Source organism: Pseudomonas sp. LBUM1651 (genome assembly GCF_059716135.1).
Window position 1 is genome coordinate 1 of the sequence record NZ_CP166805.1, and the last position, 56,979, is coordinate 56,979.

Below are 56,979 nucleotides of genomic sequence, written 5' to 3' on the forward strand. Positions count from 1 at the left end.
GTGTCAGTGGAACTTTGGCAGCAGTGCGTGGAGCTTTTGCGCGATGAGCTGCCTGCCCAACAATTCAACACTTGGATCCGTCCACTACAGGTCGAAGCCGAAGGCGACGAGTTGCGTGTCTACGCGCCGAATCGTTTTGTTCTCGACTGGGTCAACGAAAAGTACCTGGGCCGCGTCCTTGAACTGCTTGATGAGCATGGCAACGGCATGGCGCCTGCGCTCTCCTTATTAATAGGCAGCAAACGCAGTTCGGCACCGCGTGCCGCTCCGAATGCGCCATTGGCTGCCGCCGCGTCCCAGGCACAGGCGGCGCAAGCGCCTGTCAGTGCTCCGGCACCTGCCCCGACGGCTACGTCGACCAAGCGTTCGACACAGAAAGTTGCCGAAGTCAGTGAAGAGCCATCGCGCGACAGTTTCGACCCGATGGCCGGTGCGAGTTCTCAACAGGCCCCGGTGCGTTCCGAGCAGCGCACGGTGCAGGTCGAAGGTGCGCTCAAGCACACCAGCTACCTGAACCGCACTTTCACCTTCGAGAATTTCGTCGAGGGCAAGTCCAACCAACTGGCCCGCGCAGCGGCCTGGCAGGTGGCGGACAATCCCAAGCACGGTTACAACCCACTCTTCCTTTATGGCGGCGTTGGCTTGGGTAAAACCCACTTGATGCACGCAGTGGGTAACCATCTATTAAAGAAGAACCCGAATGCCAAGGTCGTGTACCTGCATTCGGAGCGTTTTGTGGCCGACATGGTCAAGGCGCTGCAACTGAACGCAATCAACGAGTTCAAGCGCTTCTACCGTTCGGTGGATGCGTTGCTCATCGATGACATTCAGTTCTTTGCCCGCAAGGAACGTTCTCAGGAAGAGTTTTTCCACACCTTCAACGCCCTGCTCGAAGGTGGCCAGCAGGTCATTCTCACCAGTGACCGCTACCCTAAAGAAATCGAAGGTCTTGAAGAACGCCTGAAATCCCGCTTTGGCTGGGGCCTGACGGTTGCCGTCGAGCCGCCGGAGCTGGAAACCCGTGTAGCGATCCTGATGAAAAAGGCCGACCAGGCCAAAGTCGATCTGCCACACGATGCGGCGTTCTTTATTGCCCAGCGTATTCGTTCCAACGTCCGTGAGCTGGAAGGCGCGCTCAAGCGCGTGATCGCCCACTCGCACTTCATGGGCCGCGATATCACCATCGAGCTGATTCGCGAATCCTTGAAAGACCTGTTGGCATTGCAGGACAAACTGGTCTCTGTGGATAACATTCAGCGCACCGTCGCCGAGTACTACAAGATCAAGATTTCCGACCTGCTGTCCAAGCGTCGTTCGCGCTCGGTCGCTCGTCCGCGTCAGGTTGCCATGGCGTTGTCCAAAGAGTTGACTAACCACAGCCTGCCGGAAATCGGCGATGTGTTTGGCGGCCGCGACCATACGACCGTTTTGCACGCCTGCCGCAAGATCAACGAACTTAAGGAATCCGACGCGGACATCCGCGAGGACTACAAGAACCTGCTGCGTACACTGACCACTTGATGCATACCAGCGCAGCTTATTAAGGCAAGGGACTAGACCATGCATTTCACCATTCAACGCGAAGCCCTGTTGAAACCCCTGCAACTGGTCGCAGGCGTCGTCGAGCGCCGACAGACCTTGCCGGTGCTCTCCAACGTGCTGCTGGTTGTCGAAGGCCAGCAACTGTCGCTGACCGGTACCGACCTGGAAGTCGAGCTGGTCGGTCGTGTGCAACTCGAAGAGCCGGCGGACCCGGGGTCCATCACTGTGCCTGCGCGCAAGCTGATGGATATCTGCAAAAGCCTGCCGAACGATGCGCTGATCGACATCAAGGTCGACGAGCAGAAGCTGGTGGTGAAGGCTGGCCGTAGCCGCTTCACACTGTCGACCCTGCCAGCCAACGATTTCCCGACTGTGGAAGAAGGCCCGGGTTCGCTGACCTGCAGCCTGGAGCAAAGCAAGCTGCGTCGTTTGATCGAACGCACCAGCTTCGCCATGGCCCAGCAGGACGTGCGTTATTACCTCAATGGCATGCTGCTGGAAGTCTCGGCCGGTATCATCCGCGCCGTGGCTACCGACGGTCACCGTCTGGCCATGTGCTCGATGCAGGCTGACATCGGTCAGCCGGATCGCCACCAGGTCATTGTGCCGCGCAAGGGTATCCTTGAGCTGGCGCGTCTGCTGACTGAGCCGGACGGCATCGTCAGCATCGTCCTGGGTCAGCACCACATCCGCGCGACCACGGGCGAGTTCACCTTCACCTCGAAACTGGTCGACGGTAAATTCCCTGACTACGAGCGTGTGCTGCCGAAGGGCGGTGACAAGCTGGTACTCGGCGATCGCCAGGCGTTGCGTGAAGCATTCAGCCGTACCGCGATTCTGTCCAACGAGAAGTACCGCGGCATCCGTCTGCAACTGGCCAATGGTCAGCTGAAAATCCAGGCGAACAACCCGGAGCAGGAAGAAGCGGAAGAGGAAGTCGGCGTTGAATACAACGGCGGCAACCTGGAAATCGGTTTCAACGTGAGCTACTTGCTCGACGTGCTGGGCGTCATGACCACCGAGCAGGTCCGCCTGATCTTGTCCGACTCCAACAGCAGTGCGCTGGTGCAAGAATCGGACAACGACGACTCGGCCTACGTCGTCATGCCGATGCGTCTGTAATCATGCTCAGCAGAAGCTAGATGTCCTTAAGTCGCGTCTCGGTCACCGCGGTGCGCAATCTGCACCCGGTGACCTTCTCCCCCTCCCCCCGAATCAACATTCTTTACGGCGCCAACGGCAGCGGCAAAACCAGTGTTCTGGAAGCCATTCACCTGCTGGGGCTTGCCCGTTCGTTTCGGAGCACCCGCCTGCTGCCGGTCATTCAGTACGAACAATTAGCGTGCACGGTGTTTGGCCAGGTCGAATTGGCTGAGGGTGGGCATAGCGCATTGGGGATATCCCGGGACCGCCAGGGTGAGTTCCAGATTCGCATTGACGGTCAAAATGCCCGTAGCGCCGCGCAACTGGCTGAAATCCTGCCTCTGCAACTCATCAACCCTGACAGTTTCCGCTTACTGGAAGGTGCACCGAAGATACGTCGACAGTTTCTCGACTGGGGCGTGTTCCACGTGGAACCGCGATTCATGTCCACTTGGCAACGCTTGCAGAAGGCCCTGCGCCAGAGAAACTCTTGGCTGCGGCATGGTACACTTGACGCCGTTTCGCAAGCGGTTTGGGACAGGGAACTGTGCCAGGCCAGCGCTGAAATTGATGAATACCGCCGTGCCTATATCAAAGCCTTGAAACCAGTCTTTGAACAGACCTTGAGCGAACTGGTTGAGCTTGAAGGTTTGACGCTCAGCTATTACCGAGGCTGGGACAAAGACCGCGAATTGAGTGCAGTGCTCGCCGGGTCCCTTCAGCGGGATCAGCAAATGGGTCACACCCAGGCCGGACCACAACGCGCTGATTTGCGCCTCAGATTGGGCGCACATAACGCCGCGGACATCTTGTCCCGTGGTCAGCAGAAGTTGGTGGTCTGTGCATTGCGGATTGCCCAAGGGCACCTGGTCAGCCAGGCCCGGCGCGGCCAGTGTATTTATCTGGTGGATGACTTGCCGTCCGAGCTGGACGAGCACCACCGTCGCGCGCTTTGCCGCTTGCTGGAAGACTTACGCTGCCAGGTGTTCATCACCTGTGTAGATCACGAATTATTGAGGGAAGGCTGGCAGACGGAAACGCCAGTCGCTCTGTTCCACGTGGAACAGGGCCGTATCACCCAGACCCACGACCATCGGGAGTGAAGGCATTGAGCGAAGAAAATACGTACGACTCAACGAGCATTAAAGTGCTGAAAGGCCTGGATGCCGTACGCAAACGTCCCGGTATGTACATTGGTGACACCGACGATGGCAGCGGTCTGCACCACATGGTGTTCGAGGTGGTCGATAACTCGATCGACGAAGCTTTGGCCGGCCATTGCGACGACATCAGCATCATCATCCACCCGGACGAATCCATCACCGTTCGCGACAACGGTCGTGGTATCCCGGTAGACGTGCACAAAGAAGAAGGCGTCTCGGCAGCCGAGGTCATCATGACCGTGCTGCACGCCGGCGGTAAGTTCGACGACAACTCCTACAAAGTTTCCGGCGGTCTGCACGGTGTAGGTGTCTCGGTTGTTAACGCACTGTCCAAAGAGCTGATTCTGACCGTTCGCCGCAGTGGCAAGATCTGGGAACAGACTTACGTCCATGGTGTTCCGCAAGAGCCAATGAAGATCGTTGGCGAGAGCGAAACCACAGGTACCCAGATTCACTTCAAGCCATCGGCTGAGACGTTCAAGAACATCCACTTCAGTTGGGACATCCTGGCCAAGCGGATTCGTGAACTGTCCTTCCTCAACTCCGGTGTCGGCATCGTCCTCAAGGATGAGCGCAGCGGCAAGGAAGAGCTGTTCAAGTACGAAGGTGGCCTGCGTGCGTTCGTTGAATACCTGAACACCAACAAGACTCCGGTCAACCAGGTATTCCACTTCAACATCCAGCGTGAAGACGGCATCGGCGTGGAAATCGCCCTGCAGTGGAACGACAGCTTCAACGAGAACCTGTTGTGCTTCACCAACAACATTCCGCAGCGCGACGGCGGTACTCACCTGGTGGGTTTCCGTTCTGCACTGACGCGTAACCTGAACACCTACATCGAAGCTGAAGGTCTGGCGAAGAAGCATAAAGTTGCCACCACTGGTGACGATGCGCGTGAAGGCCTGACCGCGATTATTTCGGTAAAAGTGCCGGATCCGAAGTTCAGCTCCCAGACCAAAGACAAGCTGGTTTCTTCCGAAGTGAAGACCGCGGTCGAACAGGAAATGGGCAAGTACTTCTCCGACTTCCTGCTGGAAAACCCGAACGAAGCCAAACTGGTCGTCGGCAAGATGATCGACGCGGCACGTGCGCGTGAAGCGGCGCGTAAAGCCCGTGAGATGACCCGCCGCAAAGGCGCGCTGGACATCGCTGGCCTGCCGGGCAAACTGGCTGACTGCCAGGAAAAGGACCCTGCCCTTTCCGAACTGTACCTCGTGGAAGGTGACTCTGCTGGCGGTTCCGCCAAGCAGGGACGTAACCGCCGGACGCAAGCCATCCTGCCGCTGAAAGGCAAGATCCTGAACGTCGAGAAGGCGCGCTTCGACAAGATGATCTCTTCGCAAGAAGTGGGCACCTTGATCACCGCGCTGGGCTGCGGCATCGGTCGCGACGAATACAACATCGACAAGCTGCGTTATCACAACATCATCATCATGACCGATGCTGACGTCGACGGTTCGCACATCCGTACCCTGTTGCTGACGTTCTTCTTCCGTCAGTTGCCGGAGCTGATCGAGCGTGGCTACATCTATATCGCTCAGCCACCGCTGTACAAGGTCAAGAAAGGCAAGCAAGAGCAATACATCAAAGACGACGACGCCATGGAAGAGTACATGACGCAGTCGGCCCTGGAAGACGCGAGCCTGCACCTGAACGAGGAAGCTCCGGGTATCTCCGGTGAAGCCCTTGAGCGCCTGGTGAACGACTTCCGTCTGGTAATGAAGACCCTCAAGCGTCTGTCGCGCCTGTACCCACAGGAACTGACCGAACACTTCATCTACCTGCCAGCGGTGAGCATGGAGCAACTGTCCGATCACGCAGCGATGCAGGATTGGCTGGCCCAGTATGAAGTTCGCCTGCGCACCGTCGAGAAGTCGGGTCTGGTCTACAAGGCCAGCCTGCGTGAAGACCGTGAACGTAACGTCTGGCTGCCAGAGGTCGAACTGATCTCCCACGGCCTGTCGAACTACGTCACGTTCAACCGCGACTTCTTCGGTAGCAACGATTACAAGACCGTTGTGTCCCTGGGCGCTCAGCTGAGCAGCTTGCTGGACGACGGCGCGTACATCCAGCGTGGCGAGCGCAAGAAGCCGGTCACCGAGTTCAAGGAAGCCCTTGAATGGCTGATGACTGAAAGCACCAAGCGTCACACCATCCAGCGATACAAAGGTCTGGGTGAGATGAACCCGGATCAGCTGTGGGAAACCACCATGGACCCAAGTCAGCGCCGGATGCTCAAAGTGACCATCGAAGACGCCATTGGCGCGGACCAGATCTTCAACACCCTGATGGGTGATGCGGTCGAGCCTCGTCGTGACTTCATCGAAAGTAATGCCTTGGCGGTCTCTAACCTGGACTTCTGATCCAGCAGCGGACCTGCCAAACGGAAAAGGCCAACGCTCAGCGTTGGCCTTTTTTTCATCTCAAAAAAATGATCGCAGAAACAAAAAACAGCGCAAATCGCAGGCATAAAAAAGCCGGCTATATCAGCCGGTCTTTTTGCGCCCGAAAAAAACTTATGCACCATTTCCCGAGTTTTATGAGTTTAAGAAATATGTATATAAATCATAAAGATACGATCATAAAACGTTAGTTTTCGATAAAACGGTACACAGGTTATCCACAGAATCTCAGACAGTCACTTGATCGCTGGCAGAGGGGGCTGCAGGAGCCGCTGGCAACGAACCCATTTCCCGTTGCATCTGCTCATTCCAGCTCTGCACCCGGTCATTCAGATCGGCGATGGCGCGCGGCCCACTGCCTGCAGCGTACATCGGCTCACCAATGATCACGGTGATGACGCCCTGCTTCTTCGCCCAACCGGTTTTCGGCCAGAACTTGCCGGCATTGTGCGCAATCGGCAGCACCGGAAGCGCAGCGTTCACCGCTAATGCGGTACCACCCCGAGAGAACTTGCCAATGGTGCCGTAAGGAACTCGCGTCCCTTCAGGAAAGATCAGCACCCAGACGCCATCCTTCAGCAGTTCATCGCCCTTTTTGGCCACATGTTTAAGCGCGGCTTTCGGGTTGTCGCGGTCGATTGCGATCGGTCGCAACATGGCCATGGCCCAACCGAAGAACGGCACAAACAGCAAAGAGCGCTTCAGTACCTGGCTCAGCGGCTCGAAGTAGGCCGAGAGGAAGAACGTCTCCCAGGTGCTCTGGTGGTTCGACTGAATCACGCAGGGCTGGTCAGGCACGTTCTCGGCGCCCTTCACTTCATAGCTGATGCCCAGAAAGACTTTGCTCAGCCACAAGGCGCAGCGGCACCAGTACACGTTGATAAAACGATAGCGCGCCTTGAACGGCAAAAAGGGCGCGATAAAAAAGCTCAGGCTGCACCAGAGCAAGGAGCTGGTGCCCAGCAGCAGGTAAAAGAGGAAGGTTCTGATGGCCTGCAGTATCGACATGGCGACGTTTACCGTGCGGGCTCTGCCCGTCTATATAAAGCGCACTCCCGATCAATCCTTTGACAGGAATTTCAGAAGCACTCTAATTGTGGATAAGTTCTGCGGCAATCGCCGCGAGATCGTCAAATATCAAGGTGCCTACCGGTAGGGTCTTGCCCAACGTCTTTACGCCTTTCCCGGTCTTTACCAAAACTGGCTGAGAATCGACGGCTTTGGCGGCTTCCAGGTCACCGAGGCTGTCGCCAACGAACCAAAGATCAGTCAGCGATACGTTGTAATGCGCGGCGATGGTTTTCAACATCCCGGGTTTTGGCTTGCGGCAATCGCAACCTTCGTCCGGCCCGTGCGGGCAATAGACGATCAGGCCGACCTCACCGCCCTGCTCCGCCACCAACGAACGCAAGCGCTCGTGCATGGCGTCCAGGGTGGCGATGTCGTAATAGCCGCGAGCGATGCCCGACTGGTTGGTAGCGACCGCTACCGTCCAGCCGGCCTTGCTCAACTGCGCGATGGCTTCGATCGAACCGGGGAGCGGTATCCACTCCTCCACCGACTTGATGTAAGCGTCGGAGTCGTAATTGATCACCCCGTCCCGATCGAGAATCAGCAGTTTCAAACAGCAGCCCCTCAGCCCAGCAGCGAAATGTCGGCGACGCCGAGGAACAGCCCACGAAGACGTGCCAGCAACGCATAACGGTTGGCACGCACATTGGCGTCATCCGCGTTGACCATCACGGCTTCGAAGAACGCATCCACCGGCTCGCGCAAGGCCGCCAGGCGCGCCAGAGATTCGCTGTACTGACGCGCAGCGGCCATTGGCTGAACCGCCTGGTCCGCCTGCTGAATCGCCGAGTACAGGGAGAACTCGTTGGCGTTGTCGAAATACTTGGCTTCAACGACCGATGGAACAGAGCCTTCAACCTTGCTCAGCAAGTTCGAAACGCGCTTGTTCACCGCGGCGAGGGCGGCGGCTTCCGGCAATTTGCGGAAAGCTTCTACCGCTTGTACGCGCTGATCAAAGTCCAGCGCCGAACCCGGCTTCAGTGCCCGTACCGACAGATAAGTCCCGACATCGACGCCTTCGTCTTCGTAACGAGCACGCAGACGGTCGAATACGAATTCGAGTACCGAGTCGGCCAGGCCAGCAGCCTTGACCTTGGCACCGAACGCATTCACAGCGAACGCCACGGCATCGTTCAGATCAAGGTCGAGCTTCTTGTCGATCAGGATGCGCAACACGCCCAGCGCTGCGCGACGCAGGGCATACGGGTCTTTGCTGCCGGTCGGCAGCATGCCGATGCCGAAGATGCCGACCAGCGTGTCGAGTTTGTCGGCGATGGCCACGGCCGCACCGGTCAGGGTGGTCGGCAGTTCAGCGCCGGCACCGCGCGGCATGTACTGCTCGTTCAGCGCCAGCGCGACTTCTTCCGGCTCACCATCGTTGAGGGCGTAGTAGTAACCGGCGACGCCTTGCATCTCCGGGAACTCGCCGACCATCTCGGTCGCCAGGTCGCACTTGGACAGCAGGCCGGCGCGGGAGGCCCAGGCTGCGTTGCCGCCAATGCGTTGCGCGATGAACGCAGCGAGTTTGGAAACACGCTCGGCCTTGTCGTAGACGCTGCCGAGTTTTTCCTGGAACACCACGTTCTGCAGACGCAGGTTGAAGTCTTCGAGTTTCTGCTTCTTGTCTTGCTTGAAGAAGAACTCGGCGTCGGTCAGGCGTGGGCGAACGACTTTCTCGTTACCGGCGATGATCTGCTGCGGGTCTTTGCTTTCGATGTTGGCCACGGTAATGAAACGTGGCAGCAACTTGCCGTCGGCATCCAGCAGGCAGAAATACTTCTGGTTGTCCTGCATGGTAGTGATCAGCGCTTCTTGCGGCACGTCGAGGAAACGTTCTTCGAACGAGCACACCAGCGGCACAGGCCATTCAACCAGCGCGGTCACTTCGTCGAGCAGGGCTGGCGGAACGATTGCCGTGCCTTCCTGCATCGTTGCCAGCTCTTCGGTGCGCTTGCTGATAATTGCGCGACGCTCGTTGGCGTCGGCCAGAACGTAAGCGGCACGCAAGTCGGTCAGGTAGTTGGCCGGCGAGGTGATGCGCACGCTTTCCGGGTGATGGAAGCGGTGACCACGGGAATCGCGACCGGCCTTCTGGGCGAGGATCGTGCAATCGATGACCTGGTCACCGAGCAGCATCACCAGCCATTGGGTCGGACGAACGAATTCTTCCTTGCGAGCGCCCCAGCGCATGCGCTTCGGGATCGGCAGGTCGTTCAGGGAGTCTTCGACGATGGTCGGCAGCAGGCTCGCGGTCGGCTTGCCGGCGATGCTTTGGCTGTAACGCAGTTTCGGCCCGCTCTGATCGATTTCGCTCAGCTCTACACCGCACTTCTTGGCGAAACCCAATGCCGCTTGAGTCGGGTTGCCTTCGGCATCGAACGCGGCCTGACGTGGCGGGCCATCGAGGTTGATGCTGCGATCCGGTTGCTGGGTGGACAGTGCGGTAATCAGCACCGCCAGACGACGTGGCGCGGCGTAGACGGTTTTGGTCTCGTAGTTCAGGCCAGCGGCTTGCAGGCCCTTGTCGATACCGGCCAGGAAGGCCTCGGCCAGGGTGTTAAGGGCTTTGGGTGGCAGTTCTTCGGTGCCCAGTTCAACCAGAAAATCTTGAGCACTCATTGTGCAGCCTCCAGCTTGGCCAGTACTTCATCACGCAGGTCCGGGGTCGCCATCGGGAAGCCCAGCTTGGCGCGAGCCAGCAGATAGGCTTGCGCAACGGAACGCGCCAGGGTGCGCACACGCAGAATGTATTGCTGACGCGCGGTCACCGAAATTGCCCGGCGCGCATCCAGCAGGTTGAAGGTGTGGGACGCCTTCAACACCATTTCGTAGCTCGGCAATGGCAGCGGCTGGTCGAGTTCGATCAGGCGCTTGGCTTCGCTTTCATAGAAATCGAACAGTTCGAACAGCTTCTCGACGTTGGCGTGTTCGAAGTTGTAGGTCGACTGCTCCACTTCGTTCTGGTGGAACACGTCGCCGTAGGTCACTTTGCCGAACGGACCGTCAGCCCAGACCAGGTCGTAGACCGAGTCCACGCCCTGCAGGTACATGGCCAGACGCTCGAGACCGTAAGTGATCTCGCCGGTCACCGGGTAGCACTCGATGCCGCCCGCTTGCTGGAAGTAAGTGAACTGCGTCACCTCCATGCCATTCAACCAGACTTCCCAGCCCAGACCCCAGGCGCCCAGTGTCGGCGATTCCCAGTTGTCTTCGACGAAGCGAATGTCGTGGACCAACGGGTCCAGGCCGACATGCTTGAGAGACCCCAGGTACAGTTCCTGGAAGTTGTCCGGGTTCGGCTTCAGGACTACCTGGAACTGGTAGTAATGCTGCAGGCGGTTCGGGTTTTCGCCGTAGCGGCCGTCAGTCGGGCGACGACTGGGCTGCACATAAGCGGCGTTCCAGGTTTCCGGGCCGATGGCGCGCAGAAACGTGGCAGTGTGGAAAGTCCCGGCGCCTACTTCCATATCGTAGGGCTGAAGTACCACGCAACCTTGCTCGGCCCAGTATTGCTGGAGGGCGAGGATCAAGTCTTGGAAGGTACGCACGGCTGGCGTAGGCTGGCTCACGAAATTCACCTGTTTCTTGGGCTGCGATTTAAAGAGCGGGAGTATACCCGATTCGTTGCTGCGCACGCCCCCTGGAGCCTTATGCCACGCTGCTTTTGGTGTTCCGAAGATCCGCTGTACATGGCTTATCACGACCAGGAGTGGGGCACGCCGCTACGCGATGCGCAGGGATTGTTCGAGTTGCTTTTGCTCGAAGGGTTCCAGGCCGGCCTCTCCTGGATCACGGTGTTGCGTAAACGTGAGCGATATCGCGAGGTGTTGTTCGGCTTCGACGTACAGCGCGTGGCGCAGATGAGTGACGCCGAAATCGATGAATTGATGCTCGATCCCGGCATCATTCGCAATCGCCTAAAACTCAACGCGGCCAGGCGCAATGCCCAAGCCTGGCTGGCGCTCGAGGACCCGGTGAAGTTTCTCTGGTCCTTCGTGGGTGGCCAGCCGGTTATCAATCATTTCAAGGATCGCACCGAAGTGCCGGCGGTCACGCCGGTCGCTGTGGAGATGAGCAAAGGCCTGAAAAAAGCCGGCTTCACCTTCGTCGGCCCGACCATTTGCTACGCGTTGATGCAGGCTTCGGGGATGGTCATGGACCACACCCGGGATTGTGATCGCTACGCGGCCCTTGCAAACGGCGGTTAGAATAGCCGCCTCGCGCACAGCACAAGATCAGGAGTGACCTGTGGATAAGTTTAAAGGCGCCTTGCTGGTAGGCGCTCTGCGGCTGTTTGCCCTGCTTCCTTGGCGAGCAGTGCAGGCGGTTGGCTCCGCCATTGGCTGGGTGATGTGGAAAACCCCTAACCGTTCCCGCGACGTGGTGCGGATCAATCTGGCCAAGTGCTTTCCCGAGATGGGCCCTGCCGAGCGCGAGCGTCTGGTCGGCCAGAGCCTGAGAGACATCGGCAAGTCGCTGACCGAAAGTGCGTGCGCGTGGATCTGGCCGGCGCAGCGTTCCATTGATCTGGTCCGCGAAGTCGAAGGGCTCGACGTATTAAAAGACGCCCTCGCCTCCGGTAAAGGTGTCGTCGGCATCACCAGCCACCTGGGCAACTGGGAAGTGTTGAACCACTTCTATTGCAGCCAGTGCAAACCGATCATTTTCTATCGTCCGCCGAAGTTGAAGGCGGTGGATGAATTGCTGCGCAAACAACGCGTGCAATTGGGCAACAAAGTGGCGGCGTCGACCAAGGAAGGCATCCTCAGCGTCATCAAGGAAGTGCGCAAAGGTGGTGCAGTGGGCATTCCCGCTGACCCGGAACCGGCCGAATCCGCCGGGATCTTCGTGCCATTCTTCGCCACTCAGGCGCTGACCAGCAAGTTCGTACCGAACATGCTCGCCGGCGGCAAAGCGGTCGGCGTGTTCCTGCACGCCCTGCGCCTGCCGGACGGCTCGGGCTACAAAGTGATCCTCGAAGCCGCGCCGGAGGCCATGTACAGCACCGATACCGAGACGTCCTGCGCGGCCATGAGCAAAGTGGTCGAGCGCTATGTGCGGGCTTATCCGAGCCAGTACATGTGGAGCATGAAACGTTTCAAGAAGCGGCCACCGGGTGAAGAACGCTGGTACTGAGTGGATTGGCACGATCTGTGGATAATCTGAACCTGTAGGAGCGAGCGGTGCGGCGATCCGACTTGCCCGCGAAGGCGATATAGCGTCCAACATAGATGCTGAATGTAATGTCCTCTTCGCGGGCAAGTCGGATCGCCGCACCGCTCGCTCAGGTTCGGGTTATCCACAACTGTTCAGAAAAGGGCGCAGAAGATGTCCGAACACCGCAAATCGTTTCGCATCAAGATCAGTCATGAAAGCTTTGGCGAATGCCTCGGCCAGACCCGCAACCTCTCGACCACGGGTGTCTACGTCAAGCATCCGGGTTTGTCGGCGTTGCCAAAGGGCGCGGTGGTCTATGGTCAGGTGCAGGATTTACCCACAGGCGCGCCGCGGGTGCGCATGGAAGTGGTGCTGGTGGATGCCGACGGTATTGGCCTGCGCTATCTCTAGTCAGGGCGCCTGACGCTCAAGCTTTTTCAGAAACACCGTCATTTCTTTCTCTGCCTGCTTGTCGCCATGAGCACGGGCGGCTTCCAGACCCTGTTCCCACGCCTGACGCGCGGCCGGATAGTTCGCCAGCGCCAGGTGCGCCTTGCCCAACAGCTTCCACGCCGCTGAATACTTCGGATCGAATTCGACGCAACGCTGGAAATGTTCGGCGGCTTTGGCGTTTTCCCCAAGATCCAGGTAGCCCTTGCCAAGGCCGAAGCGCAGCAATGAGTTATCCACACCCTTGGCGAGCATTTTTTCCAGGGATTCGATCATTGGTGACACCTTGGGTTATTGGGTGAAGTTCGAAATCGCCTTCGCGGGCAAGCCTCGCTCCTACAGATAATGCGCCAATCCCTGTAGGAGCGAGGCTTGCCCGCGAAGAGGCCTTCGGATCAGAAGAAGCTGAGTCCCACATGAAACAGCTTCTCCACATCGCGAATATGCTTTTTATCCACAAGGAACAGAATCACATGGTCACCCGCCGCGATCACCGTGTCATCGTGGGCAATGATCACTTCCTCATCACGAATAATCGCCCCAATCGTGGTGCCCGGCGGCAAACCGATATTCTCGATGGCCTTGCCAATCACCTTGCTCGACTTCGCATCACCATGGGCAATCGCCTCGATGGCCTCCGCCGCGCCACGGCGCAGTGAGTGCACGCTGACGATATCGCCCCGCCGCACGTGGGCGAGCAAGGTGCCGATGGTCGCCAGTTGCGGGCTGATGGCGATGTCGATGTCGCCGCCCTGGATGAGATCGACGTAGGCCGGGTTGTTGATGATGGTCATCACCTTCTTCGCACCCAGTCGCTTGGCCAGCAGCGACGACATGATGTTGGCTTCGTCATCGTTGGTCAGGGCCAGGAAGATGTCGGCGTCGGCGATGTTCTCTTCCATCAGCAAGTCGCGGTCGGAGGCACTGCCCTGCAGGACCACGGTGCTGTCGAGGGTGTCCGAGAGATGGCGGCAGCGAGCCGGATTCATCTCGATGATTTTCACCTGATAGCGGCTTTCGATGGCCTCGGCCAGACGCTCGCCGATCTGCCCGCCACCGGCGATGACGATGCGCTTGTAGCTCTCGTCGAGGCGGCGCATTTCGCTCATCACTGCGCGAATATTCGCCTTGGCGGCGATGAAAAACACTTCGTCGTCGGCCTCGATCACCGTGTCGCCCTGGGGCAGGATCGGCCGGTCACGTCGGAAAATCGCCGCAACGCGGGTTTCGACGTTCGGCATGTGCTCGCGCAACTGACGTAGTTGCTGACCCACCAGCGGTCCGCCGTAGTACGCCTTGACCGCCACCAGTTGCGCTTTGCCTTCGGCGAAGTCGATCACCTGCAAGGCACCCGGATGCTGGATCAGGCGCTTGATGTAGTTGGTGACCACTTGTTCCGGGCTGATCAGCACATCCACCGGAATCGCTTCGTTATCGAACAGCTCGGAGCGCGTCAGGTACGCCGCTTCGCGGACTCGGGCGATTTTTGTCGGTGTGTGGAACAGGGTATGAGCAACCTGACAGGCCACCATGTTGGTTTCGTCACTGTTGGTCACCGCCACCAGCATGTCGGCATCGTCCGCGCCGGCCTGACGCAGCACCGTTGGCAGCGAGCCTCGGCCCTGCACGGTGCGGATGTCCAGCCGATCGCCGAGGTCGCGCAGGCGTTCGCCGTCGGTGTCGACCACGGTGATGTCGTTGGCCTCGCTGGCCAAGTGTTCCGCCAGCGAACCGCCGACCTGCCCTGCGCCGAGGATGATGATTTTCATCCAGTCACTCCCTTGAAATCCGGTTAACCGCGCGCGGCGGCGATCTTGATCAGCTTGGCGTAGTAGAACCCGTCATGGCCGCCTTCCTGGGCCAGCAACTGGCGACCGTGGGGCTGCTTGACGCCCGCCGTGGTGGCGAGGTCCAGCTCACGGGCGCCCGGCGTGCGAGCGAGGAAGGCTTCGATGACTTCGGTGTTCTCGGTCGGTAGCGTCGAGCAGGTGGCGTAAAGCAGGATGCCGCCGACCTCCAAAGTTATCCACATGGCATCGAGCAGTTCGCCCTGGAGTACCGCGAGAGCGGCGATGTCATCCGGTTGGCGAGTCAGCTTGATGTCCGGGTGACGTCGGATCACGCCGGTGGCCGAGCAGGGTGCATCGAGGAGGATGCGCTGGAACGGTTTGCCGTCCCACCAGGTCGCAGTGTCGCGACCGTCGGCGGCGATCAGTTCAGCGCTCAGGCCCAGGCGAGCGAGGTTTTCTCGCACACGCACCAGACGTTTGGCTTCCAGGTCTACGGCGACGACGCCGGCCAATGCAGGTTCGGCTTCAAGGATGTGGCACGTCTTGCCGCCCGGTGCGCAGCAGGCGTCGAGCACCCGTTGACCCGGCGCCAGATCCAGCAGGTCGGCGGCCAGTTGCGCCGCTTCGTCCTGCACGCTGATCCAGCCTTCAGCGAAACCCGGCAAGCTGCGCACGTCGGCGGCGGCGTCGAGAATGATGCCGTCCTGGCTGTAGACACACGGTGTGGCGGCGATGCCCGCTTCGGTCAGCAGCCCCAAGTAGGCATCGCGAGTGTGATGGCGACGGTTGACCCGCAGAATCATCGGCGGATGCGCGTTGTTCGCCGCGCAAATGGCTTCCCACTGCTGCGGCCAGAACGCCTTCAGGGATTTTTGCAGCCAGCGCGGGTGCGCCGTGCGCACCACCGGGTCATGTTCCAACTCGGCCAGCAGCGCTTCGCTTTCACGTTGGGCGCGGCGCAACACGGCGTTGAGCAACGCCTTGGCCCACGGCTTTTTCAGCTTGTCGGCGCAACCCACGGTTTCACCGATGGCGGCGTGGGCCGGGACGCGGGTGTAAAGCAGTTGGTAGAGGCCGACCAGCAACAGCGCCTCGACATCGGCGTCGGCAGCCTTGAAGGGTTTCTGCAACAACTTCGCTGCCAGTGCCGACAAACGCGGTTGCCAGCGAGCGGTGCCGAACGCCAGGTCCTGGGTGAAGCCGCGATCGCGGTCTTCAACCTTGTCCATTTGTGTCGGCAGCGAACTGTTGAGCGAGGCTTTTCCGTTGAGAACTGCAGCAAGTGCCTTGGCGGCGGCCAGACGTGGATTCATTGAGCGTCCGCCGTTTGACCGAGGACGGTGCCGACGGCGAATTTCTCACGACGGCTGTTGAACAAATCGCTGAAGTTCAGCGCCTTGCCGCCGGGCAATTGCAGACGCGTCAGGCAAAGGGCCTGCTCACCGCACGCAACGATCAAACCGTCCTTGCTGGCGCTGAGGATTTCCCCCGGCGCGCCTTGCCCTTCAGCGAGGCTTGCGGCCAGCACTTTCAGCGCTTCGCCGTTCAAAGTGCTATGGGTGATCGGCCAAGGATTGAAGGCACGAACCAGACGCTCCAGCTCAACCGCCGGGCGAGTCCAGTCGATGCGTGCTTCGTCCTTGTTCAGTTTGTGTGCGTAAGTGGCGAGGGTGTCATCCTGCACTTCGCCATCCAGCGTGCCTGCGGCGAGGCCGGCGATGGCTTGAATCACCGCCGGTGGGCCGATTTCCGCCAGACGGTCATGAAGGCTGCCGCCGGTGTCTTCAGCGCTGATCGGCGTGGTGACTTTCAGCAGCATCGGCCCGGTGTCGAGGCCCAGTTCCATGCGCATGACGGTGACACCGCTTTCGCTGTCGCCGGCTTCGACGGCACGCTGGATCGGCGCCGCCCCGCGCCAGCGTGGCAGCAACGACGCGTGGCTGTTGATGCAACCCAGGCGCGGGATATTCAGCACCACTTGCGGCAGGATCAGGCCATAGGCGACTACCACCAGCAAATCCGGCTTCAGCGCGGCCAGTTTAGCCTGAGCGTCTTCGTTGCGCAGGGTCGGCGGTTGCAGTACCGGGATGTTGTTTTCCAGTGCCAACTGCTTGACCGGGCTCGGCATCAACTTTTGCCCACGGCCCGCCGGACGGTCCGGTTGGGTGTAGACCGCGACGATCTCGTAAGGGCTGTCGAGCAGGGCCTTGAGGTGTTCGGCGGCGAATTCCGGGGTGCCGGCAAAGACGATGCGCAGTGGCTCAGTCATGGGAGCAATCTCTGAAAAGAAAAAGGCTTGCCGCAGCAAGCCTTTGAAAGGAGGGCATCAAGCGTTCTGGCGATGGAGCTTTTCCAGTTTCTTCTTGATTCGGTCGCGTTTGAGGCTGGACAGGTAGTCGACGAACAATTTGCCGTTGAGGTGGTCGCATTCGTGCTGGATGCACACGGCGAGCAGGCCTTCGGCGATCAGTTCGTAAGGCTGGCCGTCGCGGTCCAGGGCCTTGACCTTGATCTTCTGCGGGCGATCGACGTTTTCGTAGAAGCCCGGCACCGAGAGACAGCCTTCCTGGTATTGCTCCATTTCGTCGGTCAGGGACTCGAACTCGGGGTTGATGAACACCCGCGGTTCGCTGCGGTCTTCGGAGAGGTCCATCACGACGATACGTTTGTGCACGTTGACCTGGGTCGCGGCGAGGCCGATGCCTGGCGCTTCATACATTGTTTCAAACATATCATCGACCAACTGACGCACTTCGTCGTCCACTACGGCCACAGGTTTGGCGATAGTGCGCAGACGCGAGTCGGGAAATTCGAGGATGTCTAAAATGGCCATAAGCTTGATTGCTGCACGTGTGAGGTAAAGTCGGGTCGATGGCCTGGCAGGTCCGGAGATGCAGGCTACCGTTGTGAAGCGTAGCTCCTTTTTCTTTTTGGTAAGAATCAGGAGCGAGCCACGAGGGCTCTGGCGTTTCACGCGAACGCACATAATAAAGGGATTCACCGCATGAGGAAATCACTACTCGCCTTGCTCCTTCTGGCCTCGGCCGGTTTGGCGCACGGGCAAGTGCAACTCAGGGAAGGTTTTCCACAGCAATACACCGTTGTCACGGGTGACACACTCTGGGACATCTCCGGAAAATACCTCCGTGAGCCGTGGAAATGGCCTGAGCTCTGGCACGCCAATCCGCAGATCCAGAACCCCAATCTCATCTACCCCGGCGATGTGCTGTCGCTGGTCTACGTCAATGGCCAGCCGCGGCTGACCCTCAATCGCGGGGCTTCACGGGGCACCATCAAGCTTTCACCGAGGGTCCGCAGTTCGCCGGTGGCCGACGCCATCCCGAGTATTCCACTGCAAGCGATCAACAGCTTCCTGTTGAGCAACCGAATCGTCGACAGGGTGGAGGATTTCGACCAGGCGCCTTACATCGTCGCCGGCGATGCCGAACGGGTGCTCAGCGGCACCGGCGACCGCATCTTCGCCCGTGGCCAATTTGACCCCAACCAGCCGATTTATGGCATTTTCCGCCAGGGCAAGGTCTACACCGACCCCGACAGCAAAGAGTTTCTGGGGATCAACGCGGACGACATCGGCGGCGGCGAAATCGTGGCCACTGAAGGCGATGTCGCCACCCTCGCCCTGCAGCGCACGACTCAGGAAGTGCGTCTTGGCGACCGTTTGTTCAGCAGTGAAGAGCGATCGATCCATTCAACCTTCATGCCCAGCGCGCCAACAACCGACATAAACGGGCTGATCATCGACGTACCGCGCGGGGTCACGCAGATTGGCGCGATGGATGTTGTCACGCTGAACAAGGGTCAGCGTGATGGCCTGGCCGAAGGCAACGTGCTGGTGGTGATGAAAACCGGCGAAACCGTGCGTGACCGGATCACCGGCCAACCGCTGAAGATTCCTGACGAACGCGCCGGTTTGCTGATGGTTTTCCGCACTTACGACAAGCTCAGCTACGGGCTGGTGCTCAACGCATCGCGCTCGTTGGCAGTGATGGACAAGGTACGAAATCCGTAAGCAGGCTCCACAAGTTACCAACAGAGTTATCCACAGCTTATTCCCGTTTGAACGGGGCTCATAACGATCAAGGATGATCCATGTCGCTGTCTGCTGTAACACCGGTTTCCCCTGCGGAACTGGAAGCTCGTTTACGCCTGCATCGTTTGCCGGAACTCGGCCCTGCGCGTTTCAAGAAATTGCTTGAGGCCTTTGGCTCGGCGTCCAAAGCCATCAGCGCGCCGGCCAGTGCCTGGCGTGCTTTGGGTTTGCCACTTGCTTGTTCGGAGGCCAGGCGCTCGAGCGAAATTCGCGATGGCGCAAGCCACGCATTGGCCTGGCTAGAGCGTCCGGGCCAGCATTTACTGATGTGGGACCAGCCTGACTACCCGGCATTGCTGGCGGAGATCAGCGACGCACCGCCGCTGTTATTCGTGGCGGGCGATCCGGGGATTCTGGAAAAACCGCAGCTGGCGATGGTCGGCAGTCGTCGCGCCTCGCGACCGGGCATGGACACCGCTGCGGCGTTTTCCCGGAGTCTGGCCAGCGCCGGTTTTGTCATCACCAGCGGTCTGGCGCTGGGCATTGATGCCGCCGCGCACCAAGCCGCTCTGGACGTGGGCGGGCGAACGGTCGGTGTACTTGGCACGGGACTTGAAAAGTTTTATCCACAGCGCAACCGGAGGCTGGCGGACGCCATGATTGCGTCGGGCAGTGCGGTGCTTTCCGAGTTCCCGTTGGACGCGGGTCCCACCGCCAGCAACTTCCCCCGGCGCAACCGGATCATCAGCGGTTTGTCCCTCGGCGTGCTGGTGGTGGAGGCCAGTGTCGCCAGTGGTTCATTGATCACTGCGAGGCTGGCGGCGGAGCAAGGTCGCGAGGTGTATGCCATTCCGGGGTCGATTCACCATCCCGGTGCCCGTGGCTGTCATCAGCTTATCCGTGACGGTGCAGTATTGGTGGAAACCATCGAGCATATCCTCGAAGCCTTGCGCGGCTGGCAACAGTTGCCGTTGTCGATGGAGACACCGGCCGTGACTCATCCGCTGCTGATGCTGCTGCATGCGGCGCCGCATACCAGTGAAGCGTTGGCAGACACCTGCGGCTGGGCCCTGCCGAAAGTGCTGGCGGCGTTGACGGAGCTGGAACTGGAGGGCCGGGCGGTCTGCGAAAGCGGGCGCTGGTTTGCGCGGGTGAGCTAGGTTTTACAAGGAAGATCGGTAAACTGCGCAGAGCCTTATTCCGGAGAGTTTTTCATGGTCAACAGTTGGCGTGTGCAACAAGCCGCGCAAGCCATTCGCGCAGGGGCAGTGATTGCCTATCCAACCGAGGCGGTCTGGGGCCTGGGTTGCGACCCGTGGGATGAAGAAGCGGTAGAACGTCTGCTGCTGCTCAAGGGCCGGTCGGTGGAAAAGGGCCTGATTCTGGTCGCCGACAATATTCGCCAGTTCGACTTTCTCTTCGAAGACTTCCCTGAACTGTGGATGGATCGCATGGCCAGCACCTGGCCGGGGCCGAATACCTGGCTGGTGCCGCATCAGAATCTGTTGCCGCAGTGGATCACGGGAGTGCACGAGACAGTGGCGTTGCGGGTCAGCGATCATCCGTTGGTGCGGGATTTGTGCGCGGTGGTCGGGCCGCTGGTTTCAACCTCGGCCAACCCACAGGGCCGGCCGGCGGCGCGGACGCGGATTCGCGTGGAGCAGTATTTCCGTGGGCAGGTGGATTTGATCCTGGGCGGCAATTTGGGCGGGCGCAAGAATCCGAGCGTGATTCGCGACCTGGCGAGCGGGAACGTCATCCGCCCGGATTGAGACCGCGTTATCGTTCTTCGCGGGCAAGTCGGATCGCCGCCCGCTCGCTCCTACAGGGATCGCGTACAAACTGTAGGAGCGAGGCTTGCCCGCGAAGGCGTCCTCAAGGCAGCAAAACAGTCGAACCCGTCGTACGCCGCGCCGACAACTCGGTCTGGGCCTTCGCCGCGTCAGCCAATGAATACTTCTGGCTGATCTCCACATTCAACTTCCCGCTGATGATCATCTCGAACAGCTCATCCGCCATCCGCTGCAGGTTCTCGGCGTTGTTGGCGTAGGTCGCCAGTGTCGGCCGGGTCACGTACAACGAGCCTTTCGCCGACAAAACCCCCAGGTTCACCCCGTCTACGGCACCCGACGCATTACCAAAACTCACCACCAGACCACGAGGCGCCGCGCTATCCAGCGAAGTCAGCCACGTGTCCTTGCCGACGCCGTCGTACACCACCGGGACTTTTTTCCCGTCAGTCAATTCCAGGACGCGTTGTGCGACGTTTTCATGGCTGTAGTCGATGGTCGCCCACGCCCCGTTGGCCTTCGCCAGCGCGGCTTTCTCCGGCGAGCTGACCGTACCGATCAACTTCACGCCCAGCGCCTTGGCCCATTGGCAGGCCAGGGAACCGACACCACCGGCAGCGGCGTGAAACAGAATGGTTTCGCCGCCCTTGAGTTCATAGGTCTGACGCAGCAAGTACTGCACGGTCAGGCCTTTGAGCATCACCCCGGCCGCTTGTTCGAAGCTGATCGCGTCCGGCAGGTGTACCAGATTGGCTTCCGGCAACACGTGAACTTCGCTGTAGGCGCCCAACGGGCCGCTGCCATAAGCCACGCGGTCGCCGACCTTGAAGCGGGTGACTTCACTGCCCACTGCATCGACGATGCCCGCACCTTCAGCACCCAGGCCCGACGGCAAGGCTGGCGGCGAATAGAGGCCGCTGCGGAAATAGGTGTCGATGAAGTTCAGGCCAATGGCCTTGTTGGTGACGCGGACTTGCTGCGGGCCGGGCTCGGCGGGCTGGTAATCCACATACTCGAGCACTTCGGGGCCGCCATGGGCGCGGAACTGGATACGCTTTGCCATCAGAACTCTCCTTAGGTCTTGGCTACTAGAGTTGTAGCGCCAAGCTCACTATCGGACTCCTAAGCTTGATCTTCGTCAACTGCGGCGGGTGCACCGGCGATGTTATGCTACGCGCCCATTTGCGCCGCCCTCCTGCTCCAATGGAGCGCCGCGTAGTTTTGCCCGATTCAAGGTGATGACATGACGACCCGCACCGAGGCCGTAAAAGCCTACCTGCTCGACCTGCAAGACCGTATTTGCGCTGCCCTGGAAGCCTTCGAGGTCGGCACGCAGTTCGTCGAAGACGCCTGGACCCGGCCTGCCGGCGGTGGCGGTCGCACGCGAGTGATCGAGAACGGTGCTGTCATCGAAAAGGGCGGCGTCAACTTTTCCCACGTCTTCGGCAGCGGTCTCCCACCGTCCGCCAGCGCCCACCGACCGGAACTGGCCGGGCGTGGCTTCGAGGCCTTGGGCGTGTCGCTGGTGATTCATCCGCACAACCCGCATGTGCCGACTTCCCACGCCAACGTGCGCTTTTTCATCGCTGAAAAAGAAGGCGAAGAACCGGTCTGGTGGTTCGGCGGCGGCTTCGACCTGACTCCGTATTACGGCAATGAAGAAGACTGCGTGCACTGGCACCGTGTCGCCGAGCAGGCCTGCGCGCCGTTCGGCCCGGACGTCTACTCGCGCTACAAAGCCTGGTGCGACAGCTACTTCCACATCAAGCATCGTCACGAACCGCGCGGCATCGGCGGCCTGTTCTTCGATGACTTGAACGAGTGGGACTTCGACACCAGCTTCGCCTTCATGCGCGCCATCGGTGATGCCTACATCGACGCTTACTTACCGATCGTGCAGCGTCGCAAGAACGATGCGTTCACCGCCAAACAGCGCGAATTCCAGGAGTTCCGCCGTGGCCGTTACGTCGAGTTCAACCTGGTTTACGACCGTGGCACGCTGTTCGGCCTGCAATCGGGCGGGCGTACCGAGTCGATCCTCATGTCGCTGCCGCCGCAAGTTCGCTGGAGCTATGACTGGAAAGCCGAGCCGGGCAGCGAAGAAGCGCGCCTGACCGACTACTTCCTGCAAGATCGCGATTGGTTGGCCAAGGCCTGAACGAGGAATCCTGATGGACCGTTACGTCGTATTCGGTAACCCGATTGGCCACAGCAAATCGCCACTGATCCATCGTCTGTTCGCCGAGCAGACCGCTCAGCAACTGGACTACAGCACTTCGCTGGCACCGCTCGAGGATTTTTCCGACTTTGCCCGGGCGTTTTTCCTTGAAGGTCGCGGGGCGAACGTGACGGTGCCGTTCAAGGAAGAAGCGTTTCGTCTGGCGCACAGTTTGACAGCGCGAGCGCAGCGGGCCGGTGCGGTGAACACCCTGAGCAAACTCGCCGATGGCACGTTGCTGGGCGACAACACCGATGGCGCCGGGCTGGTGCGGGACCTGACGGTCAACGCCGGTTTCAGCCTCAAGGGCAAACGCATCCTGCTGCTGGGTGCCGGCGGTGCGGTGCGCGGTGCGCTGGAGCCACTGCTGGCCGAACAGCCAGCCTCGGTGATTATCGCTAACCGCACGGTGGAAAAAGCCGAGTTGCTGGCGGAGTTGTTCGCTGATCTGGGGCCGGTGTCGGCCAGTGGTTTTGATTGGTTGCAGGAGTCGGTGGACCTGATCATCAACGCGACGTCCGCCAGCCTGACAGGCGATGTACCGCCGATTGCCAGCAGTTTGATCGAGCCAGGCAAGACCGTTTGCTACGACATGATGTACGGCAAGGAGCCGACCTCGTTCTGCCGCTGGGCTACGGAACATGGCGCAGCCGTGTCGATGGATGGCCTGGGGATGCTCGCTGAACAAGCGGCAGAAGCCTTCTTCCTGTGGCGCGGTGTGCGCCCGGACACCGCGCCGGTGCTGGCCGAACTCCGTCGCCAACTGGCCTCATAACCTCCTGTAGGAGCGAGCTTGCTCGCGAAAAACCCAAGAACGCCGCTGGGCATCTGGTTTTACGCATTAGCGTTCACGACCATCGCGAGCAAGCTCGCTCAGGTTTGGTGTCAATCTTCGAATCGGATCGGGCACTTCTCCGCACCTTCGAGCTTCCTCAATTCCTCCACCACCGGCGCCCGCGCACCGCGCAAGGTCAGGCTGCGGTCCTGCTTGCGCAGCCGTCGCGCTTCCTGGTGCAGCATTTCCACCCCCGAATAGTCGATGAAGTTGATGTGCTGCGCCTCGATCACCACGCGCGCGCCGTGCATCCGTTGCAGACGTACTTGCAGGTAATGGCTGGCGCCGAAGAAGATCGAACCGCCGACCCGGAGGATGTCTTCATCGCCGTCGCGCCAGTGCTGCACCCGAGGTTGTGACGTGCGCTTGAGGTAGAAAAACAAGGAAGCGAGCACGCCGGCATAGATCGCTGTCTGCAACTCCAGCAACAGTGTGGCGACACAGGTCAGCGCCATCACCACGAACTCGGCGCGGCTGACCCGCAGCAACGCGCGAATGCCGCGATGGTCGACCAATCCCCAGGCGATCAACAGAATGCTGCCGGCCATGGCCGGGATTGGGATGTGCGCAATCAGATGGGCGCCAAAGATCGCGAACAGCGCCACCCACAATGCCGAAAAAACGCCCGCCAGCGGCGAGCAGGCACCCGCTTCGTAGCTCAGTCCCGAGCGTGTGAAGGATCCGGCTGACAGCGAACCGGAAAAAAACGCACCGACAATGTTCGACAAGCCCTGGGCGCGAACTTCCTGATTCGCATCGAGCAACTGCTGCGACCGCGCCGATAAGGAACGGGCAATCGACAGGCTCGTCACCAGCCCGAGCATCCCGACCGCCACGGCGCTGGGTAACAGACGCAGGATCAGATCCAGGTCCAGCGGTAACGGGCTGAAGGGCGGCAGCCGCCCGACAAACGCACTGACCAACTGCACGTGACCAAACATCGATGGCCAGAGCCACACCAGCAATCCGCTCAGGACCAGAGTGATCAACAGCGTTGGCCAGCGCGGCAACAGCAGTTTCAGCGTCACCCCGACCGCGACAGTCGCCAGGCCCAGCACCAGCGAGGGTTGATCCACCTCGCCGAGATGCCTGAACAACATCGTAAAACTGCCCAGTGCCGTGGCCTGGTTGGGCAAGTCCAGCCCCAGCAGGTTGGGCATTTGACCGATGGCAATCACCACCGCCGCTCCCAGAGTGAACCCGAGCACCACCGAGTGAGAGACAAAATTCACCAGGGCGCCGAATCGCAGCAAACCCAGCAGCCACTGGAATATGCCGGCGAGGAGCGTCAGAAGCAGGATCAGCGTGATGTAGTCCTTGGACGTGGGAACGGCCAGAGGACTGACGCTGGCGTACAGGACAATCGAAATGGCCGCCGTAGGGCCGCAGATCAGATGCCACGACGAACCCCAGAGACAGGCAATCAGCACCGGGATGATCGCCGCGTACAAGCCGTATTCCGGTGGGAGACCGGCGATCAGCGCGTAGGCAATGGATTGCGGCAACGCGAGAATGGCGCCGCTGAGACCGACAATCAGATCACGACCGACGCTGGCGCGGGTTTGCCGGGGCAACCATCTGAGGAAGGGGAAGAGTGAATGGCGGCTGGGGAAGGCCATGAGTCCTCTCGGGTGGGATTTTTCGCAAGGGTATCAGGACGACGCGATCATTGTGGCGAGGGGGCTTGCTGTGGCGAGGGGGCTTGCCCCCGTTCGATTGCGAAGCAGTCGCAAACCATTGCATGCGGTTTACCTGACACTCCGCAGAAACTGGCTTTGGGACGGCTGCGCCGTCCAACGGGGGCAAGCCCCCTCGCCACACAAGCCCCCCATCACAGAGACTGGTTACAACTTGGCTTTCACCGCCGGCAACGCATCCTTCCCGTCCACGGTCTTCACACCCTCCAGCCACTTATCCAGCACCGCCGGATTAGCCTTGATCCACGCCTTGGCTGCGTCCGCGTTGCTGACTTTCTTGTTCACCACATCCGCCATGATGCTGTTCTCCATCTCCTGAGTGAAACTCAGGTTGGTGAGCAGCTTGCCAACATTCGGGCAGGCCTGTGCATAACCTTTGCGGGTCAGGGTATGAACGCTGCCGGTATCGCCGAAGTATTTCTCGCCGCCTTTCAGGTAATGCATTTTCAACTGCACGTTCATCGGGTGCGGCGTCCAGCCGAGGAAGGTCACGAATTTTTGCTTCTTAACCGCGCGAGACACTTCGGCCAGCATCGCCTGCTCGCTGGACTCCACCAGTTTCCACTGGCCCATGTCGAAGTCGTTCTTCTTGATGATCTCTTGCAGCGAAATGTTCGCCGGAGCACCGGAGCCGATGCCGTAGATCTTCTTGTCGAACTTGTCGGCGAACTTGTTCAGGTCGGCAAAGTTATGCACACCCGCGTCCCACACGTAATCCGGAACGGCCAGGGTGAACTCGGTGCCATCGAGGTTCTTCGCCAGTTGCGTGACGTCGCCGGTGGCCACGAACTTGTCGTAGAAGCCCTGCTGCGCCGGCATCCAGTTACCCAGGAACACGTCGACCTGGCCATCCTTCAAACCGCCAAAGGTAATCGGCACCGCGAGGGTGTCGACCTTGGCCTTGTAGCCCATGCCGTCCAGCAGAAACCCGGTGATGGCGTTGGTCGCGGCGATGTCGCTCCAGCCAGGGTCAGCCATTTTCACCGTCTCGCAACTCTGATCGGCATACGCCGATGCACTGCCCAGAGCCAGCAGCCCGACCGTCAGTACTGTGGATAACTTTTGCATGGACTTCCCCTTAACATTATTGGTTTTGGCAGGGTTGTGGATAACGTGCTTTGCGCTCCAGGTCGTCGAGGTCGATGTGGTTGCGCATGTATTGCTGACTGGCGTCCACCAGGGGCTGGTGATCCCAGCTCTTCAGCTTGCCGATGGTCAGCGCGTCGGCGACAAAACGCCGACGACGCTGGCTCGCGAGCACCTGTTGGTGTATCGCCGGGATATTCCATCTGGCCCGTGCTTCGGCCAGAAATTCCTCGAACAGGGGCCGATGTTGCGGCGACTGGCTCAGTTCTTTCTGTTCACGCGGGTCGTTGTGTACGTCGAAGAGTAGGCACGGGTCGTCTTCGCTGTAGATAAATTTGTAGGCGCCGCGGCGAATCATCATCAACGGGCTGATGGTGCCTTCGGCCATGTATTCGCCGAAGACTTCGTCGTGACCGCCCTGCCCTTGCAGGTGAGAAACCAGCGAACGGCCGTCCAGTGGCAGGCCCGGCTCCAGCGAGCCGCCGGCCAACTCTACAAACGTCGGCAACAGGTCGGCGGTGGAAACCGCTGCGCTGACCCGTCCGGCGCCGAACTGCCCCGGAGCACTTATCAACAGGGGTACACGCGCGGCCATTTCGAACCAGTGCATTTTGTACCAGAGCCCGCGCTCGCCGAGCATGTCGCCGTGGTCGCCGGAGAAGACGATGATGGTGTCTTCGATCAGGCCAGTTTCTTCGAGTGTTTGCAGGAGTTTGCCGACGTTGCTGTCGATATAGCTGCACGCTCCGAAGTACGCACGGCGCGCGTCCCGAATTTTATCCACAGGCAGCGGTTTGTCCCACAGGTCGTAAACCTTGAGCAAGCGCCGGGAGTGCGGATCGAGTTCGGTTTGCGCCGGAGTCTGGGGCAACGGGATGTCGGCATCGTCGTACATATCCCAAAAAGCCTTGGGAATCGTGTACGGGTCGTGTGGGTGAGTCATTGACACGGTCAGGCAGAACGGCTGGTCGCCATCCTCGCGGATGTGATCGAACAGGTATTGCTGGGCCTTGAACACCACCTCTTCGTCGAAATCCAGCTGATTGGTGCGCACGCACGGCCCGGCTTGCAGCACCGACGACATGTTGTGATACCAGGTCGGACGCACATCCGGTTCGTCCCAGTTCACCGCCCAACCGTAGTCGGCCGGGTAAATGTCGCTGGTCAGGCGTTCTTCGTAACCGTGGAGTTGGTCCGGACCACAAAAATGCATCTTGCCGGACAGTGCCGTGCGGTAACCGAGGCGCCGCAGGTAGTGGGCGTAGGTCGGTACATCGGCAGGGAAATCCGCCGCGTTGTCATAAGCGCCAATCTTGCTCGGCAACTGACCGCTGACCAGGGTAAAACGCGACGGCGCGCAAAGTGGGCTGTTGCAATAAGCGGCGTCGAACACCACGCCTTTGGCGGCGAGGCGGTTGAGATTGGGGAGTTTGATCGGCGAAGGACCGTAGAACGGCAACATTGGCGCGGCCATCTGATCGGCCATGATGAAAAGAATATTCTTGCGCTTCATGTGATCGCGGCATTCCATAGTGAATATTTATGCGAGAGTGCTGCGATCGAGCATGGAGTCCATGCACTTTGTGGTAAAGCCCATGCCAGGCAATGACTAGGATAAGCACAGCTTATGTATGACGCTCTGGGTGATTTGTCCCTTGATCTGCTCCGTGCCTTCGAGGCGGCGGCGCGCCAGCGCAGCTTTACCGCCGCTGCGGTGGAGCTTGGCACCACTCAACCGGCTATTAGTCAGCAGATCAAACGGCTGGAAGAACAACTCGCGACGCGTCTGTTCGATCGTATCTATCGCGGCATCGAACTGACTGAGGCCGGGACGATTCTATTCGAGCAGGTTCAGCTCGGTTTGCAGAATATCGACGCTGGATTGAGCGCAATCAGCGCACAGCAACAACATGAGGTGTTGCAAGTAGCCACTGACTTCGCCTTCGCGGCCTATTGGTTGATGCCTCGTCTGCATCGCTTTCATGCCGCCAATCCTCAAGTGGATGTCAGCCTGGTCACCAGCGAACGCAGCCATAACATGCTGCGCACCGATATTGATGTGGCGGTGTTGTTCGGTGACGGCCGATTCAAACAGGGCGGAAGCCATTGGCTGTTCAGCGAAGAAGTGTTCCCAGTATGCAGCCCGCTGCTAGTGCAGGACCGTCCCCTGCCCTTGCCGGCCCAGTCATTGCTGGAATTTCCGTTACTGCACCTGCGCGGCGAAAACAGCAGCAACTGGTTCGACTGGAGCGGCGTGTTTCGCGAGTTGGGGATCACGTCGGCGCCAGCGCCCGGGCAATTGCGATTCGACAATTACACCCTGTTGATTCAAGCGGCGATTGGCGGCCAGGGAGTGGCGATCGGCTGGCGGCACCTTGTGGATAACTTGCTGGCGCAAGGTTTGTTGTGTCGACCGGTTGCCGACACGGTGATGTCCCGGCTGGGTTATTACGTGGTCTTGCCCCAGCGCAAACGGCGCGGGACATTGATTCAACAGTTTGTGGACTGGTTGATGGAGGAGCAGGCCAGCAGCGCGCAATCGCTGACTGGGCTGCCCCTGCCTTCTATCGCGGTGTAGGGCCTGCCGCCACAAAACTCACGTGCTCGCCGACATGCAGATTCAACCGCAGCTCATCAGCGATGCCGACGGCGACGCGGTTCAACCGCTCAAGCGGTTCGGCCAGGCCCGTCTCGAGGCTGCTGCTGACCTGGCTGAAATGCTCGATGGTTAGCCCGGCAATCCCGTGCGGCGCGTCGACCAATGTCCAGTGCAGGTCGCTGCTTTGCAGGGCTTCGAGGATTTCTTCGGCTGCGTGGCGCTGAAGGTCATCCTCTTCCGCGGGTTCGTCCAGCTCAGCAAAATGCCCCACCACAAATAACCGGCCAATGCCGGCGGCTTGCATACCGTCGATCAATGCATCCACCGCCAGCACCTGTTCGACCGGGCCGGGCACGATGGTTTTTTCCACGTGCTCGCTGTTGATCGGTAGTCCTGGTGCGTCTAAAAGGCAGATCACCGCCGAACAACCGGCCACGCTTTGCTTGACCCGCTCGGCGTCGAACAGATCGCCGTTTTTGGTGCGCAAACCCGGGCGTGGCGCCAGGGCCGTCAGGTCATCGAGAATCGCGATCACTTCATGCTGGCGCCGCAGCATTTCAGCCATCAGCGCACCGCCCAGGCTACTCATGGCACCATAGAGCACCACTTTCACCACCGGTGTTTCGGCATTTTTCATGGCTGAGTTCCTTGTTCCCTACCTATATAACGTGTGACCTGTAGGAAACGGTGAGGGTTCTACCGGGCTTTTCGAGAGGTTCAGATGCAGCAGATCACCGGCTACCACGCCCACGTCTATTTCGACGCCGGCACGATCGACCAGGCACGGGCCTTGTGTGAGCAAGCGGCGCACCTGTTCCCGCTGAAAATGGGCCGCGTGCACGAACGTCCGGTGGGGCCGCACCCGGACTGGAGCTGCCAGTTGGCGTTCGGGCCGGAACTCATCGGCGACGTGTTGCCGTGGCTGGCCCTCAACCGCAAGGGCCTGGTGGTGTTCCTGCACCCGGACACCGGCGACGATCTGCTTGACCACACGGAGCATGCGATCTGGATGGGAGCGATCCGGCCACTGGACCTGTCTATTTTTTGATCACAGGGTTTCTTCGGCTTCACCCGGCAGGTGCTCGTCCAGGTGCAGCCACGGCAGACGGCTGTCCGTCCAGATGTGCCGCTCGGCCGGGGCCTGCTCGGGATGATCGAGGGTGGCGATGGTCAGGTCGATGCTCTGCGGACTGAGGCGGGTCATCAGCGCCAGCTGCGCCCCACAGTTCGGGCAGAAATAGCGTACGCAACTGGATGACGAGGCGTACTGCGCCGGTGTGCCTTTTACCCACTCGAAGGTGGACGCGGGCACGGTGATCCAGGTGGTCACGATCCCGCCACTGACCCGTCGGCAAATCGAGCAGTGACAGTGGGCGATGTCGTGCAAAGGTCCGCGGAATTGATAGCGAAGATGTCCGCAGTGGCAGCCGCCTGTGTGAATGTTGGCCATGCTGTTTCCTCCTGTTGCGTTCTTACTGACGCCTTCGCGAGCAGGCTCGCTCCCACAGTGGATCTAGGTCGTACACAAAACTCCTGTGGGAGCGAGGCCGGCTTGCCGGCGAAGGCCTCAACCCGGTCTACCTCCCTGCCCCGGTCCGACGACCGGTTGCACATCCCATCAATGCTTTCATCAGCGAAAGCTCGGTGAAAGCTTCCCCGATTAGGATCGCCCCCACTGCCGGCAACAGACCGGTCGGCCAATGCCAGTGTTTTATCGCTCGCACAGCCCATTTAACAACAACAATGGTGACCCTGATGTCCTTTGCTACCCGCCGCTTCGCTGCAACTCCGCCCGTACGCCTCGTGCTTCCCGTTCTGCGCTGACCCCACCCGGTTCGCCCATTCCCTAGCCGCGCTACGCCTGGAGTATTCCCATGCTGACTTTCCTTGGCTTTGCCATGGTCATCACGTTCATGTTCCTGATCATGACCAAGCGCCTTTCCGCGCTGATCGCCCTGATCATCATCCCGATCGTCTTCGCCCTGTTCGGCGGTTTTGCGCCGAAGATCGGCCCGATGATGCTCGAAGGCATCACCAAGCTTGCGCCAACCGGCGTGATGCTGATGTTCGCCATTCTGTATTTCGCCCTGATGATCGATTCCGGCCTGTTCGACCCGGCCGTGCGCAAGATCCTCAAACTGGTCAAGGGCGACCCGTTGAAAGTTTCGGTCGGCACCGCCGTACTGGCACTCGTCGTTTCCCTCGATGGTGACGGCGCGACCACTTATATGATCTGCGTGGCCGCCATGCTGCCGCTCTACAGCCGCATCGGCATGAGCCCGCGGATCATGGCCGGCCTGATCATCCTCGCCGGCGGCGTGATGAACATGACCCCGTGGGGCGGCCCGACCGCCCGTGCGGCCAGTGCACTGCATGTGGATCCGTCCGACATCTTCGTGCCGATGATTCCGGCGATGCTGGCCGGCGTCGTGGCGATCCTGGCGATTGCCTACTTCTACGGTAAACGTGAGCGCGCGCGCCTGGGTGAACTGCACCTGGTGGGTGATGAAATCGATCACAGCGAAATCAGCGTTTCGCAGTTCCCGGATGCCCGTCGTCCGAAGTTGATCTGGTTCAACGGCGCGCTGACGTTCGCGCTGATGTGCACCCTGATCGCCGGCCTGTTGCCGCTGCCGGTGCTGTTCATGGTGGCATTCAGTATTGCAATGATCGTCAACTATCCTTGCCTGCAACAGCAGAAGGATCGTGTCGCGGCGCACGCCGGTAGCGTGCTGGCGGTTGTCGGTCTGATCTTTGCCGCGGGCATTTTCACCGGTATCCTGACGGGCACCGGCATGGTCGATGCGATGTCGAAAAGCCTGTTGGCGGTCATCCCGGATTTCCTCGGCCCGTACCTGGCCGTGATCACCGCGCTGGTGAGCATGCCGTTCACGTTCTTCATGTCGAATGACGCATTTTATTACGGCGTGTTACCAGTACTTGCCGAAGCCGCCAGTCATTACGGTATAACCGCGGTTGAAATGGCACGTGCCTCGATCGTCGGTCAGCCCGTCCACTTGCTGAGCCCGCTGGTACCATCGACCTATTTGTTGGTGGCCCTGGCCGGTATCGACTTCGGTGACCATCAGCGTTTCACCCTGAAATGGGCAGTGCTGGTGTGCATGTGCATACTGGTCGCCGCGTTGCTGATGGGGATTTTTCCGCTGTTCAGCACTCTATAAGCCCAAGACTCCCACAACGGGTCCAGGCTTTGCTGTTTGAAGCCCGGGCCCGTTCTGGTTTAACACTCGCTCAAAGGAATACACATGGAATGGCTGACCAACCCTGAAATCTGGGTTGCCTTCTTTACCCTGACCGCCCTGGAAATCGTCCTGGGTATCGATAACATCATCATGATTTCGATCCTGGTCAGCCGCATGCCCAAGCACATGCAGCAGCGCACCCGAATCTTCGGTCTGGCGCTGGCCATGATCACGCGGATTCTGTTGCTGCTGTCGATCACCTGGGTCATGCGTCTCACCGCAGACTTGTTTGAAGTGTTCGGCCAGGGAATTTCCGGACGCGACCTGATCCTGTTCTTCGGTGGCCTGTTCCTGCTGTGGAAGAGCTCGCAAGAGATGTACCACGCACTGGAAGGCGAAGATGAAACCCATGAGGAACCGACCGGCAAGGGCGGCAACTTCCTCTACACCATCATCCAGATTGCGATCATCGACATCGTGTTCTCCCTGGATTCGGTGATTACCGCTGTCGGTATGGTTTCCCATGTCCCAGTCATGGTCGCGGCGATCATCGTTGCCGTTCTGGTGATGATGCTGGCGGCTGGCACCATCAGTGAGTTCATCGACAAGCACCCGTCGCTGAAAATGCTGGCACTGTCGTTCCTGTTGCTGGTCGGTACCGTGTTGATTGCCGAATCCTTCGAAGTGCACTTGCCAAAAGGCTACGTTTACTTCGCCATGGCGTTCTCGCTGGCGGTGGAAGCGATCAACATCAAGATGCGCACCGCGATGATGAAAAAGAAGAAGCAGCAGGACCCAGTGAAACTGCGCAAGGATATTCCGGGTCAGTAACCCGAATGCCATGTGATGACAAAGGGGCCTTCGAGCCCCTTTTTCATATCTGCATCAAGCTGTTTCATGACAGTTTTGTTTCAATCGCCTCTTTAGCTATGCAATGCTGGCGCCCAGACCGTTAGCCAACTACAGCTTAAGTACACAACGTAGAAAGTCGCGCGGCACGGTCAACTTGCCCCTCTGGGGCGCTACCACCACAGGGGGCCCGTATGCTCACCCTGCTCAATTTGTTATCGGCCGTGGCCTTGTTGATCTGGGGCACGCACATCGTCCGAACCGGCATCCTGCGGGTCTACGGTTCCAACTTGCGCCATGTGATCGGCCAGAACATGTCCAAGCGCGGGCTGGCGTTCGTCGCCGGGATCGTCGTGACCGCCATGGTCCAGAGCAGCAACGCGACCGCCATGCTCGTCACGTCCTTTGTCGGTCAGGGCCTGATGGCGCTGATGCCGGCGCTGGCGACCATGCTCGGCGCCGACGTGGGTACGGCGCTGATGGCGCGGGTCCTGACGTTCGATTTGTCATGGCTGTCGCCGCTGCTGATTTTCATTGGGGTTATTTTTTTCCTGTCGCGCAAACAGACGCGGCTCGGGCAGATGGGCCGCGTCAGCATCGGCCTGGGGCTGATCATTCTAGCGCTGCAACTGATAGTCGAAGCGGCTGCGCCGATCACCCACGCCCAAGGGGTCAAAGTAATTTTCGCCTCGCTGACCGGAGACATCCTGCTCGACGCCCTGGTTGGCGCGCTGTTCGCGATGATTTCCTACTCCAGCCTTGCCGCCGTCCTGCTCACCGCGACGCTGGCCGGTGCCAGTGTAATCAGCTTGCCCGTGGCCATCGGCCTGGTGATCGGTGCCAACATCGGCAGCGGCATTCTGGCGTTCATGAGCACCAGCATGCAGAACGCCGCGGGTCGTCAGGTGGCGCTCGGGAGCCTGCTGTACAAGCTGATCGGCCTGTTGCTGATCATTCCGGTGCTCGACCCGCTCGTACACTGGATCGACAGCCTGGATTTCAGCCCACAGGAAATGGTCATCGGCTTCCACCTGCTCTACAACACCACGCGTTGTCTGATCCTGCTGCCAAGCGTCGGGCTGATGGCCAGGCTTTGTGCATGGCTGCTGCCGGAGCGGCCGGAAATCAACGGCACCGCCAAACCGCGGCACCTTGACCCGACGGCGCTGGTGACTCCCAGCCTGGCGCTGGCCAACGCCGTCCGGGAAACCCTGCGCATCGGCGATCTGATCGACAACATGCTCGTATCCATGCTCGACGTGCTGCAAGGCAAGCAAACCGCCGTCACCCAGGAAATGCGCCGCCTGACCGATGATGTGGAAGCGCTCTACAGTTCGATCAAGCTCTATCTGGCGCAGATGCCCCGCGAAGACCTCAGCGAGCACGACAGTCGGCGCTGGGCGGAAATCATCGAACTGGCGATCAACCTCAAACTCGCCAGCGATCTGATTGAACGCATGCTGCGCAAGGTGCAACAGCAGAAAACCTCGCAGCGCCGGTCTTTTTCCGAGGTCGGTCTGGACGAATTGGCGGGGCTGCACAGCCAACTGATTTCCAATTTGCGTCTGGGATTGTCGGTGTTCCTCAGCGCCGACAAGGAAAGTGCCCGCCAGTTGCTGCGTGAGAAACGTCGCTTTCGCGCACAGGAACGCCGCCTGGCCCATGCTCATGTCAGCCGGTTGCAACGTAAGATCGTGCAAAGCATCGAGACCAGTTCGTTGCACCTGGAGCTGATCGCCGACATGAAGCGTCTGAATTCGTTGTTCTGCAGCAGTGCGTATGTGGTGCTGGAAACGTCTGACACCGGGGCGCTCGTCGTCGACGATTTGGCTGACATCACGCATTCGCCTTGAACGTCTGGCAGTGTGGTCAGTCAGTAACATGTATTCAGCCTTCAGGCCTCTTCGCGAGCAGGCTCGCTCCCACATTGGTTTTGTGAACACCGCAAATCAACTGTGGGAGCGAGCCTGCTCGCGAAGAGGCCCTGACTGACGACACGGATCTCCAATCAGCCGTATGGAAACTCGTTATGCGTTGTCTGTTGTTCGCCTGTCTGTTGCTTGGATCATTCCCTTCGTTTGCCCTGGATCGCTTCCAGGTCGAGGGCTATACGCTGCCCAACGGCCTGCAAATGCTGCTCAAACCCGGCACCGAACGCGGGCATGTGGCAATTCGGCTGGTGGTTGGCGTCGGTATCGATGATTTCAGCTGCGCTGAAAAGGAGCTGCCGCACCTGCTCGAACACTTGCTGTTCAGCGGCATCGACGCCACCGGCGAAGGCGGTCTGGAAGAACGCATGCAGGCGCTCGGCGGTGAGTGGAACGCCTACACCAGCAACGCCGACACCACGTTCGTCATCGAAGCGCCGGCGAAAAACCAGCGCAAGGTCCTCGACCTGCTGCTGGCGCTGTTGACCCAGACCCGAATCGACGACAACGCCATCAACGCCGCCAAACAGGTGGTCGAGCGCGAGGACGGCGGCCATTACTCACACTTGCAACGCTGGCTGGATCGTCAGGATCTGGGCCACACGGCGAGCAATCAACTGGCCGTGGAGTTGGGGCTCAAGTGCCCGGAGCGGGCCGAGGTCGATTACCTGACCCGCGAACAACTCGAGACGGCACGCAAGGCCTGGTACGCGCCGAACAACATGACACTGATCATGGTCGGCGACCTCGACCGCTTGCTGCCGGCTTATCTGGAACGGGCCTGGGGCGCACTCCAGGCAGTTGACCCGTCCGATCACCCGCCGTTGCCGCAAATCCAGGCCAGCGCGGCCCATGAGCGCACGTTGAGTCACGGCTTCGTCGGTGGTGGAGCGAAGTTGCACTGGCTGGTGCCGGAGCCGGTGCTGGAAGACCAGCACGACGAAACCTTCGACCTGCTCAAGGACTATCTGGACTGGGCGCTCTATCGCCAGTTGCGCCTGGCGCACAGTTTGTCCTACGGCCCCTCGGCCGAGCGCGAGGTGTTTGGCGGTGTGGGTTTCATGAGCCTCAACGCCGACCTTGAGCGCGACGATGTACCCGAGGCCGAGCAAGTACTGGAAGAGTTGAAGGCCGACTTGCTCAAGGACGGCCTCGACGCCGACACCTTCAACCGCCTCAAGCAGGCCGCCATTGCCCGTCAGGCCTGGGCCGTGCAAGGCAACAGCGCGTTGGCCGATTACTACTGGAGTGCGCTGGGGGACTACGAGGAGGGTCGTTTCGCTAATCCGGCCAGGGAGCTGCAGGGCGTGACGCTGGCAGAGGCCAACAAGGTCATGCGTGAGTTGCTCTTGCAACCGGGCTATCTGCGGATCGAGAAGCCGTTGATGAGCTATGACCAGGTGATGTGGGCGATTGCCGGGGTGTTTGGGATGTTCGTACTAGTGCTGCTGGCTTGGCGAATCCATCGCAGACTGTAATGGTTCCCCTGTGGCGAGGGAGCTTGCTCCCGCTCGGCTGCGCAGCAGCCGCCGAGCCGGCGCCTGCGTTCTAGTTTGAAGGAATGCGGTTTTCCGGTTTTGGGGGCGCTTCGCACCCCAGCGGGAGCAAGCTCCCTCGCCACAGTGCTGTGTTGGGGCAAACGGACGTATCCCCCTCGCCACACCGTCCCACGGGCGGTAACCTGTCGGGGATTTTTCCCACGACTATTGTGAATCGCCGAATGCCTACCCTGACCTTATTCGTACAGCGCATCCTCGAATTGATGAAGCGCTACCCAGGGGTCATTGCGCTCGGCGGTTTCATCTCCGGGGTCGGCAGCTTCATGCTGGTGGATCGTCAGCAAGGCCTGGCGACCTGGATCACCATCATCATGGTGCTCAGCTGGATCTGGCTGATGCTGGAAAACAGCCTCACCAAGCTCTTCACCCGAATATTCAAACGGGAAATCCCCCAGCCGCTGCTGCGCTATGCCACGCAGATGATCCACCAGGAAAGTCTGTTTTTCGTTCTGCCTTTCTTTCTCATCACCACCACCTGGAACAGCAGCCAGCTGTTTTTCACCGGGCTGCTGGGCATCGCCGCGCTGATTTCCATCACCGACCCGCTCTACTACAAATGGCTGGCGCCCCGGCGCTGGGCGTTCCTGGCGTTACACACGCTGACGCTGTTCGCCGCGCTGCTGACCGCCCTGCCCGTCATCCTGCACCTGACCACGTCCCAGAGTTTCAAACTGGCCCTGGGCACGGCCGTCGTCCTGTCGTTCCCGAGCCTGGCGTCGATCTTCCCGATCCGGACGGTGCGCAACGCGCTGGCCATTCTGAGCATCACCGTCGGCATCGGCGGCGTGGGTTGGGTGCTGCGCTCGTGGGTGCCGCCGGCCACGCTGTGGATGACCGATGTGGCGATCAGCACGCAAATGCAGGACCGCACGCCCGGCAAGAGTCTGGAAGAAGTCAGCGCCGAGCAGATCCGTGGAGACGGCCTGTACGCCTACACGGCGATCAACGCGCCGCGCGGCCTCGACGAGCGGATTTACCATGTCTGGCAGTTCAACGGTAAAGAAGTCGACCGCATCGCACTGGACATCCACGGCGGGCGCAAGGAAGGCTATCGCGCCTGGACCCACAAGCAGAACTTCCCCGGTAACCCGGCGGGCAAGTGGCAGGTTCGGGTGCTGACCGAGGACGGCCAGTTGATCGGTGTGTTGCGCTTCAAGATCACGGACAGCACACCGACCAAAGAAAAGTAATGCGGTTCGTGCTATTACGTAACTCTGCGTAACAGCCGAACAAGCACGGAGCTTATGACCAGCAGCACAACGCCCGGCAGTGCCTTGATGGACACCTCGCACACCCCTGCGCAATTGCGGGTCATGGGTGACTGGACGCTCGCCCATTACGCCGATCTCAAGGCGTTGAGCGAAAAGCTCCGCGGCCAATACGACGACAGCACCCACATCGACCTCAACAGCCTCGGCGCGCTCGACACCGCCGGCGCATCGTTGTTGGTGGAATTGCTCGGGTCGGACCGCCTGGGCAAATCCGCCGAACATCCCGACTGCACGTTGTCCGTCGCCGATCGTGCCTTGTTGCAGACTGTTTATTGCTCGATGACCGACTTCTGCGTGCCGATCAAGGAACCGGACATCGGCGTCGGCATTCAACTGCTGACGCGCATTGGCCGTGCGGTGGACGCCGTCTGGCAGGACACCCTGCAACTGCTGGGATTCGTCGGCCTGATCCTGGAAACCATCGCTCGCGGGCTGTTCCGCCCCAAACGCTGGCGCATCACGCCAATGGTCGCGCACATCGAGCAGACCGGCCTCGACGCCGCGCCCATCGTTGCCCTGCTGACGTTTCTGGTGGGCGCCGTCGTGGCGTTTCTCGGGGCGACGGTGCTGGCGAGTTTCGGTGCGAGCATTTTCACCGTGGACCTGGTGGCGTTCTCCTTCCTGCGCGAATTCGGCGTGCTGCTCACCGCCATCCTGATGGCCGGCCGCACCGCGAGTGCGTTTACCGCGCAGATCGGCTCGATGAAGGCCAACGAAGAGATCGATGCCATTCGCACCCTGGGCCTCGACCCGATGGAGTTGCTGGTGGTGCCGCGCGTGTTGGCGCTGCTGGTGGCGCTGCCGATGCTGACCTTTCTGGCGATGCTCTCGGGGATTGTCGGCGGTGGCGTGGTGTGCGCCGTGGCGCTGGATATCTCGCCGGCGATGTTCCTCTCGCTGCTGCAAACCGACATCGGCGTTCAGCACTTTCTGGTGGGGATCGTCAAAGCGCCAATCTTTGCGTTCCTTATCGCCGCCATTGGTTGCCTTGAAGGCTTCAAGGTCAGTGGCAGCGCCGAATCTGTGGGTGCGCACACCACGTCGAGTGTGGTGCAGTCGATTTTCGTGGTGATCGTGCTCGACGCCGTGGCCGCGCTGTTTTTCATGGAGATGGGCTGGTGAGTCGTCTACCCCGAGCGCCCTCCGAGGCGGTGATTGAAGTCCGAGGGCTGTGTAATCGTTTTGGCCGTCAGAGCGTGCACGAGAACCTCGACCTGGATCTGTACAAGGGCGAAATCCTGGCCGTGGTTGGTGGTTCCGGCAGCGGCAAATCGGTGCTGCTGCGCAGCATTGTCGGCTTGCGCCAGCCTAGCGAAGGCGTGGTGAAGGTCTTTGGCAAGAACCTCCCGACGCTGTCCGAACACGAGCGCTCAATGGTCGAACGGCGCTTCGGTGTGCTGTTTCAGAAAGGCGCCCTGTTCTCTTCGCTGACCGTCACCGAAAACGTCGCCCTGCCCCTGATCGAACACGCTGGCCTGAGCCGCGACGATGCCGAACACCTGGCGGCGGTCAAACTGGCGTTGGCCGGGCTGCCACTATCAGCGGCCGACAAATACCCGGCGTCGCTGTCCGGCGGGATGATCAAACGCGCGGCACTGGCCCGGGCGCTGGCATTGGACCCGGACATCCTGTTCCTCGACGAACCCACCGCCGGCCTCGACCCGATTGGCGCGGCGGCTTTCGATCAGTTGATCCTGACCCTGCGCGATGCGTTGGGTTTGAGTGTGTTTCTGGTGACCCATGACCTCGACACGCTCTACACCATCACTGATCGAGTGGCGGTGCTGGCGCAGAAGAAAGTGCTGGTGGCGGACGCCATCGACAAGGTCTCGGAAACCGACGACGCGTGGATTCACGAATACTTCCATGGCCCTCGCGGCCGCGCGGCGCTGACGGCCGCACAACAGTTGAATGAGGTCTGACATGGAAACCCGAGCCCATCATGTATTGATCGGTCTGTTCACCGTGATTGTGGTGGCAGGCGCCCTGCTCTTCGGCCTGTGGCTGGCCAAGTCCAGCGTCGACACCGCGTTCAAGGATTACGAAATCGTCTTCAACGAGGCGGTCAGCGGTTTGTCCAAAGGCAGCGCGGTGCAGTACAGCGGGATCAAGGTCGGCGACGTGGTGACGTTGCGTCTGGACCCGAAAGACCCGCGCCGGGTGTTGGCGCGAATTCGTCTGGGCGGTGATACGCCGATCAAGGAAGACACCCAGGCCAAACTGGCGCTGACCGGGATCACCGGTACGTCGATCATCCAGCTCAGTGGTGGCACGCCGCAAAGCCCGACGCTCAAGGGCAAGGATGGTGATCTACCGACCATCATCGCGTCGCCCTCACCCATCGCCCGGCTGCTCAACGACAGCAACGATTTGATGGCCGGCGTGAACGTATTGATGCACAACGCCAATCAGATGTTTTCCGCGGAGAACGTCGAGCGCATCAGCAAGACCCTCGAACATCTGGAACAAACCACCGGCACCATCGCCGATCAGCGCGGCGACATCCGTCAGGCGATGCAGCAACTGGCTTCGGTCGGCAAGCAGGCCGGCGCGATGCTGGAGCAGACGTCGGCGCTGATGCGCAACGCCAACGGTTTGCTTAACGATCAGGGCAAGCAAATGTTCGGCAGCGCCGAGCAGGCGATGAAGTCGCTGGAGCAAAGCAGCGCTACGATCAACACGTTGCTCACCAACAATCAGGATTCCCTCAACAGCGGCATGCAAGGCCTCAACGGTTTGGCCCCGGCGGTGCGCGAGCTGCGCGACACCCTGACGTCGTTGCGGACGATTTCCCAGCGCCTGGAAGCCAACCCCAGCGGTTACTTGCTGGGCAACGACAAGAACAAGGAGTTCACGCCATGAAGCTGCGCCACGTTGCCCTCCTCGGCGCTTTTGCGTTGACCAGCGCTTGCTCGATCCTGCCCAAGTCCGAGCCGTCCGATGTGTATCGGTTGCCTTCGGCCCAGAGCGTTTCTCCCAGCCATGGCACGCTGCAGCGCTGGTCCCTGCGCCTGACCAAGCCGCAGGCCAGCGAGGCGTTGAACAGTCCGCAGATCGCCGTGATTCCGCAAGGCGATCTGATCAGCAACTACAAGGCTTCACGCTGGAGCGACCCGGCGCCGGTGCTGCTGCGGAATCGTCTGCTGGATGGTTTTCAGCGTGACGGTCGGGTTGCGTTGCTGAGCACCGACGACAGCAATTTCCAGGCGGACCTGGAGTTGGGCGGGAGTTTGCAGGCGTTCCAGACTGAATACCAAGGCACAGCGGCGAGTGTCGTTGTGCGTCTGGATGCGTTGCTGGTGCGTGGCTATGACCAACGAATCCTCGCCAGCCGCCGCTTTGAAGTGCGTCAGCCGTTGAGCGATGTGAAGGTGCCGGCGGTGGTGGTCGGGTTTGGCCAGGCGAGCGACCAGTTGACGGCGCAGGTGGTGAGTTGGGCGGTGGAGCAAGGGCAGAAAGTCGCGCCGCCACCAAGGCCTTAATCCACCGTCGAACACTGTAGGAGCGAGCTTGCTCGCGATGGTCGTGAACGATGACGCGTTAAACCAGATGCCTGCGGCGTCCTTGAGTTTTTCGCGAGCAAGCTCGCTCCTACAAGGGGTTCTGTGTTTAGCCAAAGAACCAGTAGCAGACGCCGATGGCACCTAGAACGCCGGCCAATTCCGCCAGCAACGCACACCCCACCGCATGCCGTGCCCGCTGAATCCCCACCGCGCCGAAATACACCGCCAGCACATAGAACGTCGTTTCGGTACTGCCCTGAATCGTCGCCGCCACCAACGCCGGGAAGCTGTCTACCCCGGACGTCTTCATGGTTTCGATCAGCATCGCCCGGGCCGCGCTGCCGGAGAACGGCTTGACCATCGCCGTCGGCAACGCATCGACGAAGCGCGTGTCCCAACCGGCCCACTCCACGAGATGCCGAATCCCGTCCAGACCAAAGTCCAGCGCCCCGGACGCGCGCAGCACACCCACCGCGCACAGCATTGCCACCAGGTACGGCAGCAGATTCTTGGCCACGTCGAAGCCTTCTTTCGCGCCTTCGACGAACGCCTCGTAAACCTTCACTTTGCGCAGCGCGCCGATCACCAGGAACAGCATGATCAGGCCGAACAGCGTCACGTTGCCGAGGATCGAGGACAAGCCGGCCAGAGCGGTCGCCGAGAGCGTCGCCAGCAACGCCATGAAGCCGCCGAGGGCGAGGGCACCGGGGATCAGATAGGCGAGTACCACCGGGTCCCACAGGCGCAGGCGCTGCATGAACGCCACCGACAACAATCCCACCATTGTCGAACAACTGGTAGCGAGCAGGATCGGCAGGAACACCAGCGTCGGATCCGGCGCGCCTTGCTGCGCGCGGTACATGAAGATCGTCACCGGCAGCAGGGTCAAGGAGGAGGCGTTGAGTACCAGGAACAGGATCTGCGCGTTGCTGGCAATGGTGTCGCTGGGGTTGAGCTCTTGCAGCGCCTTCATGGCCTTAAGGCCGATCGGCGTGGCGGCGTTGTCCAGACCCAGGCCGTTGGCGGCGAAGTTCAGGGTGATCAGGCCGATGGCCGGGTGACCGGCCGGCACTCCCGGCATCAGGCGCAGGAACAACGGGCCGAGCGCCTTGGCCAGCCATTCGACGATCCCGGCCTTCTCGGCGATGCGCAGAAAGCCCAGCCAGAGGGTCAGGGTGCCGAACAGCAGGACCATGACCTCGACCGACAACTTGGCCATGGCGAAAATGCTTTCCACCATCGCCGCGAAGATCCCGGCGTTACCCCCGATCAGCCATTGCGCCAGCGCCGATACGGCCGCCACGATGAAGAAGCCAAGCCACAGGCCATTGAGCATCAGTTGAAACCCCCGAAAAATGGGGCGAATGATATCGGGGTAGCCGGAAACGACAAACCCCGGATTTCTCCGGGGTTTGTTTTGGGTCGGCTGTTCGCACCAACTCCGTCCTGTAGGAGCGAGGCTTGCCCGCGAAGAACGATAATGCGGTGTAACAGATACACCGCGGCGTCCCATTCGCGGGCAAGCCTCGCTCCTACAGGGATTTGCGTCAGTTACTGGAGACTTCACCCACCGGCAGTTTTTCCTTGCTGCGCCAGTGCGGCAGCGAGTTCCAGTAGCGCTGGCCCTTGGCATCGTCGTACATGCCTTCCCAACGGGCGATGACCAATACGGCCAGGGCGTTGCCGATCACGTTCAGTGCGGTACGCGCCATGTCCATGATGCGGTCGACACCGGCGATGAACGCCAGGCCTTCCAGCGGAATACCCACGCTGCCCAAAGTGGCGAGCAGCACCACGAAGGACACGCCCGGTACGCCGGCGATACCTTTGGAGGTCACCATCAGCGTCAGCACCAGCAACAGTTGCTGGCTGATCGACAGATCAATGCCGTACAGCTGGGCAATGAAGATCGCCGCGATGCTTTGGTAGAGGGTCGAACCGTCGAGGTTGAACGAGTAGCCGGTCGGTACCACGAAGCTGCAAATCGCTTTTGGCGCGCCGTAGGCTTCCATCTTCTCGATGACCCGTGGCAGCACCGTTTCGGAGCTGGCGGTGGAGTAGGCCAGGACCAGCTCATCCTTGAAGATGCGCATCAGCTTGATCACCGAGAAGCCAAACAGGCGAGCGATCAGGCCCAGCACCACGAAGGCGAAGAAGGCGACGGCGACGTAAACCAGGATCACCAGTTTGGCCAGCGGCAGCAGGGACGCGAAGCCGAAGTTGGCCACGGTCACCGCGATCAGTGCGAAAACGCCGATCGGGGCGTAGTTCATGATCATGTGAGTGACCTTGAACATGCTTTCCGACACGCCCTGGAACATCGTCACCAGCGGGTCGCGCAATTCGGGCTTGAGGCTCGACAGACCGAGACCGAACAACACGGAGAAGAAAATGATCGGCAGCATTTCGCCGCGGGTCATGGCCGCGAAGATGTTGGAAGGGATCAGATTGAGGATGGTTTGGATGAACGCGTGTTCATGCTGTACCTCGGCGGCCGTCGCCTGGTACTTGGAAATGTCCACGGTGCCCAGGGTGCTCATGTCGATGCCGGCGCCCGGGTGGAACACGTTGGCCAGCACCAGGCCGACGACGATGGCGATCGTGGTGACGATCTCGAAGTAGATGATGGTCTTGAGGCCGATGCTGCCGAGTTTCTTCGCATCGCCGACGCCGGCGATACCGACGATCAGCGACGAGATCACGATCGGGATCACGATCATCTTGATCAGGCGGATAAAGATATCGCCTGCTGGTTGCAGGATGTTGCTGATCCACCAGGCCTTTTCGGCACTGAAATGGTTGAGCAGCGCACCGATTGCTATCCCCAATACCAGACCGATGACGATCTGCCAGGCGAGGCTAAGCTTTGCCTTCTTCATATCTTTACCCTTACTTGCGTTTGACTCGGGCAGATGCAGCAAGCTGGAACGCTTTTGGCGAAAAAGTCTTGTGCATCCGCCCCCGTATAAGGTGCGCCGGAGCGATTGTTCATGGCTCTCTGGCAGGCGAAAAAAGGCGCAACTATTCCGATGCAAGGAAGCGACGTCTAATGCCGTAAACGCCTACCCTATGCCGAATCGGCATGAGGTTTTTTTACTGAAACCGACGTCGCAAACGGTTCGAATGTGACATTTCGGCAGGCATACGTGCCGTGAACCGGCCATTTCCGGGCAGGGTGGGTGTTTTTTGCTCATTTGCGCGGGAGAGGTATTTCAGAAAAATCCGACCATGAGAGATGAGAAATCCCCGCAAAATCAGGCGATTTTTTCTCGATGTACGGTCACGCAAGAAACACCGGGAACGTATTTTCCGGTGATCATTCGTGCGAATGGAGAGTGAGGAGCGAAACCGAGCGGATCGCTGTTGTTCAACGCATTGCGCGCATAAGCTCTTCGCAAGTCCGTCGTGCCATCTTGGGACGGCGAACTTGCGTCGCAGCTTTTACCTGACCCGGCCCTTGCGCAGGCACTCCCTGTACCCGTAGGTCACTCCGCCCCGAAATAGGCAGAACGTCCCGACCCCTTGGTCATGCGTCTACCTTCCTCGGGTAGCGCATTGGAGAGAAGCAATGCTGCTTCTTTCGTGTGACAAATTCAGTACCAGTTCGGATCTTTCTTCAGTTGTTCCATTAACAGATCCTGCATGCCCTGGTCAGGCTTGCCGAGGAAGCGGTAGTCGGCATGCCGCGTGGGCGACTTGTCGGCCGGCAACCCTGCAGGCACTTCGACCAGCATGGCGTAGGCATCCTTCTTGTCGAAGCTGACGGCCACGATCAGGCGTTTGTTGAGGCATGTGTCATGCGATTCGCAGAGCGGCCCCACCAGATACTTGTCGCCATCTTCTTCAACGGCATTCATTTGCTCGGCGTCACCGGACAGGTTCATCACCCATTCCGGCAGGCGTTCTTCCTTCTTCACGACGCCTTGCCAGGTGTCGTGGAACTGCGGGTCTGCGCTCAACAACTCGTTCACCCGCGCCTGGCCATCATTGGCCGCCATCGCAATGGCACTGCCGCCCAGAAGCAGGGCGGCTGCCATCGTTTTCAGTAAAACGTTCATCTTCAACCTCGACCGCGACGGCCAAAGAAGAACGAAGCAATGAACATCACCAGGAACACGACAAAGAGAATCTTGGCGATACCCGTGGCGGTGCCCGCGATACCACCGAAGCCCAGTACTGCAGCGATGATGGCAATGATCAAGAATGTGATTGCCCAGCTCAACATGGTGATTCTCCTTACGCTTCTATTTAGAGGTGATGCTTGTGGTGCATGTCCCGGCGCATCGAATGCGCCAAGTTTGTGTGTCTAGAACACCCAACGATCCTGACGTTGCATCTCATCCACAGGCTGAGCCTGGTCGACGTCCATCATTCGCATTGGGGCGCTGTCGGTGGAATTGCTGTTGACGGCGCTGAAGTGGGTTTGGGTCGGATGCTGAATCGACAGGCGTGGCGCTTCTTGCTCCTGACTCTGCTCCCAGCGCTGAAACTGCTGGCCGCCGATCAAGGTGATCAACAGCGCCAGGACAGCAAACAGGCCTTGCTGGATATGCAGTGGCGAGATACGCAATTGGGCGGCACGTTGGCGACTCATCCTGAAGCTCCTCCCACACTGTGGTGATCTTGTTGAGGGCGACGGTGGCGATGCCCTGGTTAATCAGACCATTGCAGCCCGCATGCCAGCTTTTTCAGAAGAAAAAATACATACAAATCAACAAGTTATGTTTGGTGTAGAAAACAGGTGGGACGCATCCTGCACGATGACCCTGTTGGCGTCGTGCGTAATGCACGATTGATTTGCAGGAGCTTTCAGAATTTTTGAATTGCGGGGAGGGCGTAGATGTCTCAAAGGGAGTCGGGAGAGCGCCTGAAAACCAGCGAACCGATAAAAAAACAACAAAATCAAGTGATTAGCCGTAGGGTGAGCAGATAGCTACCCGGATGTGGTCGGAATCGACCAGAATCAACCATGCAACTTGCCCGATTTTTCCGGGACTAACCAAGATCATTCGTTAAGGAGCGTAGGAAAATGGAATCAGCCACCGAGCATCAAGGCCGCATTCTGCTGGTGGACGACGAGTCCGCCATCCTGCGAACGTTCCGTTACTGCCTCGAAGACGAGGGCTACAGCGTCGCCACTGCAAACAGCGCAGCGCAGGCCGATGCGTTGTTGCAACGCCAGGTGTTTGATCTGTGTTTCCTCGATTTGCGCCTGGGTGAGGACAACGGCCTTGATGTACTGGCCCAGATGCGTATTCAGGCGCCGTGGATGCGCGTTGTCATCGTCACTGCTCACTCGGCCGTGGACACCGCCGTAGACGCGATCCAGGCTGGCGCCGCTGATTATCTGGTCAAGCCGTGCAGCCCCGATCAATTGCGCCTGGCCACCGCCAAGCAACTGGAAGTGCGGCAACTGTCGGCACGTCTGGAGGCGCTGGAAGGTGAAGTGCGCAAACCCAAGGATGGCCTGGATTCCCACAGCCCGGCCATGAAAGTGGTGCTCGAAACCGCCCGCCAGGTGGCCAGCACCGATGCCAACATTTTGATTCTTGGTGAATCCGGCACCGGTAAAGGCGAACTGTCCCAGGCCATTCACGGCTGGAGCAAGCGCGCGAAAAAATCCTGCGTCACCATCAACTGCCCATCGCTGACGGCCGAATTGATGGAAAGCGAACTTTTCGGCCACAGCCGTGGGGCCTTCACCGGTGCGAGCGAAAGTACGCTTGGTCGGGTGAATCAGGCGGATGGCGGAACGCTGTTTCTCGACGAGATCGGCGACTTTCCCCTGACGTTGCAGCCAAAATTGCTGCGTTTCATTCAGGACAAGGAATACGAGCGGATCGGCGACCCCGTGACCCGCCGCGCCGATGTGCGCATCCTGGCGGCCACCAACCTCAATCTCGAAGACATGGTGCGCGACGGTCGTTTCCGTGAAGACTTGCTCTATCGCTTGAACGTCATCACTTTGCATCTGCCGCCGTTGCGCGAACGCCGGGAGGATATCCTGAACCTGGCTGACCGCTTCCTGGCTCGTTTCGTCAAGGAATACGCCCGCCCGGCGCGAGGCTTCAGCGACGAGGCCCGTGAAGCGCTGCTGGGTTACCGCTGGCCGGGGAACATTCGAGAGTTGCGCAACGTGGTTGAGCGGGCGAGCATCATTTGTCCTCAGGAGCGTGTCGAGATCAGCCACCTCGGGATGGCCGAGACCCCGATGAACAATGCGCCGCGCATTGGTGCCGCGCTGAGCCTGGACGAATTGGAGAAGGCGCACATCGGCGCGGTCCTGGCCACCGCCGACACACTGGACCAGGCCGCAAAGACGCTCGGCATTGACGCTTCGACGCTGTACCGCAAACGCAAGCAGTACAACCTGTGAGTCCTGCCCGATGAAACTGGCGATGAAGTTGCGTACTCGGCTTTTCCTGAGTATTTCCGCACTGATCACCGTAGCGCTGCTTGGGCTGTTGCTCGGGCTGATCAGTGTGATGCAGATGGCTGGAACCCAGGAAGCCCTGGTGCGCAACGACTTCGCCGCTCTGGATCTGGGCCTGAAATTGCGCCAGACCTTGGGCGACCAGTTGATTCTGATGATGGGCGACAAACCCGACCCTGCGGCGTTCGAAGCGTCCAAGCAGCATTATTTTCAGCTGCTGGATGAAGGCATTGCCCGTGATCAGGGCGGCGAGGGGCGCCAGTACGGATTCTTGCAAGCCAAAAACGATTACCTGAGTTTTCTTCAGGCGTTGGCCTTGTCAAGTGATCCGTCCCATGTGTTGAGTGGCAACGAAGCGCTCACCGAAAAATTCAACGTGCTGCGCAGCGGTCTGATCACCGAGCACAAGCACGCGCTGGACAGCATCAATGAAACGCAACGCCAGGCCCGGGATCGAGCGCTGCTCATTGCCGGCCTGCTCGGGTTAGTCGGGCTGGCGGTGCTGATTATCGGATTCGTGACGGCCCATGCGATCGCTCGACGTTTCGGTGAGCCGATCGAAGCCCTGGCTCAGGCCGCCGATCACATCGGCCAGGGCAACTTCGAGGTGACCCTGCCGATTTCCTCGGCGGTGGAAATGAATCAGCTGACCAAGCGCTTCGGGATCATGGCCGAGGCGCTGCGTCAGCATCAGGCCACCAATATCGACGAGTTGCTCGCGGGCCAGCAGCGTTTGCAGGCGGTACTCGACAGCATTGACGACGGTCTGTTGATGATCGACCGCGAGGGTCATCTCGAACACCTCAACCCGGTGGCGCAGCGCCAGTTGGGTTGGGACACTGACCGTCTCGGCCAAGGGTTGGGCTCGGCGCTCGAACGCCCCGAGCTGGATCAACAGCTGCAACTGGTACTGCGCGGAGGCACGCTTGAGCGCGCACCGGAGGACCTGAGTATCGAGGTCGATGGTGAATCGCGTTTGCTCACTTACAGCCTGACGCCGGTCAGTCATACCCAGGGCCATATTCTGGGGGCGGTGATGGTGCTGCATGACGTCACCGAGCAGCGGGCGTTCGAAAGGGTGCGCAGCGAATTTGTATTGCGCGCCTCCCATGAGCTGCGCACGCCGGTCACCGGGATGCACATGGCGTTCGGCCTGTTCCGCGAGCGAGCGCATTTTGCCGAGGACTCGCGAGAGGCCGACCTGCTGGACACCGTGAATGAAGAAATGCAGCGCTTGATGCAGTTGATCAACGACCTGCTGAATTTCTCGCGCTACCAGAACGGCTTGCAGAAACTCTCCCTGGCGCCGTGCTCCATCGAGGAGCTGTTGGAGCAGGCCCGGTCGAGGTTTGCCGATACCGCGCAAGAGAAGGGCATCGATTTGCTGGTGGAAGTGCAGGGGCCATTGCCGTGGTTGCAGGCCGATCAGCCACAACTGGACCGGGTGCTCGATAACCTCATCGACAACGCGTTGCGTCATACCGGCACTGATGGCCAGATCCGCTTACAGGCGCGACGCCACGGCGAGCGGGTGATTATCAGTGTCGAGGACAATGGCGAAGGTATCGCTTATGGCCAGCAAGGGCGGATCTTCGAGCCCTTTGTACAGGTCGGGCGCAAGAAGGGTGGCGCGGGGCTTGGCCTGGCGTTGTGCAAGGAAATCGTGCAGTTGCACGGTGGGCGGATGGGCGTCTATTCGCGGCCGGGGCAGGGCACTCAGTTCTACATGGCGCTGGCGGTTTAACGCGCGCTTACGCTTCGTCATCCAGGCGTCGGCCGGCCAGTCGCCGACCGCGGGTAATCAACTCGATGAACTGAACGGCGCTCAACGCACGGGCGAATAACCAGCCCTGACCGTATTTCACCCCTTCACTGCTCAGGAACGCTGCTTGCGCTTCATGTTCGATGCCCTCGGCAATCACTTTAAGTTGCAGCGCCTGGGCCATGTGAATGATGTGCGGCGCCACGCCGCTGCTGGCGGCGTCATGCCCCAGCGCATCGATAAACGCCTTATCGATTTTCAGGCAATCCACTGGCAGGGTTTGCAGATAGGCGAGGCTGCAATAGCCAGTGCCAAAGTCATCGATCAACACCTGATGCCCTACGTCGCGCAAGGATTGCAGGTTTTCCCGGGCCACCACCACATCGATCAGACCGCGCTCGGTCACTTCAAAGGCAATCTGTTTGGCCGCGACCCGGTGCAAGATCAACAGCCGCGCCATCACCTGACCGATACGCGGCACCATGACGTCGCAGGCCGCCAGGTTGACCGAGATGTACAGCTGCGGATTGGCCCGCAATAAATGCCCAAGCTGCTCCAGCAGGCGTTGCAGGACGAAGTCGGTCATCTGGCGGATCTGGCCGGTGTTTTCCGCCATGGGAATAAACAGCTCGGGACTGGTCAGGGTGCCGTCCGGCCGGCGCCAGCGCAGCAAGGCTTCAGCCCCGACACAGTTGCGGCTGTCGAGGTCGAAGATGGGCTGGTACAACACCTGCAACTCGCCTCGCCGTATCGCGCCAGCCAATTCGGCGTCCAGTGACTGTCGCTGACGCACCAGCAGAAACACCATGAAGCCCACGACGACTCCCAGCGCCAGGCTGGCCGGCACCAGCCACCACCAGGCGGCGGGCACATTCACGCCGGTGCGCGGGGTGATCAGCACCAATTGGTATTCAGGGCTTTTGGTCGGCATGAGATAAATCAAGCGAGTCGGGGTGACTTGCAAGACATCACTGCCTTTCGGTGGCCAAGGCTTGGTCGGCGGCCAGGCTTGCGCGGAGCCCAGCACCGGAATCGCGCGGGTGCCGTGGTCGAGTATCACCAAAAGACTGCTGCCCGGCGACAGGTCGACCATGTCGGTCAAATGTCCGCGAGAGGTCGCGACACGGAAATTGCCACGCCCGAGCATGAGCGCTGCCCGGTTTTCATCAGGTTCGGTGGTGGTGTTCAGCCAATAACTATAGGTGGGGTCTTTGATGTCCGGTGCTCGTGTCAGCGACAATCCTGCCTGGCGCGGATGGTTAGAGCAGATCTTCGAGGCATCCATGTATGCGGCTTCGTAAACGAAGCGGTAATTGAAGGTGACCTGCTGCAAAGTGGCGACCATGTCTTTGTCGCAGGTTCGCAGCGGTTGGGCCTCCAGGTCATCGAGGCTTTCGCGCAGTTGCCCGAACAACTGCTCCAGGCGCGCCAGAAATCGCTCACCCTGCGCGTTCATTTCCATACTTTCGTTCTGCTCGACCTGATGCATGGCGACGAACAGGCTGAGCGCCAATAGCAATACGCTGCTCAGGGCAGCCGCCAGCATCGCCAAAAACCAGGGGCGATAGAACCAGCTACGAAGCGTCTCTCGAGCAGCAGGCATGTGGGAATATCCGAAGAATTACCAATGAGTTATAGCTGCTGATTGGGAAAAAGCCCGGACCGTCGGGCGGGCGTCATTATTTTGTCTGATTCAATACCTGAAGAAGCGCTGCCGTTTGCGCATCCGGCATGCCGTCGAAGCGGGACGGCCGGAAATGCATCTGAAAGGCTGCAATCACGTGACGTGTCGCAACATCCAGCTCACCGGTTTGCGGCGTGGCATAACCCAGGCGAGCCAGCTGTCCCTGAAACCAGCTGATGCTCGGCAATTCAGTATTGAACTGCGCTTGTTGACGCGCCACGGCCTGTTCGTTCGGCCAGATGCCAAGGCCTTCGGCCGCCAACCGTTTCCAGGGGAAAACCGGTCCCGGATCCAGCTTGCGCAGCGGGGCGATGTCGCTATGGCCGATGATACTGCGGGGTGTGATGGCGTAACGTTTGCTGATGTCTTTGAGCAGGACGATCAAAGACTGGACCTGGGCTTCGCTGTAGGGATACCAGTAACGCCCTCCGGTCGCGGTTTCCTTGAATCCTGGATTGACGATTTCGATGCCGATTGAACTGGAGTTCAACCAGGTCCGACCCTGCCACTCACTTTCCCCGGCGTGCCATGCCCGCAGGTTTTCATCCATCAGCTTGTAGATGGTGGCGTTTTTATCGTCGCCGATCAGGTAGTGGCTGCTGACTTCGCCGTGGGTCAGCAGTTGCAGCGAACGTTCCAGCGATGCGGAGGTGTAATGCACCACCACGAACTGAATGCGGCTGTCGTGATTGGCTGAAGGATGGCTGGTGTCGAACCGGGGACCGCTGGCACAGCCGGCCAATAGAAACAGCGACACGATGAAGGCGAGAAATTTCATGGTAGAGACAGTGCACGCAAGACAGTAATGCAACAGTGTAACGTACTGCCTTGCGCGACGACGGTTAATGGAACCATTTAAACAAAATGGAACAATTGGCTCTCAGCCGAGTTCCACCCGATTACGGCCTGCATGTTTGGCGCGGTACAACGCCTGATCGGCTCTTTTAAGCACCATATCGCTGTGTTCTGCGGGTTTGAATGCAGTCATTCCCATCGAAACGGTAATGGTCACCGGCTCCCCCTTGAAGTGGAACGGGCAGGCTTCGATGGAGGCGCGCAGGTTTTCCAGCAGTTTTACCCCCGTCGCCGGCACGGTGCCTGGCATCAGCAGGACAAACTCTTCACCGCCAAACCGCGCAATGAAATCGGTCCCGCGCAGGCGCTTGCGCAACACGCTGGCGATGATTTTCAATACCTTGTCGCCCGCCAGGTGGCCATAGTTGTCATTGATGCGTTTGAAGTGATCGAGGTCGAGCATGGCCAGCAACAGGGTGTTGCCGTGTTGCTGCCACTGGCTGATTTCGTGATCGAGCCGTTCGCTCCAGGCCGCCCGGTTGGGCAGTCCGGTCAGCGGGTCGATCAAGGCTTTCTGGCGCTGCTCTTCAAGGTGCTCGCGGTAGCCTTGGGCTTCCTGCTCCATGTGCGCCACGCGTTCGGCCAGGCCTTTGAGGCGGGCAGCCACTTCCTGCTCGCGCTCGTCGCGCTGCTTCTGATGTTGATCCATGGTCCCGAGCAGGCCTTCGAGGTGGTTCTCCAGGACGTGCTTGAGATCTTCGAGGTCCGCTGCCTCTTGCATGCTGCTCTGCAGGCCGTCGACCTGCTCGCGGATCTGCGTGTCCATTTCGCGCGCGGCAGAGCGGTTGTCCGCATGGCCATCGCTGGCAGCCTGCAGGTTGCTTTGGAATGACTCGAGGCGTTCGTTGAGTTGCTGCAGATAGGCTTCGAATTCATGCTGGCCGCTGTTGTTGATCGCCAGCATCAATGTGGCCAGATCGTCGAGTATCGGCAGCAGTTCGTACCAGTTCAAACCGTTTTGCAGGCGATCGCGCATCGCTTCGGCTTGTGGGCGATGGCGTTCTGGTAGTGACAGGTCGTCCAGCAGTCCCAGCAGCGTGTCTTCGATGTGCTTGGCGACGGAGCTGTAGGACGGTTCCGGCGAGTCCGGCAGGGCGTAGAGAATATCGTGTTCAGATTGTTCCGGATCGATGGCGGCCAACGCCTGGGCCAGGGTCGAGGGCAGGGGCAGGCGGTCGAGAAATACCGTTGGGGTCAACTCGTCTGGATTAGTCGCCAGTTGAGGCTCGGCAACCGTAGACATGGCGGCTGGTGAGGCGACTGGTGCCGGTTGCTCTGGTTGCTCTGGTTGCTCTGGTTGCTCTGGTTGTTCAGGAGCAGGCGGTCGCTGAGGTTCAAGGACTGGCGGGACAAATGCCACGACTTCAGTGATTGGCGTCGTCGCTGCGGGCGCTTCGATCACCTCTGGATCGGGCGGGGCAGGATGATCGGCGGGCGGCGTCACGCGTGGCTCGTCGGCAACTGGCGGGGGATCGACGATCACTCGCGGCAGCTCGGGAGGTGCCGCAGCAATCTCTTCGACAGGCAGCAGGGTGGGCGCTTGCGCCTCCGGGGGAGCCACCTGCTGTATCGCATCTTCCGTTTCACGATTGCCAAACAAGCGCTGCAACAAACCTGGACGACCGGGTTCCGCCGGGTTCTCCAGCTGACTCAAGGCCTTGCCTTGCAGGCCGCTCAGTTCGCTGAGCAGCAAAGGGATCTCGCGCGCCTGGCTGACGCGTCCGTCCAGTGTTTTGGCGAAGTTCTTGAGTGGGCGGCTCACTTCACGGGGCAGCGGCAATGTCTGCAGTTGCGCCACCAGCGCGGTCAGTGCGGCGCTGGTCTGATTGACCCGGGTTTCGCGGCGCTGTTCAGAGTCGAGCACCGCTTTTTCCAGGCGTGGAAGCAGTGCTGCCAGGCCGGCGTCCATGTCATTGGTGCGGATGACTTCGCGCATTTCTTTCATGCACTGGTCAACCGCGCGGTCGGTGCCCTCGGCCGCCAGCGTACTGCGCACCAGTCCGCGCCGCAGCAGGTCGAGCCGGGCGTCCCAGCGACGTTCGAGCTTTTCCTGTTGTTCGATGCTTTTGAGGTATTTCTCTTTCCAGCGCTGTGTTTCGTCGCTCATTCATGGGTTCCGCGAAGGGCAGGACTCAACGCGGGCAATGCATCGGCCGTGAGCGAACCCGGCAGACGAATCTCTACCGCGACCGGCAGGTGATCGGAAATGGGTTGTGCCAGCACTTCGACCTTTTCCAGCGTCAGGGTCGGGCTCAGCAGAATGTGGTCCAGGCAGCGCTGCGGGCGCCAGCTGGGGAAGGTTGCTTCCAATTGCGGCGCCAGCAGGCCGAGGTCGCGCAACGGAGAATTTTGCAGCAGATCACTGGCGTGGGTATTCATGTCGCCCATCAGCACCTGATGTTTATAACCGCCGATCAGCTCGCGGATGTAAGCCAGTTGCATGCTCCGGGCACGGGCGCCCAGCGCCAGGTGCATCATGACCACCACCAGCGCTTCCGGACCTTCACCGAAACGCACCAGGATCGCCCCGCGCCCCTTGGGCCCCGGCAGCGGATGATCTTCGATCGCCCATGGGCGCAGGCGGCTGAGCACGCCATTGCTGTGCTGGCCGAGGCGACCGAGATTGCGATTGAGTTGTTGATACCAATAGGGGAAGGCACCGAGTTGCGCCAGGTGTTCCACTTGATTGACGTAGCCGGATCTCAGGCTGCCGCCATCGGCTTCCTGCAGGGCGACCAGATCGAAGTCGCCCAACAGATTGCCGATTTTTTGCAGGTTGTCGGCGCGTCCGGTATGCGGCAACAAATGTTGCCAGCCCCGGGTCAGGTAGTGCCGATACCGCTCGGTGCTGATGCCGACCTGGATATTGAAGCTGAGCAAGCGCAGACGGCTGTCTGCGGGCAAGCCCGTCGATTTCAGGTGATGTTCGTTGACCCGCGGATCATGCAGGCCAACGATGCGTTCAGTACCCCAGCGGCGCATGGCAGGCCCCGCGCTTAGTTGGCAGCAGCCTTGTTAGCCGCTCGCTCTTTGTCGACCAGTTTGTCGGCCAGTTGCAGGGCTTGCTCGGCGCCGCCGGCAGAACCCACGTCAAAGCGGTACTTGCCGTTGACGATCATGGTTGGAACGCCGGAGATTTCATATTTCTTGGCCAGTTCTTTGGCTTTGACGATCTGGCCTTTAACGGCGAAGGAATCAAAGGTCGCCAGGAACTTGTCCTTGTCTACGCCTTGAGTCGCCAGGAAGTCGGCCATTTCGTTTTTATCGGTCAGCTTTTTGTGTTCTTTCTGAATCGCGTTGAACACCGCAGCGTGAACCTTGCTCTCGACGCCCATGGCTTCCAGGGTCAGGAACATTTGGCCGTGTGCGTCCCATGGGCCGCCGAACATGGCTGGAATACGGACGAAATTCACGTCTGACGGCAGCTTCTCGACCCAAGGATTGATCACCGGCTCGAAAGCGTAGCAATGCGGGCAGCCATACCAGAACAATTCAACGACTTCGATCTTGCCAGGCACTGCTACCGGAACCGGATTGCTCAGTTCGACATAAGGGGCTGCGGGTGCTTCGGCGGCTTGGGCAGTCATGCCGAACAGGCTGGCAGCGACGAGTGCGGCGCTGATGATCAGATTACGCATGCTTTACTCCTGGACAATTTGGGTCGCCTCGCGCGACCTGTTTTCAGACAGGTCATGGCGGGCTTGAGTTCTGTAGTGTAACGGCAGCAGGCACAAAAAAGGGCGGCCTGAGCCACCCTTTTTATACTTGCTGCGACGGATTAATAGAGCGTTAACGTTGCAGGAGATGTACGTCCCGCCCGACGCCCGATTCGTCGGGTTAGTGCAGGCCCTGAATGTAGCTGGACACCGCTGCGATATCTTCGTCGCTCAGGCGTTTGGCTATGGTCTGCATGGTTTTGGTGTCGCCGTCGTTGCTGCGACCGCCTTCTTCCTTGCGGAAATCGGTCAGCTGCTTGGCAATGTATTGAGCGTGCTGGCCACCCAGGTGCGGGAAGCCGGCGGCCGCGTTGCCTGCGCCGTTTGGCGAGTGGCAGCCGGTGCAGGCTGGCAGGCCCTTGGCAAGGTCACCACCACGGAACAATGCTTCACCGCGAGCCACGACTTTAGGGTCGGCGGCGCCAACGCTGCCTTTCTGGCTGGCGAAGTAGGCGGCGATATCGGCCATGTCCTGATCGCTCAGGTTGGTCAGCAGGCCGGTCATTTCCAGTACCGTGCGTTTGCCGGACTTGATGTCGTGCAGCTGCTTGTTCAGATAACGCTCGCCCTGACCTGCCAGTTTCGGAAAGTTAGGCGCCATGCTGTTGCCATCCGGGCCATGACAGGCGCCACATACTGCGGCTTTCGCCTGACCAGCAGTTGCATCACCTGCAGCATGGGCTATGCCGGAGATCCCCACGGTCAACAGCAGACTCACGATCAATTTGTTCATCAGCTAATCCAACTACGGCTAAGGGTTAAAGAGTTATGGACCGGGATCACTCGCTCATCCACTGGATGATGGCTTGGTAATCCTCGGCACTGCAGTCCATGCACAAACCACGCGGCGGCATCGCCTTGAAACCCTGGGTCACGTGTTGCACCAGCGTCTCCATACCTTTCGCCAACCTCGGCGTCCAAGCTTCCTGATCGCCCTTTTTGGGCGCCATGGGTAGTTGGCCGGAATGACAGGCACCACAAACACGGTTGTACACAGCTTCCGGATCCTGTGTAGCCTGAGCGCTGTAAAGCGGCATCAAGACACCGGCAGCTAGCAGCCATTTCGTCATAAAACGACCTTTTCAGGGTTGAGAGCGTTCTGCGTTCTAGTGCGCAATCAAGGTCAATCGCTCTCGTGAACTTCATCCTACGCTGGGACAAAGCGCACACAAAATCTGCGGCATTATATACTGGCGTCACTGAAACGGAAACGACACCGCTT

Annotated in this window: 52 protein-coding genes; 25 read left to right on the forward strand and 27 right to left on the reverse strand. The window is 59.9% G+C overall.

The features are described 5' to 3' along the window. From dnaA to gyrB, 4 genes are read left to right on the forward strand one after another with little or no spacing between them, the layout of a single operon-like run. Positions 1 to 1,521 carry a chromosomal replication initiator protein DnaA gene (dnaA, locus tag ACA066_RS00005; protein WP_497697620.1) on the forward strand — a complete coding sequence of 507 codons (1,521 nt, stop codon included), beginning with the start codon at positions 1 to 3 and terminating at the stop codon, positions 1,519 to 1,521. 39 nt (positions 1,522 to 1,560) lie between these two features. Continuing rightward, positions 1,561 to 2,664 carry a DNA polymerase III subunit beta gene (gene dnaN, locus ACA066_RS00010; RefSeq protein ID WP_017341709.1) on the forward strand — a complete coding sequence of 368 codons (1,104 nt, stop codon included), beginning with the start codon at positions 1,561 to 1,563 and terminating at the stop codon, positions 2,662 to 2,664. A 20-nt stretch (positions 2,665 to 2,684) separates the two neighbouring features. Further along, positions 2,685 to 3,788, forward strand: coding sequence for a DNA replication/repair protein RecF (gene recF, locus ACA066_RS00015; protein ID WP_007969883.1), 1,104 nt, complete (start codon positions 2,685 to 2,687; stop codon positions 3,786 to 3,788). 5 nt (positions 3,789 to 3,793) lie between these two features. After that, positions 3,794 to 6,211, forward strand: coding sequence for a DNA topoisomerase (ATP-hydrolyzing) subunit B (gyrB, locus tag ACA066_RS00020; RefSeq protein ID WP_461952550.1), 2,418 nt, complete (start codon positions 3,794 to 3,796; stop codon positions 6,209 to 6,211). A 267-nt stretch (positions 6,212 to 6,478) separates the two neighbouring features. Here gyrB and ACA066_RS00025 read toward each other — a convergent pair whose 3' ends face one another. From ACA066_RS00025 to glyQ, 4 genes are all read right to left on the reverse strand, one after another. Beyond that, on the reverse strand, positions 6,479 to 7,258 hold the full coding sequence (locus ACA066_RS00025) for a lysophospholipid acyltransferase family protein (RefSeq protein ID WP_497697621.1): 780 nt from the start codon (positions 7,256 to 7,258) through the stop codon (positions 6,479 to 6,481). 82 nt (positions 7,259 to 7,340) lie between these two features. After that, entirely contained in the window at positions 7,341 to 7,874 is a 534-nt protein-coding gene (gene gmhB, locus ACA066_RS00030) for a D-glycero-beta-D-manno-heptose 1,7-bisphosphate 7-phosphatase (protein ID WP_497697622.1), read from the reverse strand. Positions 7,875 to 7,885: 11 nt separating this feature from the next. Beyond that, complete coding sequence (gene glyS, locus ACA066_RS00035) at positions 7,886 to 9,940, reverse strand: glycine--tRNA ligase subunit beta (RefSeq protein WP_497697623.1); 2,055 nt, start codon at positions 9,938 to 9,940, stop codon at positions 7,886 to 7,888. Next, positions 9,937 to 10,890 carry a glycine--tRNA ligase subunit alpha gene (glyQ, locus tag ACA066_RS00040; protein WP_003213601.1) on the reverse strand — a complete coding sequence of 318 codons (954 nt, stop codon included), beginning with the start codon at positions 10,888 to 10,890 and terminating at the stop codon, positions 9,937 to 9,939. Before glyQ ends, glyS begins: the two co-directional genes overlap by 4 nt. An 81-nt stretch (positions 10,891 to 10,971) precedes the next feature. Here glyQ and tag point away from each other — a divergent pair, with 81 nt between their 5' ends. The 3 genes from tag (at position 10,972) to ACA066_RS00055 (ending at position 12,889) form a co-directional block, all read left to right on the forward strand. Further along, complete coding sequence (tag, locus tag ACA066_RS00045; protein ID WP_497697624.1) at positions 10,972 to 11,529, forward strand: DNA-3-methyladenine glycosylase I; 558 nt, start codon at positions 10,972 to 10,974, stop codon at positions 11,527 to 11,529. 40 nt (positions 11,530 to 11,569) lie between these two features. Next, positions 11,570 to 12,457: a lysophospholipid acyltransferase gene (locus ACA066_RS00050; RefSeq protein ID WP_497697625.1), complete on the forward strand. Its 888-nt coding sequence runs from the start codon at positions 11,570 to 11,572 to the stop codon at positions 12,455 to 12,457. A gap of 192 nt (positions 12,458 to 12,649) precedes the next feature. Then, the gene (locus ACA066_RS00055; RefSeq protein WP_008027574.1) at positions 12,650 to 12,889 is read left to right on the forward strand and encodes a PilZ domain-containing protein; all 240 of its coding nucleotides are present in this window, start codon (positions 12,650 to 12,652) and stop codon (positions 12,887 to 12,889) included. Here ACA066_RS00055 and ACA066_RS00060 read toward each other — a convergent pair whose 3' ends face one another. From ACA066_RS00060 to def, 5 genes are all read right to left on the reverse strand, one after another. Further along, positions 12,890 to 13,204, reverse strand: coding sequence for a tetratricopeptide repeat protein (locus ACA066_RS00060; RefSeq protein WP_497697626.1), 315 nt, complete (start codon positions 13,202 to 13,204; stop codon positions 12,890 to 12,892). 119 nt (positions 13,205 to 13,323) lie between these two features. Continuing rightward, a complete protein-coding gene (trkA, locus tag ACA066_RS00065) occupies positions 13,324 to 14,697 on the reverse strand; it encodes a Trk system potassium transporter TrkA (RefSeq protein ID WP_008027578.1) in 1,374 nt (457 codons plus the stop codon). 23 nt (positions 14,698 to 14,720) lie between these two features. Continuing rightward, positions 14,721 to 16,031, reverse strand: coding sequence for a 16S rRNA (cytosine(967)-C(5))-methyltransferase RsmB (gene rsmB, locus ACA066_RS00070; RefSeq protein ID WP_497697627.1), 1,311 nt, complete (start codon positions 16,029 to 16,031; stop codon positions 14,721 to 14,723). Next, entirely contained in the window at positions 16,028 to 16,987 is a 960-nt protein-coding gene (gene fmt / locus ACA066_RS00075; RefSeq protein ID WP_497697628.1) for a methionyl-tRNA formyltransferase, read from the reverse strand. The genes rsmB and fmt overlap by 4 nt, the downstream gene beginning before the upstream one ends. Before the next feature lie 57 nt (positions 16,988 to 17,044). Beyond that, entirely contained in the window at positions 17,045 to 17,551 is a 507-nt protein-coding gene (def, locus tag ACA066_RS00080; RefSeq protein WP_497697629.1) for a peptide deformylase, read from the reverse strand. A 171-nt stretch (positions 17,552 to 17,722) separates the two neighbouring features. On the opposite strand from def, the gene ACA066_RS00085 reads away from it, so the two are divergent. The 3 genes from ACA066_RS00085 (at position 17,723) to tsaC (ending at position 20,541) form a co-directional block, all read left to right on the forward strand. Then, positions 17,723 to 18,748, forward strand: a complete 1,026-nt coding sequence (locus tag ACA066_RS00085) for a LysM peptidoglycan-binding domain-containing protein (protein WP_497697630.1) — start codon at positions 17,723 to 17,725, stop codon at positions 18,746 to 18,748. An 80-nt stretch (positions 18,749 to 18,828) separates the two neighbouring features. Then, positions 18,829 to 19,929 (forward strand): DNA-processing protein DprA, encoded by a 1,101-nt coding sequence (dprA, locus tag ACA066_RS00090; RefSeq protein WP_497697631.1) that lies wholly within the window; start codon positions 18,829 to 18,831, stop codon positions 19,927 to 19,929. A 54-nt stretch (positions 19,930 to 19,983) separates the two neighbouring features. Next, on the forward strand, positions 19,984 to 20,541 hold the full coding sequence (gene tsaC, locus ACA066_RS00095) for an L-threonylcarbamoyladenylate synthase type 1 TsaC (RefSeq protein WP_497697632.1): 558 nt from the start codon (positions 19,984 to 19,986) through the stop codon (positions 20,539 to 20,541). A 103-nt stretch (positions 20,542 to 20,644) separates the two neighbouring features. Here the strand turns inward: tsaC and ACA066_RS00100 are convergent, their stop codons facing one another. Further along, the gene (locus tag ACA066_RS00100; RefSeq protein ID WP_497697633.1) at positions 20,645 to 21,622 is read right to left on the reverse strand and encodes an NADPH:quinone reductase; all 978 of its coding nucleotides are present in this window, start codon (positions 21,620 to 21,622) and stop codon (positions 20,645 to 20,647) included. Positions 21,623 to 21,802: 180 nt separating this feature from the next. Between ACA066_RS00100 and hemF the strand changes: the two genes are divergently transcribed. Further along, positions 21,803 to 22,717, forward strand: a complete 915-nt coding sequence (hemF, locus tag ACA066_RS00105) for an oxygen-dependent coproporphyrinogen oxidase (protein ID WP_497697634.1) — start codon at positions 21,803 to 21,805, stop codon at positions 22,715 to 22,717. Between the two features lie 13 nt (positions 22,718 to 22,730). Continuing rightward, a complete protein-coding gene (aroE, locus tag ACA066_RS00110) occupies positions 22,731 to 23,552 on the forward strand; it encodes a shikimate dehydrogenase (protein ID WP_497697635.1) in 822 nt (273 codons plus the stop codon). A gap of 110 nt (positions 23,553 to 23,662) precedes the next feature. Here the strand turns inward: aroE and ACA066_RS00115 are convergent, their stop codons facing one another. From ACA066_RS00115 to betC, 3 genes are all read right to left on the reverse strand, one after another. Continuing rightward, positions 23,663 to 25,231 carry a SulP family inorganic anion transporter gene (locus tag ACA066_RS00115; protein ID WP_497697636.1) on the reverse strand — a complete coding sequence of 523 codons (1,569 nt, stop codon included), beginning with the start codon at positions 25,229 to 25,231 and terminating at the stop codon, positions 23,663 to 23,665. Between the two features lie 225 nt (positions 25,232 to 25,456). After that, positions 25,457 to 26,377 carry a choline ABC transporter substrate-binding protein gene (gene choX / locus ACA066_RS00120; RefSeq protein ID WP_497697637.1) on the reverse strand — a complete coding sequence of 307 codons (921 nt, stop codon included), beginning with the start codon at positions 26,375 to 26,377 and terminating at the stop codon, positions 25,457 to 25,459. Positions 26,378 to 26,393: 16 nt separating this feature from the next. Continuing rightward, entirely contained in the window at positions 26,394 to 27,908 is a 1,515-nt protein-coding gene (gene betC, locus ACA066_RS00125; protein WP_497697638.1) for a choline-sulfatase, read from the reverse strand. Positions 27,909 to 28,022: 114 nt separating this feature from the next. Between betC and ACA066_RS00130 the strand changes: the two genes are divergently transcribed. Further along, the gene (locus ACA066_RS00130; RefSeq protein ID WP_497697639.1) at positions 28,023 to 28,973 is read left to right on the forward strand and encodes a choline sulfate utilization transcriptional regulator; all 951 of its coding nucleotides are present in this window, start codon (positions 28,023 to 28,025) and stop codon (positions 28,971 to 28,973) included. Here ACA066_RS00130 and ACA066_RS00135 read toward each other — a convergent pair. Then, positions 28,960 to 29,631, reverse strand: coding sequence for an NAD(P)-dependent oxidoreductase (locus tag ACA066_RS00135; RefSeq protein WP_497697640.1), 672 nt, complete (start codon positions 29,629 to 29,631; stop codon positions 28,960 to 28,962). The two genes, ACA066_RS00130 and ACA066_RS00135, sit on opposite strands and share 14 nt — an antisense overlap. A gap of 84 nt (positions 29,632 to 29,715) precedes the next feature. Between ACA066_RS00135 and ACA066_RS00140 the strand changes: the two genes are divergently transcribed. Continuing rightward, entirely contained in the window at positions 29,716 to 30,042 is a 327-nt protein-coding gene (locus ACA066_RS00140) for a DOPA 4,5-dioxygenase family protein (RefSeq protein WP_497697641.1), read from the forward strand. Here the strand turns inward: ACA066_RS00140 and ACA066_RS00145 are convergent, their stop codons facing one another. After that, a complete protein-coding gene (locus tag ACA066_RS00145; RefSeq protein WP_497697642.1) occupies positions 30,043 to 30,444 on the reverse strand; it encodes a GFA family protein in 402 nt (133 codons plus the stop codon). It abuts the gene before it with no gap. 424 nt (positions 30,445 to 30,868) lie between these two features. Between ACA066_RS00145 and ACA066_RS00150 the strand changes: the two genes are divergently transcribed. The 9 genes from ACA066_RS00150 (at position 30,869) to ACA066_RS00190 (ending at position 41,286) form a co-directional block, all read left to right on the forward strand. Next, positions 30,869 to 32,176 (forward strand): CitMHS family transporter, encoded by a 1,308-nt coding sequence (locus ACA066_RS00150; RefSeq protein WP_497697643.1) that lies wholly within the window; start codon positions 30,869 to 30,871, stop codon positions 32,174 to 32,176. 84 nt (positions 32,177 to 32,260) lie between these two features. Beyond that, positions 32,261 to 33,028, forward strand: coding sequence for a TerC family protein (locus tag ACA066_RS00155; protein ID WP_497697644.1), 768 nt, complete (start codon positions 32,261 to 32,263; stop codon positions 33,026 to 33,028). 212 nt (positions 33,029 to 33,240) lie between these two features. Further along, positions 33,241 to 34,899, forward strand: a complete 1,659-nt coding sequence (locus ACA066_RS00160) for a Na/Pi cotransporter family protein (RefSeq protein WP_497697645.1) — start codon at positions 33,241 to 33,243, stop codon at positions 34,897 to 34,899. A gap of 176 nt (positions 34,900 to 35,075) precedes the next feature. Next, positions 35,076 to 36,452: a M16 family metallopeptidase gene (locus tag ACA066_RS00165; RefSeq protein WP_497697646.1), complete on the forward strand. Its 1,377-nt coding sequence runs from the start codon at positions 35,076 to 35,078 to the stop codon at positions 36,450 to 36,452. Positions 36,453 to 36,694: 242 nt separating this feature from the next. Continuing rightward, the gene (locus ACA066_RS00170; protein WP_497697647.1) at positions 36,695 to 37,723 is read left to right on the forward strand and encodes a DUF5924 family protein; all 1,029 of its coding nucleotides are present in this window, start codon (positions 36,695 to 36,697) and stop codon (positions 37,721 to 37,723) included. Between the two features lie 54 nt (positions 37,724 to 37,777). Next, positions 37,778 to 38,926, forward strand: a complete 1,149-nt coding sequence (locus ACA066_RS00175) for an ABC transporter permease (RefSeq protein WP_497697648.1) — start codon at positions 37,778 to 37,780, stop codon at positions 38,924 to 38,926. Then, positions 38,923 to 39,726, forward strand: coding sequence for an ABC transporter ATP-binding protein (locus ACA066_RS00180; RefSeq protein ID WP_497697649.1), 804 nt, complete (start codon positions 38,923 to 38,925; stop codon positions 39,724 to 39,726). Before ACA066_RS00175 ends, ACA066_RS00180 begins: the two co-directional genes overlap by 4 nt. A 1-nt stretch (position 39,727) precedes the next feature. Next, positions 39,728 to 40,666, forward strand: coding sequence for an MlaD family protein (locus ACA066_RS00185; RefSeq protein ID WP_497697650.1), 939 nt, complete (start codon positions 39,728 to 39,730; stop codon positions 40,664 to 40,666). Next, positions 40,663 to 41,286, forward strand: a complete 624-nt coding sequence (locus tag ACA066_RS00190) for an ABC-type transport auxiliary lipoprotein family protein (RefSeq protein WP_497697651.1) — start codon at positions 40,663 to 40,665, stop codon at positions 41,284 to 41,286. The genes ACA066_RS00185 and ACA066_RS00190 overlap by 4 nt, the downstream gene beginning before the upstream one ends. Positions 41,287 to 41,413: 127 nt before the next feature. Here the strand turns inward: ACA066_RS00190 and ACA066_RS00195 are convergent, their stop codons facing one another. The 5 genes from ACA066_RS00195 to ACA066_RS00215 all read right to left on the reverse strand — a co-directional run bounded on the left by ACA066_RS00195 (position 41,414) and on the right by ACA066_RS00215 (position 45,901). Further along, the gene (locus ACA066_RS00195) at positions 41,414 to 42,643 is read right to left on the reverse strand and encodes a nucleoside recognition domain-containing protein (protein ID WP_497697652.1); all 1,230 of its coding nucleotides are present in this window, start codon (positions 42,641 to 42,643) and stop codon (positions 41,414 to 41,416) included. Positions 42,644 to 42,854: 211 nt separating this feature from the next. After that, on the reverse strand, positions 42,855 to 44,186 hold the full coding sequence (gene gltP, locus ACA066_RS00200) for a glutamate/aspartate:proton symporter GltP (protein WP_497697653.1): 1,332 nt from the start codon (positions 44,184 to 44,186) through the stop codon (positions 42,855 to 42,857). Between the two features lie 714 nt (positions 44,187 to 44,900). Then, positions 44,901 to 45,365, reverse strand: coding sequence for an inhibitor of vertebrate lysozyme family protein (locus ACA066_RS00205; protein WP_497697654.1), 465 nt, complete (start codon positions 45,363 to 45,365; stop codon positions 44,901 to 44,903). A gap of 2 nt (positions 45,366 to 45,367) precedes the next feature. Next, complete coding sequence (locus ACA066_RS00210) at positions 45,368 to 45,532, reverse strand: DUF1328 domain-containing protein (RefSeq protein WP_003177151.1); 165 nt, start codon at positions 45,530 to 45,532, stop codon at positions 45,368 to 45,370. 81 nt (positions 45,533 to 45,613) lie between these two features. Then, on the reverse strand, positions 45,614 to 45,901 hold the full coding sequence (locus ACA066_RS00215; RefSeq protein WP_497697655.1) for a hypothetical protein: 288 nt from the start codon (positions 45,899 to 45,901) through the stop codon (positions 45,614 to 45,616). 435 nt (positions 45,902 to 46,336) lie between these two features. Here ACA066_RS00215 and algB point away from each other — a divergent pair, with 435 nt between their 5' ends. Together algB and ACA066_RS00225 are read left to right on the forward strand one after the other, a co-directional pair. Beyond that, positions 46,337 to 47,683 carry a sigma-54-dependent response regulator transcription factor AlgB gene (gene algB, locus ACA066_RS00220; RefSeq protein WP_497697656.1) on the forward strand — a complete coding sequence of 449 codons (1,347 nt, stop codon included), beginning with the start codon at positions 46,337 to 46,339 and terminating at the stop codon, positions 47,681 to 47,683. Positions 47,684 to 47,693: 10 nt separating this feature from the next. After that, the gene (locus ACA066_RS00225; protein WP_497697657.1) at positions 47,694 to 49,484 is read left to right on the forward strand and encodes an ATP-binding protein; all 1,791 of its coding nucleotides are present in this window, start codon (positions 47,694 to 47,696) and stop codon (positions 49,482 to 49,484) included. 7 nt (positions 49,485 to 49,491) lie between these two features. On the opposite strand, the gene ACA066_RS00230 is transcribed toward ACA066_RS00225, so the two are convergent. From ACA066_RS00230 to ACA066_RS00260, 7 genes are all read right to left on the reverse strand, one after another. Next, the gene (locus ACA066_RS00230; protein WP_497697658.1) at positions 49,492 to 51,105 is read right to left on the reverse strand and encodes an EAL domain-containing protein; all 1,614 of its coding nucleotides are present in this window, start codon (positions 51,103 to 51,105) and stop codon (positions 49,492 to 49,494) included. 76 nt (positions 51,106 to 51,181) lie between these two features. Next, positions 51,182 to 51,964 (reverse strand): N-acetylmuramoyl-L-alanine amidase, encoded by a 783-nt coding sequence (locus ACA066_RS00235; protein WP_497697659.1) that lies wholly within the window; start codon positions 51,962 to 51,964, stop codon positions 51,182 to 51,184. 102 nt (positions 51,965 to 52,066) lie between these two features. Further along, positions 52,067 to 54,148 (reverse strand): GGDEF domain-containing protein, encoded by a 2,082-nt coding sequence (locus ACA066_RS00240; RefSeq protein WP_497697660.1) that lies wholly within the window; start codon positions 54,146 to 54,148, stop codon positions 52,067 to 52,069. Further along, positions 54,145 to 55,023, reverse strand: a complete 879-nt coding sequence (locus ACA066_RS00245; protein WP_497697661.1) for an endonuclease/exonuclease/phosphatase family protein — start codon at positions 55,021 to 55,023, stop codon at positions 54,145 to 54,147. The genes ACA066_RS00240 and ACA066_RS00245 overlap by 4 nt, the downstream gene beginning before the upstream one ends. A 14-nt stretch (positions 55,024 to 55,037) precedes the next feature. After that, the gene (gene dsbA, locus ACA066_RS00250) at positions 55,038 to 55,679 is read right to left on the reverse strand and encodes a thiol:disulfide interchange protein DsbA (protein WP_214380032.1); all 642 of its coding nucleotides are present in this window, start codon (positions 55,677 to 55,679) and stop codon (positions 55,038 to 55,040) included. Positions 55,680 to 55,878: 199 nt separating this feature from the next. Then, the gene (locus ACA066_RS00255; RefSeq protein WP_497697662.1) at positions 55,879 to 56,490 is read right to left on the reverse strand and encodes a c-type cytochrome; all 612 of its coding nucleotides are present in this window, start codon (positions 56,488 to 56,490) and stop codon (positions 55,879 to 55,881) included. A 46-nt stretch (positions 56,491 to 56,536) separates the two neighbouring features. Further along, entirely contained in the window at positions 56,537 to 56,827 is a 291-nt protein-coding gene (locus ACA066_RS00260) for a c-type cytochrome (RefSeq protein WP_008156007.1), read from the reverse strand. Positions 56,828 to 56,979 lie beyond the last annotated feature (152 nt).

Bases quoted from the DNA above. Each gene is read 5' to 3' on its own strand.
- ACA066_RS00160 (WP_497697645.1), top strand. From the start codon at position 33,241: ATGCTCACCCTGCTCAATTTGTTATCGGCCGTGGCCTTGTTGATCTGG.
- ACA066_RS00100 (WP_497697633.1), bottom strand. From the start codon at position 21,622: ATGGCAAAGCGTATCCAGTTCCGCGCCCATGGCGGCCCCGAAGTGCTC.
- glyS (WP_497697623.1), bottom strand. From the start codon at position 9,940: ATGAGTGCTCAAGATTTTCTGGTTGAACTGGGCACCGAAGAACTGCCA.
- def (WP_497697629.1), bottom strand. From the start codon at position 17,551: ATGGCCATTTTAGACATCCTCGAATTTCCCGACTCGCGTCTGCGCACT.
- ACA066_RS00060 (WP_497697626.1), bottom strand. From the start codon at position 13,204: ATGATCGAATCCCTGGAAAAAATGCTCGCCAAGGGTGTGGATAACTCA.
- ACA066_RS00245 (WP_497697661.1), bottom strand. From the start codon at position 55,023: ATGCGCCGCTGGGGTACTGAACGCATCGTTGGCCTGCATGATCCGCGG.
- ACA066_RS00155 (WP_497697644.1), top strand. From the start codon at position 32,261: ATGGAATGGCTGACCAACCCTGAAATCTGGGTTGCCTTCTTTACCCTG.
- ACA066_RS00195 (WP_497697652.1), bottom strand. From the start codon at position 42,643: ATGCTCAATGGCCTGTGGCTTGGCTTCTTCATCGTGGCGGCCGTATCG.
- ACA066_RS00240 (WP_497697660.1), bottom strand. From the start codon at position 54,148: ATGAGCGACGAAACACAGCGCTGGAAAGAGAAATACCTCAAAAGCATC.
- ACA066_RS00260 (WP_008156007.1), bottom strand. From the start codon at position 56,827: ATGACGAAATGGCTGCTAGCTGCCGGTGTCTTGATGCCGCTTTACAGC.
- dprA (WP_497697631.1), top strand. From the start codon at position 18,829: ATGTCGCTGTCTGCTGTAACACCGGTTTCCCCTGCGGAACTGGAAGCT.
- recF (WP_007969883.1), top strand. From the start codon at position 2,685: ATGTCCTTAAGTCGCGTCTCGGTCACCGCGGTGCGCAATCTGCACCCG.
- ACA066_RS00205 (WP_497697654.1), bottom strand. From the start codon at position 45,365: ATGAACGTTTTACTGAAAACGATGGCAGCCGCCCTGCTTCTGGGCGGC.
- ACA066_RS00115 (WP_497697636.1), bottom strand. From the start codon at position 25,231: ATGGCCTTCCCCAGCCGCCATTCACTCTTCCCCTTCCTCAGATGGTTG.
- tag (WP_497697624.1), top strand. From the start codon at position 10,972: ATGCCACGCTGCTTTTGGTGTTCCGAAGATCCGCTGTACATGGCTTAT.
- ACA066_RS00185 (WP_497697650.1), top strand. From the start codon at position 39,728: ATGGAAACCCGAGCCCATCATGTATTGATCGGTCTGTTCACCGTGATT.
- hemF (WP_497697634.1), top strand. From the start codon at position 21,803: ATGACGACCCGCACCGAGGCCGTAAAAGCCTACCTGCTCGACCTGCAA.
- algB (WP_497697656.1), top strand. From the start codon at position 46,337: ATGGAATCAGCCACCGAGCATCAAGGCCGCATTCTGCTGGTGGACGAC.
- ACA066_RS00190 (WP_497697651.1), top strand. From the start codon at position 40,663: ATGAAGCTGCGCCACGTTGCCCTCCTCGGCGCTTTTGCGTTGACCAGC.
- dnaN (WP_017341709.1), top strand. From the start codon at position 1,561: ATGCATTTCACCATTCAACGCGAAGCCCTGTTGAAACCCCTGCAACTG.
- ACA066_RS00175 (WP_497697648.1), top strand. From the start codon at position 37,778: ATGACCAGCAGCACAACGCCCGGCAGTGCCTTGATGGACACCTCGCAC.
- choX (WP_497697637.1), bottom strand. From the start codon at position 26,377: ATGCAAAAGTTATCCACAGTACTGACGGTCGGGCTGCTGGCTCTGGGC.
- ACA066_RS00145 (WP_497697642.1), bottom strand. From the start codon at position 30,444: ATGGCCAACATTCACACAGGCGGCTGCCACTGCGGACATCTTCGCTAT.
- trkA (WP_008027578.1), bottom strand. From the start codon at position 14,697: ATGAAAATCATCATCCTCGGCGCAGGGCAGGTCGGCGGTTCGCTGGCG.
- ACA066_RS00170 (WP_497697647.1), top strand. From the start codon at position 36,695: ATGCCTACCCTGACCTTATTCGTACAGCGCATCCTCGAATTGATGAAG.
- ACA066_RS00230 (WP_497697658.1), bottom strand. From the start codon at position 51,105: ATGCCTGCTGCTCGAGAGACGCTTCGTAGCTGGTTCTATCGCCCCTGG.
- ACA066_RS00085 (WP_497697630.1), top strand. From the start codon at position 17,723: ATGAGGAAATCACTACTCGCCTTGCTCCTTCTGGCCTCGGCCGGTTTG.
- ACA066_RS00055 (WP_008027574.1), top strand. From the start codon at position 12,650: ATGTCCGAACACCGCAAATCGTTTCGCATCAAGATCAGTCATGAAAGC.
- ACA066_RS00235 (WP_497697659.1), bottom strand. From the start codon at position 51,964: ATGAAATTTCTCGCCTTCATCGTGTCGCTGTTTCTATTGGCCGGCTGT.
- ACA066_RS00025 (WP_497697621.1), bottom strand. From the start codon at position 7,258: ATGTCGATACTGCAGGCCATCAGAACCTTCCTCTTTTACCTGCTGCTG.
- fmt (WP_497697628.1), bottom strand. From the start codon at position 16,987: ATGACTGAGCCACTGCGCATCGTCTTTGCCGGCACCCCGGAATTCGCC.
- ACA066_RS00215 (WP_497697655.1), bottom strand. From the start codon at position 45,901: ATGAGTCGCCAACGTGCCGCCCAATTGCGTATCTCGCCACTGCATATC.
- ACA066_RS00210 (WP_003177151.1), bottom strand. From the start codon at position 45,532: ATGTTGAGCTGGGCAATCACATTCTTGATCATTGCCATCATCGCTGCA.
- ACA066_RS00140 (WP_497697641.1), top strand. From the start codon at position 29,716: ATGCAGCAGATCACCGGCTACCACGCCCACGTCTATTTCGACGCCGGC.
- gltP (WP_497697653.1), bottom strand. From the start codon at position 44,186: ATGAAGAAGGCAAAGCTTAGCCTCGCCTGGCAGATCGTCATCGGTCTG.
- ACA066_RS00165 (WP_497697646.1), top strand. From the start codon at position 35,076: ATGCGTTGTCTGTTGTTCGCCTGTCTGTTGCTTGGATCATTCCCTTCG.
- betC (WP_497697638.1), bottom strand. From the start codon at position 27,908: ATGAAGCGCAAGAATATTCTTTTCATCATGGCCGATCAGATGGCCGCG.
- ACA066_RS00225 (WP_497697657.1), top strand. From the start codon at position 47,694: ATGAAACTGGCGATGAAGTTGCGTACTCGGCTTTTCCTGAGTATTTCC.
- rsmB (WP_497697627.1), bottom strand. From the start codon at position 16,031: ATGAATCCACGTCTGGCCGCCGCCAAGGCACTTGCTGCAGTTCTCAAC.
- ACA066_RS00135 (WP_497697640.1), bottom strand. From the start codon at position 29,631: ATGAAAAATGCCGAAACACCGGTGGTGAAAGTGGTGCTCTATGGTGCC.
- tsaC (WP_497697632.1), top strand. From the start codon at position 19,984: ATGGTCAACAGTTGGCGTGTGCAACAAGCCGCGCAAGCCATTCGCGCA.
- ACA066_RS00150 (WP_497697643.1), top strand. From the start codon at position 30,869: ATGCTGACTTTCCTTGGCTTTGCCATGGTCATCACGTTCATGTTCCTG.
- ACA066_RS00255 (WP_497697662.1), bottom strand. From the start codon at position 56,490: ATGAACAAATTGATCGTGAGTCTGCTGTTGACCGTGGGGATCTCCGGC.
- aroE (WP_497697635.1), top strand. From the start codon at position 22,731: ATGGACCGTTACGTCGTATTCGGTAACCCGATTGGCCACAGCAAATCG.
- dsbA (WP_214380032.1), bottom strand. From the start codon at position 55,679: ATGCGTAATCTGATCATCAGCGCCGCACTCGTCGCTGCCAGCCTGTTC.
- ACA066_RS00130 (WP_497697639.1), top strand. From the start codon at position 28,023: ATGTATGACGCTCTGGGTGATTTGTCCCTTGATCTGCTCCGTGCCTTC.